Here is a 57671-nt window from a genome sequence, read left to right as displayed (position 1 = left end):
TTGACGAGTAGGCTCTTTAGACGGTAATGGCAATATTATTTCTAAATAGATGGAGAGAGATGATGTTTAAAACAGCTACATTATTTGAATTTGAGTTTCAGTACCATGCAGAAATGGCATGTTTTTGTGATGAAGAGAGGGGAAGAGTCACTTTTCTTTCAAAGAATTATGATGAAATCCATTTGACGATTGAACTGGAGAATGGACACTTGGTATTTCATCCCAGATGGAATGTGAAGATTAAAACCGTTCAGGGAACGAGTAAAAAATATGTGATTGATATCAATTTCCCAGACGAAGAGATGAACCTTGATGATTGTCCCATGGTTACGGAAAATTAGAAAGCATGAGAAAGGCACACCTTTAAAAGATGTGCCTTTTGATGATGATATAGCCGTTTGGTTTATTTTTAGTACTAGGCAAGGAGTCGCAGGTAGTTGAAATAGTTGATAACTATTTCAAGTGACAGATAAGAAAAGTGTAACTTTTCTCAATGGTACAGCAAGACGAGTGAACGAAGTAATAAAAATAGAAACGAAATGACTATAAAGAGTGGGAACTGCTAGCCCTCTCGCTGTCTATCAAGGTTATTTCCGCTTACGAGCAATCAAATGAATTGGTGTCCCTTTAAAGACAAAGGCCTTGCGGATTTGATTTTCAAGAAAGCGCAGATACGAGAAGTGCATAAGCTCTTCTTCGTTCACAAAGATGACAAAGGTTGGAGGCTTGGTAGCTACTTGAGTCGCATAGAAAATCTTGAGACGTCTCCCCTTATCCGTCGGCGTTGGGTTAATCGCAATCGCATCCATCATCACATCGTTCAAGACAGCAGATGAAATCCGTGTCTGTTGGCTTTCACTAATCTCTTTGATCATAGCTGGTAGCTTGTGCAGGCGTTGTTTGGTTAGGGCAGACACAAAGATAATCGGCGCGTAAGACAAATACTGAAATTGATCTCTGATATCTGCTTCCCAATTCTGCATGGTCTTATTATCTTTTTCAAGGGTATCCCACTTGTTCACAACGATTATCATCCCTTTTCCTGCTTCATGAGCAAATCCGGCAATCCGCTTATCATACTCGCGAATCCCCTCTTCAGCATTCAAGACCATGAGCACCACATCTGAACGGTCAATGGCACGCATGGCACGCATGACAGAATATTTCTCAGTATTTTCATAGATTTTTCCAGACTTGCGCATACCAGCGGTATCAATCATGGTAAATTCTTGACCCTCGCTATCTGTAAAGGCCGTATCAATCGCATCACGGGTCGTACCCGCAAGGGGGCTAGCTATCACACGCTCCTCCCCCAAAATAGCGTTAATCAAGCTTGATTTGCCAACATTTGGACGACCAATCAAGCTGAACCGAATCATGTCTGAATTTTCTTCTTCTATCTCAACTGGTAGATTGTTCACAATGGCATCAAGTACATCTCCTGTACCAATCCCGTGAACAGATGATACTGGATAGGGGTCTCCCAATCCCAAAGAATAAAAATCATAGATATCATTACGCATTTCAGGATTGTCGACTTTGTTTATCACTAAAATAACAGGTTTATTGGTCTTATAAAGAATTTTCGCTACATACTCATCAGCGTCTGTCACACCCTCCTTGCCTGAGACGACAAAGACGATGACATCTGCTTCACTCATGGCGATTTCTGCCTGATGTTTGATTTGCTCCATAAAGGGCGCATCAACATCATCAATTCCTCCCGTATCGATAATACTAAAATGGCGGTTGAGCCACTCAGCTGTTGCATAGATACGGTCGCGGGTTACACCCTCTACATCTTCTACAATAGAGATGCGCTCGCCCGCAATCCGATTAAATAAGGTCGATTTTCCAACGTTAGGACGCCCCACGATGGCAATAGTTGGTAGAGCCATTGCTCCTCCTTTTCTACAATAAATGTTTTTCTCTCAAAAGTGTTTTTGTTTCTGGGTGTTCTGCCTGACCAAACTGGGCAACCAAACGTTCAGACCACGTTTCTTTCTGTCTATCGCCTGCGTAGTTTGATTGGATTTGATCATAAGTAAGAATCGTCTCCACACCTTGTTCTTGATATTCTTCATGAAAGACGATAGCTTCTTGCGGTAAACGTGGCTTGACTGGAAAATGCTGGTTGGGCTTTCCTAGTGCAATGCAAAACACAGGATAGGTGTAAGCCGGCAATTTAAACAAATCTGCGATGCCTCTTGCTTCATGGCGAATCATGCCAATAAAAACACCGCCATACCCCAAACTTTCGGCTGCAAGCATTGCATTTTGTCCAGCTAGTGCTGCATCAACAGAGGAAATCAACAGATTTTCTGTTCCTTTGGCATCAAAGGTTGTTTGATGCAGTTCGGCAGCCTTACTCGCCCGGTTATGATCACCTACAAAGAGCAAAATCGTATCTGCCTCTACTATTGCAGGCTGGGGCGTTAAGGTATACAAGGCTTCTTTTTTTTCTTTTGAACGCACCACTACAATCGAATAGGACTGAAAATTTTTCCAAGTCGAAGCCGCACGACCTGCACTAATAATCGCATTCAAATCTTCATCTGAAATCGGTTTATCAGTAAATCTACGGACGGAACTATGTGCTAACATTAAATCAATGATGTCATTCATCGGCGGTTCATCCCTCCTAACTGTAGTTCAGTGGCCAAAAATCGAATGCGTTCCATAACCCGCTTGGCCTGCCAAGTCTCATCTCCTGAGCGACCCGCTGCAAAGTGCCGTTCCAAATCTGCAAAGGAAAAATTCGAGGTAAAGAAAGTCGGCAGGTTTTCCTGCATTCGATGCTGCAAGATGACCTGAAGGACATCATCACGTACCCATGAACTATGTTGTTCTGCTCCAATATCATCTAAGACCAAGACTTGGGCTGTCTTAATCACATCAATCTTTTCTTTCACCAAACCCTCTCCAATAGCATTTTTGATCTCAACAACAAAGGTTGGATAATGGAGCATAGTGGTAGACAGCTGGTGGGTCTTGGATAGAAGATTGGCTAGAAAAGCCATCAGATAACTTTTCCCAACACCAAAATTTCCATAGAGATATAGTCCCTTGTTGTCTTGACCGACCTGTTTGACAAATTCAGTAATCGCTTTTGTGACCTCTACACGATTTTCATCTGTGAGATCTACATCGGCAATCGTAATATTTTTCAAATGAGCCGGAAGATTAATCAGCTGAATGCGATTTTTAACCGCTTCTGCCTTGCGGTATTCAAGCAATTCAGCCGTCTCCAAATAGGACACATCTGCGTACCCCTCATTCATGATGAGAAGAGGTTGATAACCGACCGCAGTATAGGATTCATCTTGATGAAGAAATTTCTTACGCTCGGTTACATATTCAAAAAACTTGGAAATCGAACGGGTAATCTCTTCCTCTGTTAATTGGTGCTGATAGATAAAATCAGCTACTTCCTTATCCCGAATAATCTCTTGATAGAGCTCTTGATAAGACTTTCTTTCTGATTCAGTCCCTTGAGGTACCCTGTCTTGAATAGCTTTCATCTATCCCTCTCCTCTCATTTCCATGGCCTCTAATTCACGATAGAGTGCAGCTAGTTCGGCTTGACCTTTTGCTGTCTGCTCGGTTTTCACTTCCTGCTTACTCCACTCAGGTACGTTGCTCTTTGGCGCTTGCTTAGTCTGCTTCTTGTGACTTGGTTTCTTACTCTCTCGCAAATGATAGACTGCCTGCTCTGCGCTTCGAATCTCCTTGTAGGAAAAATCGTTCCCCAATTTCAAGGCATAGGCCTCTTGTAAATTAGCCGAATCAACCTTATTAAAGGTATAAAGGACAATTACATTGATGACCTCATCCAATAAGCCCAAGTCTACTAATTGCTGCAAGCATTTGCGTTCTGACATGGTGACTGCCGCCTTGCGCGCTTCTTTTAAAAACGTTAAAAACTCGAGTGCAGTCTTGGATTTACTTTCACGTACAATGACCTGCTCCTGGTTGGTCAGACTAGTAGTGACAGGTTCTGCCTCCACCTTTTGCTCCATACGCTTGATTAAAATCACATGAGCATGAGCTGTTTCTTTTGCAACTTTATAAGTCTGTAGCCAGTCCCAGCCATTTGTTTCAGCCAAGTGATACAGAGCAATCACATCATTTGTCTCATTTTGAAACCGCAGTTGATCGCGGGCCATCATGGTCTTAAAAGCCTGCAAATCAAAACTCGGTGCAGCAAGAGGAGGAATCGAAAGCTCCCCATCAATGGTAAAAACATCTGAAAAATTCTTGGTTACCTCAGTGTCTGATACTGGTCTTGAAACCGTCCATTCCTCAACTGCCGGCTCTCCGATTTTCTTGGTCAGGAGTTTTTGATAGAGGGGATTGTTCAAAAAGGCTTCCTTTGCTAAGGGCTCAATCAAGCGAAAAATAATAGCATTGTCCTTTTGATAGACAGCAAGCAAGCCCATGGCTCCCAGTACATCTAACGCCTTTTCCAAGCGATTAAGACCCATATTGACATGGTTTAAAATTCGGCTAAGGGCATACTTACCTGCCCCATGGTCATAGCCAGCCCACAAAAATTGATAGACCGCTGCTGCATCCTGCCCAATAATTGGTTGATAACAGAGAATAAAACTGAGCCAATTAGGACTTATCGCATTCTTTCGCATGTAAGAATATAGATCGTTTGGTTTCATGTGCTGTCCTATCTTCTTGTCTTGCTGCCCTTGGTGATTTGTTTGAGCAAGTTTTCCAATTCGCCCACATCTTTAAAGGAACGATAGACAGAGGCAAAGCGGACATAGGTAATCTCATCCAGCTCAACCAACTCTTCCATCACTAGATTTCCAATCAAATCACTTTCAACTTCGCTATCGCTATGGGCACGAACTTTTTGCTCAATCCGATTGACCACTTCTTCAATTTCACTACTGGAAACGGGGCGTTTTTGGGCAGAGCGAATAATTCCATTAAAAATTTTCTCACGGGAAAATTGTTCTCGGGTTCCATCCTTTTTCACGACAACCAAGGTTTTTTCTTCAACGCGTTCATAAGTGGTAAAGCGATGACCACAGTTTTCACACTCTCTTCTACGGCGAATGGTATTTCCATCTTCTGCCTGACGGCTATCAACAACACTTGATTTTATACTGGTACATTTGGAGCAACGCATACTATCTCTCCCATTCTATCATGATGACTTCATTGTATCATATTTCACAGGATAATAAAAGGGAGCAAGACCCAACTCGCTCCTTGCAAGAAAAGTTCTAAGAATAGTTTCTAAAGGCTCTATTCATCAGCCTTTTCTGCTATTTTTCAACCACCATTCCCATACTTCTTGATAACCTTTCACAGCAAACGGAAGCATAACAAAAACATAGGGATAAACGTACTGGCTCTTGGTCTCCCACAATAAGTGAAACAACACCCCTCCTGCCCAGTAGACATAAGCATAATATTCTATCGGCAGACGCTTCCAAGGAGATGCTACCATTAAAAATACCAAAGCTCCTCCATACAACAAAATTAAGTAAGCATGGGTATAATGGTAAAATAAACGATAGACTAGACCGCCATGATAAAGACTCTCTATTCCCTCCCCTTTCAGCGGACGCTGTTGGAGTTTACTTGGTCCTGACCAAATAGACTGAAAGGTGGATTCTGTCCAAGTCGTCACAAATTTTTTCAGAAAAAATCGCCCAGCATAGCTCGGAGTCTCCACAAAGTCCTGCACTCGATTCGTAATCTCTAGCTTAGCGGCTTGCGTAATTTTTTCCTCATCTCCTTCATAGCGATCATAGACCTGTCTCACATATTTATTGTACCAACCTCCTTGGCGGAGCTCTGTTTGGGTATCTTGTAATCCCATTGCCAGCCATGTTATCTTGGGGTTTGGAGCAAAATGAACTTGTCCCATTCTCTCATAATAGTAAACCGTTGCCTTATTTAATCCAAGGGAACCTATTAGAAGAGGAAGCAATAGTCCAAGTAACAGAGGCTTGCGACGACGTAGACATTCTAATAGTAAGATCACCGCCACGGCTACTAGCAAAATACTATTATTATTCCGAATCCAGTACGATAAAGACAAAAATAGACTAGCCAAGAGAGCAGATTGGAGATGTTGTTCCTGCAAATAGCGATAGAAATACAAAAGACCAAAACTAGCTGCACAGAGACCATATACCAGACCATAAACAAAGAACATGTTAAAAAATTGGGGTAAAAAGGCAAAGAGAGCCAGAATCGTATACCAGCTGACCCTTTCTTTTCCAAACAGCTCTTCGCTTAATTTCCAATTCGCATAATTAATCCCTAGGATAGCCAACAGATTTAAAAAATAAAAAATCCGCACACTTGCTCGCGGTAACACGAACAGCACTATCCGCTCCAGACTGACGAGTCCCAACTGATGAGGATAGCGATTCAAATAAGCTCCTGCCTGTAAAAAACGTGTATCTCCCTTGTTTAACAAAGAAGCTGCCCTCCAGACTGAAGCTGCATCATCTCGTAATTGAGCTGGTAGAGAAAAGAGTAAGACGAAACCTGCCAATACATAAAGGGCAGACAAGAGGATAAATAATTGACGACAGGATAAGGTCCTCCGGAACTTAGATAATAGCCAGCCGACGAAGCAAACAAGTAGTACAGACAGGGCTGTCCAAACACCACTGAAGCTGAGTCCGACCCATTCTTTGTAAGGCAAATAGATGACCGCCTGAAATACTAACGTAGCCACAACTAGGGGCAGAAAAAGCAAGCGGGCTCCGTAACCAATCGTGCCCTGCAGGATACAATAGATAGATTTTTGTAGTTTCGATAACATCTTTCATTCTTTCTATATAAAAGAGCTAGAGATCCACCCTAAACTCTTCTTGTTTCTTTTTATAGTCTTTTAGTTTACTTTTAGCGCTAGGCAAGGAGCTGCAGGCTGTACTGGAGTACGGCAAAGCGAGTGAACGACCTAACAAAAGATAAACGAAATGACTATATCCTGTATTCGTAGCTCATCGCCTAACTATCTTCGGGGGAGCCCTTGTTCTTACGTCCCTTGTTTCTTACTTCATCAAATGCCAGTCAAAAGTCCAGCTTCCATTCTATATAAGCGATCACATACGGCTAAAACCTAGCACAACTGTTCAGCTTTCGCCACTTACAGACTAGCTATCCTAGCTCTTGGAACTACTGAATAGAAGTTTTCTCTGTAACTTCATATGTAGCTCCTACGTCAAATATCCTGTGTTTCATAGCTTCTATAGCCGTTTCGTTTACTTTAGCACTAGACAACGAGTCGCAGGTCGTACTGGGGACAGTCATTTTTTCACGGATTCACATCTTGTGTCATTGAACCCGGGCTACGAGCTGTGCAAAAAAGAAACGCAACTGTTGCAACTTTAGTTGCTTACAGGTGTGGTTACCTTTAGGTATAGGTTTCCTGGAGTCTACAGACTCTGCGTCAACCTCCTATTTTTATCTTGCTCGCTTTACGGCTTTTGTATCTTGATGTAATTGAACGTGGGCTAAAAGCTCGGAAAAAAGATAAATACTCCTAGAAGCAGGAGCTTCTTCGTCGTATTTCCTATTTTTACCGTAGCTGTTGCAGGCTGTGCCTGCTTTATAGATACGGATGCCCTTTGGGTACATTCGCTTTTTACACGCCCTTGTATCTTGATGTAATTGAACGCGGGCTACTACTCTTTAACAAAAAGACCAATCTCATCGGTTGCAAGACAACCTGCTTCCATTGCCTATTTTGTCTAGGAGTTGCTTCACGCCCTCGTATCTTGTTTTTTCTCAAGCCTTGCATAAGTCCATTCTCGCACAAGGCGATAAATCACTGCAAAAATAGGGGTGAAAAAGACCATGCCCAACAAGCCAAATAAATTTCCACCAATTAAGGCTGCAGCAAGGGTAAAAAGGGTAGGTAAGCCAACTGATTGTCCCACCACTCGAGGATAGATGACATTTCCTTCAATCAACTGAATAAGCTGGAAAAGAATAATTGACCAGAGGGCCAACCAAGGATTTTGTACGGATATAAAGAGGGCGCTAATGATACAGGCAGAAAAAGGACCAATGTACGGTACAAACGACAGCACTCCTGATAAAATCCCTGCCATTCCCGCATAAGGAATGGAGAAAATAGAATAGCTAACAAAGACCAAGGCTCCAATAATGACCGCCTCTATAATCTGACTCATCAAGAACCGATCATAAGTTTCAATAATAACCTCTCCAATATAGACAATGATACGCACCACTCTTTTAGGGAAAAAAGCATACAGCAACTTCCCTGTCATGTCTTGCAAATGTTCCTTGCTCCCAAGGATACTTAAGGTAATAAAGAAAGCCATGATTAAGGTCAGGATATTTGAAAAAATAACAGTCACATTATTAGCCAATCTTGCAAGAAAAGCTGCAGCAAAGCCTGATAACCTAGACCAATCTGTAAACTGAGCTACGTAGCTGTTCAAGCGACTGCCCAATTTGCTAGACAAGAAGCCACTGTCCTGCAAGGTTTGAATAAGCTTTGGAATGGCCTGATTGGTAACCGACACCAACTCGGACACGGTTGAAACCAAGGTTGGCAAGATAATCACCACTACCCCTGTCACAATCAAGCTAAAAACAATCAAGACCCCGATGATTGCCAAGGAACGCTTGCTTTTTCGCAGAAACGACACCTTTTCAATCACGTCTTCTAGCTTCTTCATCGGAACGTTCAAAATAAAGGCAAAAATCGCCCCGATGAACAAGGCATGCATGCTAGATAGCAAGACCTTGATAGTGCTGTAAATATCTGAATAGTTTAACACTGCTAACAAAACCAAGGCTCCAAAGCTAATCAACAGCAGTTTCTCTTTAAATGAACTCCGCTTCATCTTTTCATCTCCTCTTTATCCTAATCCTTTCTATGATAGCATAATTTGAAGAAAAAGTCTGGAAATGATAACCCTGCAAGCGTCATCTACATAAACATGCAATTTCTAACGAAGTAGCTCCTGAGCCAACTCATGGAAATAAGAAGAAACCCCTATCTCTGCACCTAACCTCCAAGCATTTACCGAACGGTTAAAAATTTCCAATCCTCATTTGCGAATCTAAGGTTTCATCATACTGTCCTTAGCAACTACCATGCTAGGCTAAGCTAAAGGACCCGTCTCGTCCACTGCATGGTATCCTATCAACATCTGACGAAAGGAGCGCGACAGGTAGCCGTTGTTCCTCATTGCTTATCGTCTTTTAGTCTGCTTTTAGTATTAGGCAGCGAGGAGCTGCAGGCTGTACTAGAGTACGGCAAAGCGAGTGAACGAAGTCATGAAAGATAAATCAATGACGATACATTCTGGGTTCGGACTGAAACAGTCTATCCCCAAACCATTTTTCTCCCGTCCCCGCACAAGTTGATAAGGGTAGGTGTGGAGTGGATAAAGTGAACAAATACGAGTGAAAAGCTGCGTGGAGGTTTTAGCCTATTCCCTTTGATGCAAAAGGAACAGCGTTTCATTTCCAACTTTCAATGACAGGGTAGCCATTGCAGCAATCAACCGTTGCGCCGAGGCGTTTAGGTGAACCCTAAAAAATGGAACTAAACCTTTTATAGTCTTTTAGTTTACTTTTAGTACTAGGCAACGAGTTGCAGGCTGTACTGGAGTACGGCAAAGCGAGTGAACGAAGTCATAAAAGATAAACGAAATGACTATAAAATAAGGATAGGGAAGCTAGCCTCCTCTACACCAAAGGTAGAACGACCATTCCACAAGGTGAGGAAAGGCTGGAAGACGTTGGTGTTAGATGAGTATGAAACACTAGAAATAAAAAAGTGAGCTCAAACGAGACTAGAACATCTCGATGAACCTCACTCCTCTTTTAATGTTATTCCTCCCGCATGGCATAGCCCACACCGCGGACGGTTTTGATATAGGATTCTTGACCTGGTAGGTCTAGTTTCCCACGCAGGTAACGAATATAAACATCTACAACATTGGTCCCAGCCGTAGCTTCGTACTTCCAAACCCGGTCTAAGAGTTGTTCTCGGGTCAAGGTTTCTTGACTATTCATCAAGGTCGCAAGGAGGTCATATTCTCTGCGGGTCAAGGTTATCAACTCCGAACCACGAGTGACTGTCCGATTTTGAAAATCAATCTTCAAATCCCGATAGGCAGCTTGAAGTTTAACCTGCTTGCAATGCTCATCAATATAATCCCGTCCTCTAAAAATAGAGGTCACCTGTTCAACCAAATCACTGATGATAAAAGGTTTGATGATGTAAGAAACGGCGTAACGTTGGATATCCGCACCATACTTTTCTACATCCTCACTATCAACGACCACAATCATGACTGTAGTCGGCTTCATTTTGATCAATTCTGTTGCTAATTCATGGCTAGACATGTCTGACAGACGAAAGCTCATAAGAATCAAATCAAAATCTGTCTCATGGGCAAGTTGGAGCGCTTCTTTTCCCGTAGAAGTATAGTCGACTAAATAGTCTTTTTTTTGCAACTCCATGGACACAAAATGAGATAGATTACGCTCACGACCTGCAATTAAGATTTTTTTTACCATAGATTATTTTTCATCATACCATGAATAATGGAAGATTCCTTTTTTATCCTTACGCTCGTACGTATGCGCTCCAAAGTAGTCACGTTGCGCTTGGATGAGATTAGCAGGTAGATTTTCAGCACGGTAACTGTCAAAGTAAGTAATCGCTGCTGAGAATGTTGGGACAGGAACACCTGCTTGTACTGCTAAGGTTACCACATCACGAACGGCTTGTTGATACTTGGCTGTTACATCGAGGAAATACTCGTCCAAAAGGAGGTTGGCAAGATCCTCATCACGCCCATAGGCATCTGTAATCTTTTGCAAGAAACGAGCACGGATAATACATCCTGCACGCCAGATTTTCGCAATTTCCCCAAATGGTAAGTTCCAGTTGTTTTCCTTAGAGGCTACACGTAATTGAGCAAAACCTTGTGCGTAAGACATGATTTTAGAGAAGTAAAGAGCTTGGCGAATTTTTTCAATCAACTCAGCCTTGTCTCCCTCATATTTGAACTCGGCTGGTTTTGGCAAGACCTTGCTGGCATGTACACGCTCTTCTTTGTAGGTTGAAATATAACGAGCAAATACAGATTCTGTAATCAATGATAATGGCACACCCAAATCAAGTGATGATTGACTCGTCCATTTACCAGTTCCCTTGTTACCAGCTGCGTCAAGAATGTAGTCAACAATTGGCCCCTCTTGCCCTTCATCGTCCTTGCGTTTTAAGATGTCTGCAGTAATTTCAATCAAGTAGCTATCAAGCTCGCCCTGGTTCCATTCAGTAAAGATGTCTGCCATTTCATCAACAGAAAGACCAAGCAAATGTTGCATCAAATCATAGCTTTCTGCGATTAACTGCATATCACCATATTCAATACCGTTGTGGACCATTTTCACGTAGTGACCTGCACCATCTGGGCCGATATACGTCACACATGGTGCACCGTCTTCAGGAGCCTTAGCAGAAATTTCTTCCAAAACATCTGCCACTAAATCATAGGCTTCTTTTTGTCCACCTGGCATAATCGACGGACCTTCAAGCGCTCCTTTTTCACCACCAGAAACTCCTGTTCCGATAAAATTAATACCTGAATTTGCAAGTTCTTTCGAGCGACGAATGGTATCTTCATAGAAAGTATTTCCACCGTCAATCAAGATATCTCCCTCATCAAGATGTGGTAACAATGCTTGAATGGTCGCATCTGTACCAGGACCTGCCTGCACCATAAGCATGATACGGCGTGGTTTCTGAATTGATTGTACAAAACTTTCTACATCGTAACTTGGAAGTAATTTTTTTCCTGGATTGCTGGCAACAACGTCTTTTGTCTTGTCTGCTGAACGATTGTAAATTGCAACAGTATAGCCCCTTGATTCTACATTAAGTGCAAGGTTGCGTCCCATAACAGCCATTCCCACAACACCAAAATTTGCTTTTGTCATGAATATTTTACTCCTATTTCTTAATATCCTTTTCATTATACAATGAAATTGACCCATTGACAAGATTTTTCCAATTTTCTGTCAATTTCATTCTTCTTCAAAAAGCCCTTGTAATTGGGCAAAGGGGCTATTTGCTTCCTTTTTTTCTTGAGCTACTGTCGTATACTCCTCTTCTGTCATCATAGTCCAATGATGACCTGACGGCAGGTCTTGACCTGCTTCTTCCTCAGGTGTCAAAACCTTGAGCGGAATCTGTAAGAGGATATTGTCTGCTACACTTTCTGCAAGTACAATCACATCTTCTTCAACGACCAGTACCAAGTCTTCTTCCACTATATCTTGGGCTTTCAAAGCCTGTTCATCTGCCACGAAGATTTCCTGCACTGGAAAAGATTCGGAAAGAAGGACTGGTTCCATGGAGCGACTTGAAGCGAGAGTGATATCGTAGGTCATTTGATAGTTCAGAAGAAAGAATCCTGCTTCAAAACTGACCTGTCCTACCACCTTAATGGGGGAAACGGCTAGAATATCAGCATTTCGTTCCATCAACTCAGCCGTGAGTTCAAGGGTTTCTTCAAAAGAAATGCCGTCTGATTTTTTTTGAATATCTTGGATATGAAACATCTCTTCTCCCTTAGTTCACATGCTCAGTAATGTAATGGTACACTTGCTGACCAGCAATCGCCCCATCTCCAACTGCCGTTGTAATCTGGCGCAACTGTTTTTGACGAATATCCCCAATCGCAAAGATACCTGGTTGACTTGTTGCCATTTGCTCATCGGTCACAATCCAGCCTTGTTCATCGGTAATACCCAAGTCTGCTACCACCTCCGTCATCGGATCAAGTCCTACGTAGATGAAAATACCACCAAAGGTATGAACTGTTTCTTCTCCTGTCTTCACGTTTTTAATCAAGACTTCTTGCACCTTGATATCGTCACCCTTGATTTCTTCAACTACACTATCCCAGATAAACCGAATTTTATCATTGGCAAAGGCACGTTCTTGGATGACCTTTTGGGCACGCAATTCATCACGGCGGTGTACAATGGTTACAGTATTTGCAAGCTGGGTCAAGTAAAGGGCTTCTTCAACGGCAGAATCACCACCGCCTACCACCAGCAAGTCTTGTCCGCGAAAGAAAGCTCCGTCACAGACAGCACAATAAGACACACCGCGACTATTGTAAGTATCTTCTCCAGGCACTCCTAATAAACGGTGTTGAGCCCCCATAGCAAGGACAAGAGTATGGGCTTCTAAGGTTTCATCTTCTGTTACCACACGCTTGACAGGTCCCTCTGCCTCCACACGGACTACCTGACCATAGAGGTGTTCGACACCAAATTTTGCAAGCGGTGCAAACATTTTTTCAGCCAAGTCAGGACCACTAATATGGTCATAACCTGGATAATTTTCAATCTCTGCAGTGTTGTTCATTTGTCCACCATAAATGCCACGGTCTAAAAGAGCCACTTTTAGATTGCTCCGTGCAGCATACAAAGCTGCTGTCATCCCTGCAGGACCTGCTCCAATAATAATTGTATCGTACATCTTCTTTCCTTCTTTCTATACTCTTAGCATTAGCAAGATGCCCACAACCCCAAAAGACAAAATGGGAATGGTCATCACGTTGATAATTAATAAATCAAAGAGAACTTCTTGGCGTTCTTGCATGGTTCTGTCTTTTTTCTTGATTAGGCGGAATAAGAACCAACCTAGGCTAGCCAAAATCATCAAAACTGCTGCAATCAACAAGCTCTTCATATAAAGGCCCAGTATCATTTGTAACATCTGTTTTCCTATTTCTTTCACTTTATTAAAATCTGTACAGCTCACGACTCCCATTCAAGGAAACCTCTGACACTTGCCATCGTTTGTTTTTAGGAAGTGACATTCGTGCTAGAGCCTTTTCGTTTGCTTTTAGTCCTAGGCAATTGTACTAGAGTACGGCAAAGCGAGTGAACGAAAGAATAAAAGATAAATGAAATGACTCTACCACTCTCTGATAGCATGAAACACAGGTATTCCAGCTTTAACCGGTTACAGCTGTGACCACCTTTAGGTTCCATTTCATTAGGTGGATGCCAAACGGTAGCTAGCTGTTCCCCCTCATTTCACGTATAACGAATCTTGCTTGCCTCAAAGACAGACTTCCTTATGTTCATCGAACACTGTATCAGGCTTTTATTTTTCAGTCGCTTTTTTTTACGCTCTCGTATCTTGATTAACTGAACTCGAGCTAAGCCCTGTGTGAAAAAGAGACGCAACTGTTGCAACTTTAATTGCTTACAGGTCTGGCTACCTTTAGGTATAAATCTTCCTAGCTCTAAAGGTATAGCATACCTTTGGTGGTGGGAAATAGACGGTTGCGGAGCAAACGCTCCCTAGGAAGTAGGCTGAAAACCTCCACTGGAGCTTTTCACTCGTCAAATTTCCTATTTTCACTTTGGACTTTTAACGCTCTCGTATCTTGATTAATTGAACTCGAGCTAAGCCCTGTGTGAAAAAGAGACGCAACTGTTGCAACTTTAGTTGCTTACAGATGTGGCTACCTTTAGGTATAAATCTTCCTAGCTCTAAAGGTATAGCATACCTTTGGAGGCGGGAAATAGACGGTTGCGGAGCAAACGCTCCCTGGGAAGTAGGCTGAAAACCTCCACTGGAGCTTTTCACTCGTCAGATTTCCTATTTCACTTTGGGCTTTTAACGCTCTCGTATCTTGATTAATTGAACTCGAGCTAAGCCCTGTGTGAAAAAGAGACGCAACTGTTGCAACTTTAGTTGCTTACAGATGTGGCTACCTTTAGGTATAAATCTTCCTAGAGTTTAATAACTCTGCGTCAGATTTCCTATTTTCACTTTGGGCTTTTAACCGCTCTCGTATCTTGATTTAAAACGTTTGGCGCTTGGCTTTACGCTCTGCCCGTCCTTTGGCACGATTTTCAATTCGCTTGGTCTTCCGACGCTTTTCATCAACAGCCCACTGAATTTTCTTCTTATATCCCGGCTTAATTTTTTTCTTTTTCTTTTTGACCAGGCCAATCATTTCAAGGTCTAATTTCTCTCTTGACTTTTCCCGATTGGCACGGCGGTCACGGTCATAGGTGTCTTGGAATTCACCAGCCTTAATCATCTTAGGCACAAAGCAGATGTTGAGTTTTTCAAGTTCACGAATATCTGCATCATCACTCGGTTGATAAAGGGTAATGGCAGTTCCTAGTAACCCGTTACGACCTGTCCGTCCTACGCGATGTACAAAGAAAGACAGATCCTGAGGAATAGCATCATTGATGACATGACTAACCCCCTCAATATCAATCCCCCGCGCTGCCAAGTCAGTTGCAACAATGTATTCAAATTCCAGATTCTTGATCTGATTCATCATCCGTCTACGTTCCCGCGGTGGAATATCCCCATGAATTTTTGCCACGCGCAAACCGTTGGCTCTCAAGAAGCTGTGCAATTCATCTGCCCGTGACTTCGTGTTGACAAAAATCATGGCTAAGTAAGGTTGTATCAGCTTGGTAATGTCCAAGATGAGGGCATTTTTATCCTGTCCTTTCGTCGAAATCAGCCAGTTGTCAATCGTATCGGCAATCACCGTCTGCGTCTTAATCTGCTCGATGACTGGATTTGTCAAATATTTCTTTAAAAAGGGCTGCAACTTCTGCGGAATAGTCGCTGAAAAGACCATGAATTGCAAATTCTGGGGAAGACTAGATGCGATGCGATCCACCGTTTCCAAGAAACCCATATCAAGGGTCATATCGGCCTCATCCACCACAAAAGTTGTCGCCTTATGAATAGCCAAATCACCTGATTTGACCAAATCATAGATACGCCCTGGTGTTCCAATGACGATGTGGGGCTGATTGGCCTGCAACTTATCAATCTGGCGTTGCTTGTCCGTTCCTCCGACATAGTTGGCTACACGAATTTCCGTATCTGAACACTGGGCAATCTGACGTGCAGCTTGGTAAATCTGCCTTGCTAACTCACGCGAGGGAGCAGTAATCACTGCCTGCACCTGATTGAGATTTTCTTGTAATTGTTGGAAAATCGGAATCAAAAAGGTATGGGTCTTCCCAGAACCTGTCTTTGATTCCCCAACCAAATCACGTCCTGACAAGACGATTGGAATCAAACGTTCTTGAACTTCTGTCGCCGTGACAAATCCCAATTCTCTCAGCGCTTCTTGAATATAAGGCTTTAAGGTAAATTCTGTAAATTTCATAGTATCCTCTTTTTCTACTTCTCCCTATTATAACAAAAAAAACAGCATTTGACTGCTGTTTGATATTCATTAAGCTTTACCAATATAAAATAATAAGAACAAGTGCGCTCATGATCAAACCAACTCCCCACAAAAAGCAGTCAACTTTCCACTCGCTCCATTTTTTACCCTGACCCGTCAAGCCTCCTAGCTCTAAATGGTGATGAAATGGTGTCATACGAAAAATGCGCTTACCCTCACCAAACTTTTTCTTGGTGTACTTGAAGTAGCTGACTTGAAGCATGACAGAAGAGGTTTCTAGGACATAGACCAGACCGATAAAAAGCAAGGTCCATTCTTGATGCAGGGTAATCGAAATCGTTGCCAACATGCCACCGAGCGCTAAGCTTCCCACATCTCCCATAAAGATTTTGGCTGGCTTGTGATTGTAGTAGAAAAATCCTATCAAGGCTCCAATCATGGTCACACAAACCAACAAAATATCAAATTTACGGTCAACAAAGGCAATGACTGCGTAGGCTGACAAACTAATGACAACTGAAATCGAAGCAAGACCATCAATCCCGTCTGTCAAATTGACCGCATTGGAAAATCCAACCAACCAAAAGAGAACAAAAGCGATATAAAAGATACCGAGATGAAGTGGATACCCCATCAGATTGAGCATTCCGCTACCGGATCCTTGCATGTGAACCAGATAAAAGACAAGACCACCTAAGATCTGCAAGGCTAATTTTTGCTTGGGATTCAGACCCTCATTGACCTTGCGGAAAACCTTTAGAAAATCATCCAAAAACCCAATGATTCCATAGACTAATAAGATAAAGAGAATAGCAAGCACTGCCCCGGTCAACCGATTTGAAAGGAGGGCAAAAAGAACGGTCACCACAATGGTTACCAATAGAAAAACAGTTCCCCCCATGGTCGGTGTACCTGCTTTAAACTGATGTTGGAGGACATCTTCATGAGTCTGCTGTCCCTCAATCCGTTTTGCTTGATAAAATCTAATAAATCTTGGAATCAATAGGATCGTCGCTACTAAGGCAAGCAATCCTGCTATGATTACAGAATACATATTAATCTCCTAGGTTAATTCTTATTTTTTTTGTCTTTTCTAAATCACTACCGATGGCAACACTCTGCCCGAGGACAATCGAGCCAGAACCCTTATATTCTATTTCAATCCCTGTCCATTCAGCGAAAATATCCACATTCTCTTTCGTCCATCCATACATGTCAGGCACCATTGTGAATTGATCTGTCAGTAGTAAAATCTGCTGATTGGCTGCTAAATTCGAGCCGCTATCAACAGAGACTTTCTTAATCTCTGGACCATTTCCCAGAATAATCGGTTGTACTAATCGTTGACGCAAAATCCCAGCTGTCACTCCTGGTTGCTGACCAATCACGTCATCCAACTTATACTCTGTCTCTTTTGAAACAGTAGTAAGAGCTGGGGCAGGCGTCGTCAGATTGAGGCTATCTTTTAATTGCATAGCCTCTTTGAGGGTTGGATTGACAATATCTTTCCAATAAACAACACTCCAACTTTCCGGTTGTTGAACGGTCACATACATGATAAACTCTGGCTCTTCAGCTGGAATCATAGCCACAACAGAGTTGATAGTATCATTTGGTCCTTCCATATAACCCGTCCCATCTTCCTTACCAATTTGGGCCGTCCCTGATTTAACTGCGATGTTATATCCTTCTACTTGAATCACTGCTCCACCAGACGAGCGTAAGGTTCCAAATTGCGGGTCTGTTCCGACACCAATCATGTATTGACGAGTGTCAGCAGCAGCTTTCTCTGATACGGGTTTCCCCACAACTTCCGGCTTAGATAAGCGTACAGAACCAGTATTGGAATCGTAGAGTGCTGTGATAAATTTAGGCTCTAGCATGACGCCATTATTTGCAACAGCACTAAAACCACGTAACATCTGGGTTTGAGTTGCTAAAAGTCCTTGACCAAAGGAAGTCATTGCAACTGATACAACATTATTCTCTGGCAGACCCCCAGCCTCTTCCCCCTCCATTCCAAAACGAGTCGGATAGCCAAAGCGGAATTTTGCGAGGTAGTTCAACCAGCGCTCATCGCCCATTTTTTGTTCCAGAATGGTCATTCCTACGTTACTTGAAAGGGCAAAACCTTGTGCGTAGGTTAACGTCAATGGAGCATAGATGTCTTCGGCGTTCACATCCCAATCTCGAATGGTGGCGTCGGCAATCTGGATTTCCGAACGGTTATAATATTCATTCGGTGCAAAGGTCCCATTGTCAATCGCAGCAGCAACGGTCATGACCTTCATAGTAGAACCTGGTTCAAAGTTTTCTTGATAAAGGAGCGAGCGCTGCAAAATATCCTTGTCGGCGACTCCCTCTTTGGTATCTGGATTATAGGTCGGTCGTTGCGTCGTAGCTAAAATCTCACCTGTCTTGGCAGACACGAGCGTTGCATTAACATATTTTCCCTTGGTCTTATCAAAGAAAACGTTCATGTTGGTTTCCAGAGAACGCTGAAGATCCGCTGAAATTGTTGTATAAATATCCTGACCGTCTATCTTGGCTTCCTTGATATTCTCTGTTCCAGGAACAATTCGACCGCGGCTATCTTTTTCGTAGACAATTCTTCCATCTTGACCAGCTAAGATACCATTGAGGGCATACTCCATTCCTCTTTGCCCCTCTAGTCGATAGCTCCCATCATTCTTATCTTCAACTAGATTGGCCAAACCAATAAAGCTCGAGGCAAAATTCCCGTTTGGATAGAGGCGACCTGGGTTGGTATCAAAGGAAATTCCTTTGATACCTGCTGCCTCCATCTCCTCTTGAATAGCCGTCATGGTGCTATAGGAAATATTCTTTCCTAACGGTCCAAAATAAACCTGCTTGAGCTTGGGCTGATTTAACTGTTGCATGACATAATCTGTCTCAAGCCCTAGATGCTTATTTAAAATCTGTGCGACCTGCGTAAATTGACGAGGTTCAACATACAAAATCTCTTTTAAAGCAGATACGTATTCCTTATCAATAATCGCATAGACCGTATAGGTCGTTGAATCTTTGGCAATCGGCAAGCCAGTTCGGTCATAAATCGTTCCCCGTTTAGCTTGAACAGTCACCTCTATCTGATGCACTTTTCTTGCACCGTCTGACAAGTCAACACCAAATTTTTTATCTGTTCCGATAATAATTGCAAAGTTAATTAAAAAAATGAAAAAGATGAAAACCGTCAGAAGAATGAGACTTTGTCCCACTCTCCGACGATTTTGTGACGGAATATAGCGTTTCTTTAAAACATACCGTAATAATTGTTGTTTGCGTTTTGACATTATTCTGCTACTCCAACATTATCATTCTTATACGTCAAACCAGCCTTGTCCGCAATTTCTAATAGGCGGGCATTTCGAATCAGCTCATTGACAGCCTGTTCAGCATCATCGATTTCCACTTGCTTTTTGTTAATTTCTTGATTGACATGAGCCATCTCTGCCTGTACTTGTAACAAGCGGGTCTGCATAAAGACAATCCCAACAGCCAAGGTCAGACCAGACAAGACGATACTGCCATAAAAGGCCTTCTCCACTCGAGAAAATGTTTTGATTTTTTCACTAATAACGCGTATGGTCGCGTCTTTTCGTTGATCTTGTAACATATCCTTTACCTATTTGTATATCCTTTTTGCCACACGCAATTTGGCAGAATGAGCGCGATTATTGGCTGCTAATTCGGCTTCGCTTGGCAAGATTGGTTTGCGATTGACCAATTCTATTTTAGGTTTTAACTCATCAGGGATAAAAGGCAAGCCCTTTGGCACATCAACTGTGGAGGCCTCCTTAAATAACTGTTTGGTCAATCTGTCCTCCAGAGAATGAAAGGTAATAACCGAAATTCTACCGTCTACTGCAAGCAGGTCAATAGCCTGCTGGATGGACTCCTCTGCCGCACCTAATTCATCATTGACCTCAATGCGGATAGCCTGGAAAATCTGCTTGGCTGGATGTCCTTTTTTCCTCAATTCCCTAGCGGGCTTGACTGATTTAATCAATTCTGCCAAGTCAGTCGTCGTTTCAATCGGCTGCTTAGCTCTTGTTTGTTCAATTTTACGCGCAATTTGCTTGGAAAATTTATCTTCTCCGTATTTGAAGAAAATTCGCACCAAATCATGGTAGTCATATTGATTAACCACTTCATAAGCAGTTAAGGGCGCTGTGCGATCCATTCGCATATCAAGTAGCGCATCTTTTTTATAAGAAAATCCACGCTCTCGCTCATCTAGCTGGGGACTGGACACACCCAAATCATAACAAATACCGTCAATTTCCTCTACACCCTGCTCTTTCAAACGAACTTTTAGATGACGGAAATTATCTTTGATAAAGGTCACCATTCCCTTTTCAATATAAGGAGCCAACCGTTTTTGGGCATTCAAAATAGCCGTTTCATCTTGATCAAAGGCATAGAGATGCCCCTCTTCATTCAACTGGCTCAATAAATACTCACTATGACCTGCACCACCCAAGGTTGCATCCACATAGATACCAGCAGGCTTCACTGCTAGCATATCCACGGTTTCATGTAATAAAACGGTTGTATGGTTAAATTCCTTCATCATATCTTTACTATTGTACCACATTTTATCCCAAAAAGAGACGGAAAACTATTTTTATCAAGATACAAGGGCGGGTAAAAAGCGAATGAAAAATAGGAAAGACGACGAAGAAGCTCCTGCTTCTAGGAGTATTTATCTTTTTTCCGAGCTTTTAGCCCGAGTTCAGTTACATCAAGATACAAGGGCGGGTAAAAAGCGAATGAAAAATAGGAAAGACGACGAGTGAAAAGCTCCAGTGGAGGTTTTCCGCCTACTCCTAGGGAGCGTTTGCTCCGCAAACGTCTATTTCCCGCCGCCAAAGGTATGCTATACCTTTAGAGCTAGGAAGATTTATACCTAAAGGTAGCCGTATCCGTAAGCAACTAAAGTTGCAACAGGTGCGTCTCTTTTTCACAAAATGCTTAGCTCAAGTTCAATTACACTAAGATACACGGGCATGTAAAAAGCGAATGAAAATCTGAAAGCTTTCGAGCTACGACCGCGTATTAACGCCCTTATATCTTTACAAAGCAATGAAATTCCTTTACAATATTCTTATTCTTGATAGAATGAGGGTTGGAATGAAACATATTTTACATCAATTAAGACCGTTTGACTTTATCTTAGTAGGGATGACCTTGTTCCTATCCTTTGTACCAGCTATCATTACCTACGCAAGCGGTCAATATCAACAAGAAGAACCCTATCTAATTGCTTCTATCCGGATCAATGGTGAAGTTGTCGAAGAATTCAAACTCTCAAAAAGTACACCCCACAAGGAAGTGACCTACTATCCCAACCCTGGCCAGTACAATATCATCGAGGTTGATGGAGAACGCATTCGAGACAAAGAAGACAACAGCCCTGACCAAATCGCAGTTAATACCGGCTGGATTAGTAAATCAGGCGAAATTGCAGTCTGTCTTCCCCACAATCTCATCATCGAAATCCGAACTCCAGAGGATCAAGAAAACGATGACGAGGAAGAATTGATTTTGCCTATTTAGAAGGAGGTTGGGAACAATGCCCAGCCTCCTTTTACCAGTTCTTGTACTAACTAATAAGAGGAGTTTGGCTCTAAAATGATGACAGATACAGATGTACAATTGTTTTTTATGCCCTCGCATCTTAAACAAAAAAAGAGTGAGAGAAGCGCGGCTTCAAAACCACGCTTCTCTCACTCTTTTTTTGCTAGACAAGACAAGCCACAATCAGCACCAGAAGATACATAAGTGAAAAGAGAATGAAGCTTTTTACAGCTTCGACAAAGGTTTCACGTTTGACCTGTTTTTCCAAAAAATGTCCCAAGCTTCTATAAGACAAGACTGCTACACCATAGCCTAACCAAGCCCAAAATGGCAAGAAACCAAAAAGGGGGTAAAGCAACCACAAGAACCACGGCAATATGGCTAAGCAGGTATAGAGCAAGAGCCCTTTTTGTCGTCCAATATGAAAGACTAGCGTATGGCGATGATTGCGAATATCTTCATCCAAATCACACAAGTTATTGGCTAGCATAATATTAGCAATCAAACAAATCAAGGGCAGACTCATCAGACCAATCTCAATACATTTCTCCCAAGCCAGCTGCAGTTGAAACCATTCGCCTACAAAGCGACTGACTAAAAGCAAGTCCGGTGCCTGAACAAAAACACCGAGGAAAAAGATGCCTAATCCCATGGTAACCCCTGAAAAAATCTCACCTAGTGGCATCCGTGATAAAGGGATTGGTCCAAAAGTATAACAGATACCTATCAAAAAGCATAAAGCTCCTAGCGGTAATAATATCAAATCCGTCCGCCAGACTAAAACCAGCGAAAGCACCGTCGAAAAGGACAAGAGAAGAAAAATAATCTGTACCATTTGTCCAAAGTCAAGCTGATTACGACCGATGACATTATGCTCCTTGCGATAGACCTGATCCTTTGCCTTGACATAGTCCATGGTATTATTGATAGCTGTCGTACACATGTCAAACGTCAAAACAGCTAAAACAAAGAGCAGGGTATTGAAACCATTAAAGACACCGTAGCGGTAGATGGCCCAGACAATTCCAAGAAGCATGGGAAAGACACTGGCAACCTTGGTTCGTAATTCAATAAATTCTAAAAAAATAGGCAGGGTAATTCTCCCCTTTTCATTAGTCATTGACAAGATGATACTCCTTATTACTCCATTCAAAACGATCCTTTAGTCCCTTACTTAAATGAATGCCACGATCTTTATCAATAAAGACCGCCTCTACATCCTGTAACTGGTCAATAAATTCTCGTCCTTTCTCAATTCCCAAAAGAAATAGCGTCGTGGATAGCGCATCTCCCTGAGTAGAGGTTTTTGTAAAAACTGTTACACCTGAGAGTGTATTCTCAACTGGATAGCCTGTTTCCGGATCAAGGATGTGGTGATAGAGGACGCCATCAACTTCCAAATAACGCTCGTAAATTCCTGACGTTACAACCGATCCGTCCGTCACATAGACTGACCCGACTACTGTTCCCCGTACTTCATCAGGATCTTGAACACCAACTTTCCAGCCTTCCTTGTGGGCAGGTGAACTTCCCATAACGACAACATTACCACCTAGATTGATAATCGCTGTTGTTATCCCTTTACTGGCAAATAATTTCTTCAAACCATCCGCGATATATCCTTTTGAGATAGCACCTAGCTCCAACATCATCCCCTCTTTTACCGCAACCGTCTGGTTGTTCTTGTCCAACTGGACATCTTTGTAGTTGATATGAGGTAGAGCTGCCTTGATTTCTTGATCATTAGGTTTTCGGGCATCTTCTGAGCCAATTTTCCAGAGAGTGTTGACCGCACCAATCGAGACATCAAAGCGTCCATTGCTCTTCATCCCCATTGCCAAGGCCTGCTCAATCAGTTCAAATGTGCGAGGGTCAACCTTGATAGCTTCTTTTCCTGCCGCATGGTTGATACGATAAATATCAGAACCCTCGAGATTTGTTGATAAAAGCTTCTCCATCTCTTTCACATAGGCAAGCCCCTCTTCCATGGCTTCTTCCTGATTCTCATGATAAATACTAATCTGTACAACTGTATGGAGCAAACTCTCCGTCCGAATCAAGGGGTTTTCTATCACAGGCAAACTTTTTTTGGCTGCTGACTTAGACTGACAAGCTCCTAATAAAAAGCTACAGATGAGTAAAGGAATGGCTAGCCACTTCCATTTCATATTTTCTTTCTCCTTTATACAAGATACCAAGCCCGTAAAACTCAAGGTAAAAATAGGAAACTTTGCGAAGACGTTTCGTCTAGCAAAGGCTTCTCTTTTTTACACAGAGTTTAGGGCGGGTTCAATTACACAAGATACGAGGGCGGGTAAAAAGCGAATGAAAAATAGGAAAGACGACGAAGAAGCTCCTGCTTCTAGGAGTATTTATCTTTTTTCCGAGCTTTTAGCCCGAGTTCAGTTACATCAAGATACAAAGCCCGTAAAGAACTCAAAGCGAAAATAGGAAATTTGACGAAGAAACATTAGTTTCTAGGAAAATTTATCTTTTTCGCACAGAGTTTAGGGCGGGTTCAATTACACAAGATACAAGGGCGGGTAAAAAGCGAATGAAAAATAGGAAATACGACGAGTGAAAAGCTCCAGTGGAGGTTTTCAGCCTACTTCCTAGGGAGCGCTTAATCCGCAACCGTCTATTTCCCGCCTCAAAAGGTATGCCATACCTTTTGAGCTAGGAAGATTTATACCTAAAGGTAGCTGTATCCGTAAGCAAATAAAATTTGCAACGGCTTCATTTCTTTTTTACGCAGCTCTTAACTCGAGGCTGGGCAAAAAGTCCCAGCTTTCTCACTTTATGAACCGAATTACTTTGACGCAGCGGTTGATTGCTTCAATGGCTATCATCATGCCATTGAAGGTTGGAAATGAAACTTACGGAGAGTATATTTGTTCCTGTTTCCCACTCCAAATCTGACCTCTACGACTGATGCGAACTCGTTGGCTTCATTTCTAACCTCCAACAGTCACTACTCTGACTGTTGGAGCTATGCGGAAATCGGAGTGAAACGGTCTGGGAATAGACCGTTTCAGCCCTATAGGGAATAAGGTAAAAACCGAACGCTTCCTTATGTGTTTTAAGTTCTTTCCCACTCCCCCTACTATTTGATATACGTCAAGTAATTCATCCTATACAACTTTATGAGGCCGGTACTCTTGTCCCAGCCTCATTTCCTTTTATTTTATGCCAGATTATTTGTCAAGCATCACTTTTGCAGTATCGCCTTTTTCAGCTGCAGCAAGGAGAGCGGTTGTACTCTTCTTGAAGTCTTCTGAAGTATGAGTTGCACCAGAAACAACTTCAACAGCTGCAACATCTTGTTTTTCAACCAATGCAGCATTTAATTTTTCGATTGTTTCTTTAGCAGAAATACCAGCTTTCTCACTCATCATTTTGTTGTATTCTTCATTTTCAGACTTCATTTTACCATCTTTGTCTTCGTAGTCAAACTTAGACTCCGTGATTTTCCCGTCTTTAACAGTGATTGTGTGAACAATCTTAAATCCACGTTCATCAGGTGCAGATTCTGCTGAATAGGTACCGTCTTTCAATTCAGCCATCATTTTGGTTTCTGCTGCTGAAGAAGACATGGTTGTTTCAGATGAAGACATCGCAGTGTCTTTCTTGTCTTCTTTCGCACCACATGCTACCAAGGCAAACGTAGCCGCTAAAACTACAACACTTTTCAACATGACTCTTGTTGTTTTCATGTAATAATACTCCTTTTTCTTACCTCAGCCTATTAAAACTGAAGCGTTTTCTTACTTCTACAATCATATACCTTTCTGACAAAAATGTCCAATGTTTAACGTAAAATGAAACATAAAATCCTTTTTATTAATTCAAGCATACGAATCCAACATTGCCTCAAGCAACCATTTCCAGTCTACTGACCGATTGCCCGTTTCTAACAAAGCAAGCTGCTGCTCCATCTTATACAAATAGGCCTGCATCAAAGCTCTAGTCTGCTCCTTAGCCTTGGTACGGTTGATTTTATCAATTATTTGACTCACCAGCGCCTCTTCTTTGGACTCAATGAGGAAAACTAAATCTTGACGAATGCTCTTATCCTCTTCAATCGCAAAAAGAAGTGGGGCTGTATAAATGCCATTTTGGATATCTTGGCGAGCAGGCTTGCCCGATTCTTGAGCTGTCAACTGATAATCAATCATATCATCTCGTAATTGAAAAGCCATACCAAAAGAACGACCGGCCCGAAAAGCAGGCGAGGTTTGCTTGAGAGGTGTTCCATTTTGTAAACTTCCCAACTGACAGGCCAAGCCGAATAGAAATGCTGTTTTTCCTTGAATTTGCTTGAGGTAACGTTTCATAGTCATGCTAGTATCAAACTGGTTCATCAACTGAGCCAGCTCTCCTGCTAAAATCCCCTCCAGCAATCTCTCATTGAAAGATCCTAACTCATCTTTTTCAAGCTGCATTAGACGAATGCCCTTGGCTAATAATCGCCCTGCATAAGCCATGAGATAGTCACCTGCATAGATAGCAATTCGATTTGAAAATTGACGATGAGCAACTACAATCCCACGTCTTATATCCGCCTCATCAATGACATCATCATGGATAAGGGTCGCAAGATGAAGTACCTCCACATAGGCAGCAAAATAGAGTTTCTCCGGTTTTATTTGTCCATCCACAGCCTGGGCAAATAACAGGCACAAACCAGAACGCAAGTATTTTCCCGGTGCTTCCATGTATTCCACAATTTTTTCACGCACAGCAAGATGCACCACCCTCATCTCCGTTAGCATAATGCGCTTGACTTGCTCTAAACCTCTTTGTATTTCTGGATGATTCTCCCAAATTTGATGTACCACAATTCTCCTACTTCACAATAGAAAAAAGACTATTCAGCAAAACTTTTATCCTGTTTTTTGAATAGTCCTTATCATTTTTACTGTATTCAATGATAATGGAATTAAGAACCACTATTCATTATCGTTTGTCTTTTAAAGTGTAAATATGCTTGGGTTTACCATAGATTTTCCTATCGAGAAAACGACCCAACCATGGCATAATCCAGTAGTCCAGACCAAAGGAACGTCCTGCACCGTTCATCAACGAGATTGCAACTGGAATAAACCAAATATTAACCCAGTAGAACATACCTGACAAGCTAAACATGACTACCAAGGCAACCGTTGCCGCGCTGACAATCCATACGAAAGCTCCTGCAATCAAGGCAAGACCAATCCCGATTTCAGCAATCGTCATAAATTTTTGCATAAAGAGGGCCACTTCTTGGTTTGGCATCATGAACTGCATGATAGAAGCAAACCAATCTGGCATACCATCTAAGACTGTCATTGGTTGCTCACCGTAAGCATAGCTAAGTCCAAAGATAGCTTGTGCAGTTTCAGTCGCTGCTTGAGAAGCACTTGACGTTGCTTCAGCAGCAGATGCTCCTGACACAGGATCTGCTAACCATGGGAATGGGAAGACAACTTGATCTCCTAACCATGAGGTAGTACCAAAGAGACCAAAGGCTTTCTTAACCCCTTCATAGAGCCAAACAGAGCCGTAGAAGACACGTAGAGGAGCAGACCAAAGTAGATTTCCTTTACCTGATGTATGACCACCAAAGATATTGCGTTTATTTTTAATATCAAAGAATTCATGGCGGACATACGACCCCATGTAGAAGAAGCTACGAATGGTAAAGAAATACAGCAAGTTAACCATGTGCTTCATGAACATCGCCATAAAGCCTGACAAATGGTATTTGCCCATCAAGAAAGCAACACCATAGCGCGAACCGATTGAAACCATGAAGCCATCGTATTTCCCTTTATAGCTATGTTTTTCACCACCTGTAATTGCTGCGATAATATTTTGGGCAGCAGTATGTCCAGTTTGCTCAGCAGCTTGAACGATTTGTGGTGTCGGTTTGCCATCATTTCCTGGCTCTTCATAGTACACCAGGTCACCAGCTACATAGACATTTTCTTTTCCTTTAGCTTCCATGTATTCATTGGCAACCAAGCGACCTGCACGCGCTTTTTCAATACCAAATTCGCTAGCATCACTATTAGCTTGCACACCTGCTGTCCAGATTGAAGTGTGGGTTGAAATTTCACGTCCAGATGAGAGGACTAATTTGTCAGCTTCAACAGCTGCAACTCCGTCACCCAGTACTAATTCAACACCTTTTTTCTCAAGATATTTGCGGGTTTTAACCTGCTCTTTCTCAGTGACCATCTGCAAGATATTAGGCATTGCTTCAATCACTTTGAGAGAGAATTCTGCTGGGTTTAGTTTAAATTCATGTGCCAAGATTGGAACCCAATCAATCAGTTCACCAATCATTTCAATACCCGTGAACCCTGCACCGATAACGGTGAAAGTAAGGAGAGCACGGCGTTTTTCTTCATCATGTTCACGCATTGCACGGTAGCATGAATCAACGATATGGTCATGCAGACGCTCTGCCGCTTCAATGGACCAAAGAGTAAAGCCATTTTCTTTTACACCTTTGATACCAAAGTCGTTGGCTTCCCCACCCATGGCAAGCAATAGATAATCAAATGGAAGCGTTTGGTGCTCTGCAATCACTTCTTTTTTGTCATAATCAATTTCAACAACCTTATCTGTTACCAAATTAACTTTTGGATACTTGTTGAAAATGCGTTTCAAATCATATTTAATCGCATCCTTTTCCACGCGACCAGCTGCTACTTCGTGCAACTCTGTCATATATGTATGGAATGAATTTTTATCAATCAAGGTAACGGTCACATCGTCGTTCTTCTTGAATTTTTTTCCGAGTAAGCGCGCTGCAGAAATCCCTGCATAACCAGCACCTACTATTACAATATTTTTAGCCAACACATAACCTCCGATTAGTTTGTCTGTTTTTTAACAAAGTCTATTATACACCTTTTACAGAGATTGCACAATTGGATAATTCGCTTTTGGTAAACAATTTTACGAAAAGACTTGCATATCTTTAAAAAAACGGATAGTATAATGGAAGTAGAAAGGATTGAGCAATCTTATGCTCATCAAAAATTAAAATCTGACATCGTTAGCTCACCCTACGAAAGCTCCATTTACTTTGCAATTTAGAAAAGTTTAGAAATAAGGAGAGCTTTACCACCCTTATCTCCAACCTGTCATAATTCTTAGTTATGAAAGTTAGTCAGATGTTGATTTTTAGAGAGTATTATCCCACTCCTAAGGACTTTCTACCCATCTAGATTAGAGATACGATTATGAATTCAAAACATCAAACATTACTATTTATCACAATGCTAGCTGCCCAGGCCGTTGTCATTTCTCTAGTTGAAAGACTGATTCCAACCCCCTTTTCCTTTGCTCCTGGAGCAAAATTAGGGCTTGGAAACCTGATTAGCTTGATTGCCATCTTTACTCTCCCTGCTAAGGACAGTGTCAAAGTAGTCAGCATCCGACTACTAATTTCAACCTTTTTAGGCGGTACCTTTTCAACCTTTCTATACGGCTTTGCAGGAGTTACTCTTAGCTATATCGGAATGCTTGCCGCTAAGCAGTTAGGTCCTCAGAGGGTCAGCGCCATCGGGATTTCTATCCTAGGAGGAATGCTTCACAATATCGGTCAACTTCTGGTCTTTTCCTGGATTGCTCAATCGTTACTCGTTCTCAACTATCTTCCTATTTTGTCTATTAGCGGTATTCTTTCTGGATTTTTGGTCGGTCTAACTGCTAACTATTTGTTGCAAAAAGTCGGACCACTCCGCTATTACAACCAAATCATTTTAGCTGAATGGAAATAAGTACTCTTTTCCTACCAAATTAGGTAGGTTTTTCTGTTATTTTTGGCAATTTGTGCTACAATATCCTCATATCCTAATTATGAAAGAGAGTTATGCCTACGTTTAGTCTAACATTAAAACCAGGCCAACGGATTGTCCTAAGCTTTGCGGGTCTTATCCTGATTGGCTCATTCCTATTATCTCTACCGATTTCGCAGCTCGCTAGCTCTGAGGCCCGGTACTGGGATCATCTGTTTACTACTATCTCTATGGTCTGTGTAACAGGACTCTTCACAGTGCCTGTCGCAGAAACCTACAATACATTTGGCCAAATCATCTGTATGCTACTGATTCAAATTGGAGGGCTGAGCCTCATTAGCTTTATCGGACTCTTCGCCCTAAGAGGTGGTCGAAAGCTCAGCTTTATCAATATGGCTACCCTACAAGAAAGCTTTAGCTTAGCAGAAACCAAACACTTTCGCAGCTTTATCAAGTCTGTCTTTGGCTTTACCTTTATCATTGAGGCGCTAGGGGCAATATGCCTTTCTTTCCAATTCGTGCCAGAATTCGGCTGGCAACGGGGGATTTTTTCTTCAATTTTCCTAGCCATTTCTTCTTTCTGTAATGCAGGTTTTGACAATTTTGGTTCAACCAGCCTAATCAAGTATGCTACCAATCCCTTGGTCAATCTGACCATTGCCGCTCTCATTATCATGGGAGGGCTTGGATTTTCTGTCTGGTTTGACATGCAGACCAAAATTAAAAAGCGCTTGAGTTTTCGAAAACTCAGTTTTCATACTAAGGTTGTCCTCACCATGACCAGTCTCATCCTCTTGATTGGCACGATCTTAACCTTTTTAACTGAATATGAAAATCCTGCAACTATTGGCTCATTGACTTTTCCACAAAAAGTCTTAGCTAGTTTTTTCCAGACTGTTACCATGCGGACTGCAGGTTTTGCATCGATTGACTATACAAAAGCCAATCCCGTAACCCTCTTACTCTATACCTTTCAAATGATGCTTGGTGGAGCACCTGGCGGAACAGCTGGTGGGATAAAAATAACAGCCTTTCTCACCCTCATTCTCTATGCGAGACGCGAGATTATCGGTCTACCCCATACCAATTTCAAGGCAAGAACGATTGATGCTGTCACTATTCAAAAGGCCTTTGCGACCTTTATCGTCTTTATCATGGTCTTTATCATCGGCCTCTTTGCTATCAGCATGACAGATCCTCACAAACCTATGCTCTTTCTGATTTTCGAGGTCATGTCAGCATTAGCAACCGTTGGGGTAACTGCCAATCTAACCCCTGAATTATCTCAACTAGGGCAACTCATTATCATGGCGCTTATGTTCTTTGGACGAATTGGTCCCATGTCGATTTTAATCAGTCTTTCTGCTCGGAAATTATCCAAGGAAGAAACCATACAATATGCAAAATCATCTATGATTGTTTAACGGAACCCGCCCTAAACTCTGTGTAAAAAAGAGAAGACCTCGCTAGACGAAACGTCTTCGCAAAAGGTATTTGCTTGCATATTCAGGTACTAATCTCATTGGTCGTAAACCTACCTGCTTCGATTATCTAGCGGTAGCTAGCCTCGTCGGGGCTCACAACGAAGTTGCCAGCAACTTCTGTTCGGCCGCCTATTTTTACCTTGAGTTTTACGGGCTTGGTATCTTGGTTTCATTGAACACAGCCTACGAGCTATGTAAAAAAGAACCGCACCTGTTGCAACTTTAGTTGCTTACAGGTGTGGTTACCTTTAGGTATAGGTTTCCTAGAGTCTACAGACTCTTCGTCAACCTCCTATTTTTACTTTGCTCGCTTCAACAGTCTAAAAAGACTGTTGAAGGTGGGAGATAAAACGAGTGAAACTCGTGTCAAACGCCCTTGTATCTTAATGTAACTGAACAAGGACTAAGCACTGTGTGAAAAAGATAAATACGCCTAGAAGCAGGTGCTTCTGCGTCGTATTTCCTATTTTCACTTTGTGCTTTTAACGTCCTCGTATCTTAATGTAACTGAACGAGGGCTAAAATTCTAGTGAAAAAGAGACGAAGCCGTTGCAAATTTTATTTGCTTACGGGCTACCTTTAGGTATAAATCTTCCTAGCTCTAAAGGAAGCATACCTTTGGAGGCGGGAAATAGACGGTTGCGGAGCAAACGCTCCCTAGGAAGTAGGCTGAAAACCTCCACTGGAGCTTTTCACTCGTCATATTTCCTATTTTTCATTCGCTTTTTAAACGCCCTTGTATCTTAATTTAAAAGGAGATAATGATGATGAAGACTCAAACTATCGGAATTTTGGGGCTTGGTGTCTTTGGAACCACCATTGCTAAAACCTTGCACCACTATAATTGTAATATCATTGCTATTGATAATCATGCTGAACGTATCAATCAGCTGGAAACTGTCTTAACTAAAGGTATAGTAGGCGATATTACAGACAAGGACTTGCTGCGAGCAGCAGGGATTGACCGTTGTGATACGGTGGTCGTTGCAACAGGACGCAACTTAGAATCAAGTGTCCTTGCTGTCCTCCATTGCAAGGCTCTAAATGTGCCTAAAATCGTCGCCAAAGTCAAGAGTAAAACAAGCAAGGAAGTGCTATTAAAAATCGGGGCTGATCGCGTCATTTCTCCAGAAAGAGAAACCGGGATTTCCCTTGCCAAACACCTCCTCCATCGCGACACGACTGACTTAATTGAGCTAGATGGCAATGTCAGCATCATTGAATTTCATGCACCACAAAAATGGATTGGTAAGAGCCTCGCTCAGCTACAATTACGCCAGCATTACAATCTCAATATTATTGGTTACCGCGATGCAACAACTCATAAATTGACAATTCAATTTTCACCCGACTATGTTTTTAACGAGCAAGAACTGATTATGGCTGTAACCGACAACCATACCGTCGATCACTTTGAGGAATACACCAATAAACTCTAGCCCCTCAGCTTACAGCAACCCTAATATTCGCTTCTTCTCTCTTATTTCCAAGGAGTTTTTATGCAGGATTTAACCCAAGGAAAGCCGATTCGTGTAATCTTGCGCTTTACCTTGCCACTTTTAGTTGGAAGCTTTTTTCAATTAACGTATAATTTTGCAGATAGCATCATTGTAGGACACACACTTGGTAAAGTCGCTTTTGCTAGTGTCGGAGCAACTGGCAGCATCGTCTTTCTCATTCTCGGATTTGCACAAGGCTTAACGAGTGGATTGACTATTGTAACTGCCCAACGATTTGGAGCAAATGATTTCGATGGTATCAAAAAAAGCTTTGTCCACGGTCTCTTTTACTCCCTCTGTGTGAGTCTTTTCTTGACTATTTTAGCACTTTCTTTCCTACGACCACTACTCATTTTTATGCAGACCCCAGAGGAATTGCTACCGCATTCGCATCAGTTTTTACTAGCGATTTTCGGTGGAACTATTTTCTCTGTCCTCTTTAACTATCTGTCCAATCTCATCCGCAGTCTCGGTGACTCAACCACACCGCTAATTGCCCTTATTATCGCCTGCTTTATCAATATTGTTCTCGATTTTCTCTTTATTTTAAATGTCGGATTGGGTGTATTTGGAGCAGGACTAGCAACAATTACAGCTCAGGCTTTTTCAGTCCTGTACCTGGCAGTCTATATCTATAAAAAAGTCCCTTATTTCCATGTCAAGTGGGCAGAAGTCAGACTAGATAAGCTTAATCTCCTCAAACATGCTCAACTGGGATTTCCTATGGCTTTTCAGGCAAGTATTATTGCCATTGGAGCTATTACCCTACAGGTTATGCTCAACCAACTGGGTACGAATGCGATTGCAGCTCAAGCTATTGCTAGCAAGACCGACCAGCTTGCCATGCTTCCGATGATCAATCTGGGCTTAGCTATTTCTACCTTTACCGCTCAGAACTACGGTGCTAAACTCTATCTGCGAATCTTAGAGGGTTTGAGAAACTCTGTCCTCATCAGTATTGCTTGGGCCATCACCTTTGCGATTGTCCTCGTCGCTGCCAATCGCTTCTTCTCAAGCCTTTTTCTTGCAAATGCTAGTACAGAAGTCTATCATTTAGCCCTCTCCTATTACATGATTAATGGGGCTTGCTACTGGATTTTGTCTATCCTCTTTATCCTTCGTAGCTTCATTCAGGGGCTTGGAAAGGGTTTTGTTCCAACTCTTGCAGGGATTATGGAACTAGTCATGCGGGCTGGTGTCGCTATTATCGGTCTGACTTATTTTGGTTTCTACGGTGTTGCTGCTGCCAACCCTGCTGCCTGGATTGGCAGTGTCATAGTCTTAATTCCTAGCAGTATTATTCTAAGGAGAAGATTGCAAGAAGGAAATATCTAAAAACACCAGCGCATACGCTAGTGTTTTTTCGTCTTTCGGTTTTCATACGCACTATAGTCTTTTAGTTTACTTTTAGTACTAGGCAACAAGCTGCAGGCTGTACTAGAGAGTAGGGCAAAGCGAGTGAACGAAGTAATAAAAGATAAACGAAATGACTATATAGCATATAAACATTTAACTTTATAGCCCAATATAGTATCTGACTCTAGTAAAAAAGGCTTACGATCGCTGTTTTCACTAACTTGATCGTAAGCCTTTTGATTATTCAAGAGTTTTTTACCAGTCTTAAAGGGCATCAAACCTTGGTTGCTTTCCCTTTGTTTTTATGAATTTGGGTCCTCTAGGCTACGACCGTGCAAGCCTTTTTCTCGCTGCACTTGTTTGAGTTTTTCTGGTGTTATATCGTTTCCAGCCTCATCAACGATTTTAATCCCCTCTACATGGGCACGGACACTGCGACGGTATCCCTCGATATACTCTTCACGAAGGGCTGCTTGTTCTTTTAATTCCTCGTCTGTCAGGCCCGTTTCTTTTTTCTTTTTAGCCAATTCATTGATCCGATCAATTTTTGCTTGTTCCATCGTTACTCCTATTTGGTATTGATTTGGTTAAACCGAGCAACCTGTTGCGCCTTATTCATCAAGGCAGCAAGCACGGCCAGACGGTTATTTTTTACAGCTTCATCCTCAACCATGACCATGGTATTTTCAAAGAAAGTATCAATCACTGGTTGAAGAGCAAAGAGTTGGTCAATATTCGCTGCCAAATCTGCAGTAAGGGCAATCTGCTCAACTCTTTCTGCCAATATCTTTTCCTCTGCACCTTCAAACAAGTTGCGATCAACTACAAGACCTGCCTCTGCTTTTTCAGCCAAGTTAAAGACACGAGATAAGCTTTCAACAGCTGGTTTAAAGGCAGCCGTTTTAGCTTTTTCAACCAAGAGACGAGCCGTTTCTAGCAGGTCACTCACTACAAAATGGCTACTGCTCAAAACGGCAGTCACGATATCTTTTGGCACGTTCTTGTCCATCATTTTTTCCACACGAGCACGGAAGAAATCAAGGACTTCTGCCTGATGTTCGTAGACAAGACTATCATGCTCAAGAGCATACAGTTTTTCCATCAATTCATCAATGGCAATGTTCCAACCAAAGGCTTCCAAAATCCTTACCACACCTTGGGTCGCGCGACGAAGAGCGTACGGGTCATTAGAACCACTTGGAATCAATCCGACAGAGAAGAAGGACAAAATCGTATCTAATTTATCTGCAAGAGCAAGGACTGCTCCTACTTTTGTTACTGGTAAGTCCCCTTCTGCACTATTTGGTAAATAGTGCTCACGAATAGCCGCCGCAACGACTGGCGTTTCACCTGCAAGAAGAGCGTACTTTTCCCCCATAATCCCCTGCAATTCATCAAATTCACCTACCATACCAGTCAAGAGGTCAAACTTGTAAATCGCTGCTGCACGAGAAAGATCTTTTTTCTCCTCATCAGAAAGTCCAGCTTGATCTGCTAAGAGACTACTAATTGCAGCCGTGCGTGCCATATGCTCATGAAGTGACCCAATTTTCTCATGGAAAGTGACCGTTTTCAAACGGGTTATCAAATCTGCAATCTGTAATTTTTGATCTTCACGCCAGAAGAATTCTCCGTCTTCCAAACGCGCTACCAAAACTTTTTCATTTCCCTTGATGACATTATCAAGAAATGCTGCATTTCCATTGCGAACAGAAATAAAGTTTGGCAAGAGCCTACCAGCCTGATCGCGAACAACAAAGTAACGTTGGTGATTTTTCATTGAAGTGACCAATACTTCTTCTGGAACCTCAAGATATTTAGCGTCAAACGCTCCCATAAAAGCTGTTGGATATTCAACTAAGTTTAGGACTTCATTAAGCAAGTCTGGATCAATCTCAACGACTACATTTTGGGCTGTTTCAATCGCCTTAATTTGTGTCACAATCATGTTTTCACGCTCGTCACTGTCTACAATAACAAACTCCTTGCGCAAATCAGCTTCATAACTATCAGCTCTCGTAATCTCTACCTCATGACCTAGGAAACGATGACCACGACTGATACGACCTGAGGAAATATCGAGGAAGTCCATATCAAGCGCTTCATCATCTAGCAAGACCGTTAAGGTATGGACCGGGCGAACGTATTCAAATTTATTTGAAGCCCAGTGCATGCTAACAGGGAAAGTCAATGAAGCAAGGACCTCTGGAATACCTGCCAAAACCTCCTTGGCTGTTTTTCCTTGCTCATGCTTGGTTACATAGACATACTCTTCCCCTTTAATCTCACGGAAAGTTATCGCTGCAGTTGTCAAACCTTTCCCGCGGACAAATCCTTCTGCGGCCTTGGTAAAGTTACCGTCAGCATCCAAGGCAATTTTCTTACTTGGACCCTTGAAATCTTCCGTCAAATCCTCCTGCCGCTCTGCCAAACCGCTCACTCGAACCGCCAAACGGCGAGGCGTTGAAAACATTTGAATGTCTTTGAAATCCAAACGGTTATCTATCAAAAATTGCGCCATTTTGTCTCGAAGTTGAGCCATAGCAGGCGTTACAATATAAGCTGGAATTTCTTCTAAACCAAGTTCTACCAGTAAATTTTTCGTCATAATTATGATACCTACGGGCATTAAACCAACCAGAACAAAATGGGAAACTGACCGAAGAAGCAAGCATCTAGGTCAGGTCTATCTTTTTGCAATCGTCCCTAGCCCGTATTCATTTCCTTTCTTTTCAATACTAGCCTATGTAATGCTAGCAACCATTTCTGCAGAGTTCTATCACTAGTTTCAAAAATCCCCTCTTTGAAACGCATTCCAACCGCAAATCAGCTGATTTTTCAAGAGCATATTAAAGCTCGTCTTCTTTCAACAATTCTGCCCGTGTTGCTTCATCTAATAAGGGATAACCAAGACGTTTTCTTTCTGCAACAAAGGTCTTTGCAACCACGCGCGCTAAATTTCTAATCCGTGCGATATAGCCTGCCCGTTCCGTTACTGAAACCGCACCGCGTGCATCCAACAAGTTAAAGGTATGTGAACATTTCAATACATAGTCAAAAGCTGGGTGAACCAAATGCTCATCAAGACACCTTCTTGCCTCTACTTCAAATTTCTCAAAATTGGCTAGTAACAAGTCTTGGTCACTGATTTCAAAACTATATTTAGAATGCTCATATTCTGGTTGGAGGAAAATCTCTCCATATTTAACCCCAGCTGACCACTCAATATCATAGACCGAATCCACCTCTTGAATATACGAAGCCAAGCGTTCTAAACCATAAGTCACTTCAGCAGTAACAGGATCTGTCGCAAGACCTCCGACCTGTTGGAAATAAGTAAATTGGGTAATTTCCATTCCGTCAAACCAAACTTCCCAGCCTAGTCCAGCTGACCCAGTAGACGGGTTTTCCCAGTTATCTTCTACAAAGCGAATATCATGCTCCAAAGGATTGATGCCCAGACGTTCGAGAGATTCCAAATACAATTCTTGGATGTTGCTTGGGCTTGGTTTCATAACCACCTGGAATTGGTGGTGTTGGTAAAGGCGATTTGGGTTTTCTCCATAACGACCGTCTGCTGGACGACGACTTGGCTCTACATAAGCTGCATTCCATGGCTCAGGGCCGATAGCACGCAAGAAAGTATAGGGACTCATGGTTCCTGCCCCTTTTTCTGTATCGTAGGCCTGCATTAGCATACAGCCTTGCTCATTCCAGTATTGTTGTAATGTCAAGATAATTTCTTGGAAAGTAAGTTTTTTTGACATTTTCGTCCTCCATATATATTCGTTTATTCGTTTTTTGACATGGCTCAGATCTAAAACGCTATTGTTTGAGATTGAAACTAGTATAGTAGCTAGGTCATTCTGTTGCTTAAACCGTCAAGTTTACTAGAAAGCTAAAACAGTATGGACAAGGTTTAGCTCATCTGTCATGGCAATGAGCCTACAGTAGTTCAAGTAGAGTCATTTGGTTTATCTTTTATAGCCGTTTCATTTATTTTTAGTACTAAGCAACGAGTCGCAGGTAGTACTGGAGTACAGCAAGACGAGTTAACGAAGTAATAAAAATAGAAACTAAATGACTATACTACTTCGTTCACTCGCTTTATCGTATACTCTAGTACAGCCCTATAGCTCATTGCCTAGTTAAAAGCAAACGAAAAGACTATCTAAACAGTATCCCTTACAGATAAGATCTGACGAATTTATAACCTTGGGTAGTTTCATACAAAAATATGATCGCCATTTTAAAACTGTCTAACCCTATCAAAAAACGCGCCAACACACCTATGTTTCCATAGGGGCGTTGAAACGCGGTTCCACCCTAATTTATTACTTCATTTCATTCTTAAAAATGATGCCGAAAGCGCCAATCACTCCTACTCCTGTCTGGCTTCCACCATTCCCAAACTCGCTAAAGGCTGTATCCAGAGCGACCCTCTTTCCTACATGATAGTATAGCAAAAAATTCCCTTGCTGTCTATTAAAAATTCATAGGGATTTATAACTTTCTAGCTCCTCTTATCCGTCTCCAGCTGCATTATATCTACCTGTTGATAGCTACCCTATCTCCCTCCGTAAACGTCCAGATGTTCATCAAGACAACGACCTGGACATAAGCAATAGCTCGGAGCAGATATTTAGTTTTAACGGCTTACAGCGGTGGTTCTCCTTGAGAGCAAATCTCACTGGTTGCGAGCCAACCTGCTTTGATTGTTTAGCAATAGCTAGCTGGCAAGTCCCTGCACTTTCGTTTGCGACGAGCCTAGCTAGCCTCGTCGGGGGCTGCAAGCTACTGCTGTTCGGTCGCTTGACGGTAGATATCTGGCAAGTCCCTGCACGTTCGTTTGGGACTAGCCTAGCTATCCTCGTCGGGGTCTCAAAACGAAGTTGCCAGCAACTTCTGTTCGGCCGCCTATTTTTACCTTGAGTTTTACGGGCTTGGTATCTTGGTTTAATTGGACACAGCCTACGAGCTATGTAAAAAAGAAATGCAACTGTTGCAACTTTAGTTGCTTACAGGTGTGGCTACCTTTAGGTATAAATCTTCCTAGCTCCAAAGGTATGGCAGGGAAATAAACGGCTGCGGAGCAAATGCTCCCTAGGAAGTAGGCTGAAAACCTCCACTGGAGTTTTTTTACTCGTCAGATTTTCTAGTTTGCCATATCTGTTACAGGTTATGCTTGGTTACAGATATGGATGCCCTTTGGGTACACTTTATGCTTTTCACGCTCTCGTATCTTGTATAATTGAACTCGGACTAAGCACTGTGTGAAAAAGAGACGCAACTGTTGCAACTTTAGTTGCTTACAGGTGTGGCTACCTTTAGGTATAAATCTTCCTAGCTCCAAAGGTATGGCAGGGAAATAGACGGCTGCGGAGCAAATGCTCCCTAGGAAGTAGGCTGAAAACCTCCACTGGAGTTTTTTTACTCGTCAGATTTTCTAGTTGGCCATATCTGTTACAGGTTATGCTTGGTTACAGATATGGATGCCCTTTGGGTACACTTTATGCTTTTCACGCTCTCGTATCTTGTATAATTGAACTCGGACTAAACACTATGTGAAAAAGATAATTACGCCTAGAAGCAGGTGCTTCTGCGTCGTATTTCCTATTTTCACTTTGTGCTTTTAACGTCCTCGTATCTTAATGTAATTGAACTCGGACTAAGCACTGTGTGAAAAAGATAAATTGCCTTGTGTCCTGCGACACGGCGCCAATTTCCTATTTTCCTACGAATTTTAAACGCCCTTGTATCTTATTTATGACTTATTTTTCGAGTAATAAGGTCTCCGACAAATTGGATGATAAAGATAAATATTAAGATGAGGAAAGTGGCAAGGAAAGTGACATCGTCATTTGAGCGTAGATAGCCGTAGGAAAGTGCTACTTGCCCCAGTCCACCTGCCCCAATGGCACCAGCCATGGCGGTATACCCAACAAGGGAAATAAGAGTCAAGGTCGTCACCCGAATGAGGTCTGGCAGACCCTCACGGAAATAAACCATAACCAAATCAGCAAAAGTCGCACCAGATGCTTGAGCAGCTTCAATCACTCCCCCGTCTAATTCTGAAAGAACCACTTGAACCTGACGGGCAAAAAAAGGATAGACTGAGAGAGAAAGTGGCACGAGAGCCGCATTCATCCCAATTGACTTTCCAACAATCACTCTTGTAACAGGCGAAATGGCAGAAAGCAAAATAATAAAGGGAATCCCACGCAAAATAGAGGCTACCTTATCCAAAATCCAAAAGACGAAACGATTTTCTGCAATCCCTCTCGGTCCTGTCAAAACGAGGAATAAACCTGAGATTAAACCCATGGCTCCTCCGATTCCAAAGGAAACAAAGGTCATATAAAAAGTACTATAAATAGCGGTTCCCCAACCGGTCTGACCACCCCAACCCATCTTGTAAACATGAGGGAGGTTGGTCTGAATCCACGAAAGTAAGTCATTCATCCTAGTCTTCTCCTTTCAAAATCGTCACCTCTACATTGGCCGTAGTAACGGCTGTCAAGGCCTTACGTATCTGTTCCTGATGTCCTGATAAGATCAAAATCATTTCCCCAACAGGCGTATGCTCTAAAATCTCAATATTACCATACAAGATGTTAGCCGATACATGATAAGTCTTGTACAAATCATTGATAATAGCCGTGTCTGTCGCAGAACCAGCGTATTTAAACTGAACCAAGAGACTATCTTCTGGCAGATGTTTGACAATATCCTGTTGATAAATCTTAACCAAGGCTTCATCAATTCCTGTTGCTGTTTTGATAAAATCCTGCGTCAGTGCTTCTGTGGGATGTGTAAAAATCTCCAAAACAGATCCCTCTTCAATCAATCGTCCATCCTGCATGACCGCTACGCGGTTACAAATATCCTTAACAATCTGCATCTCATGAGTAATCATGACGATGGTCAAACCCAATTTTTCATTCAATTCCTGCAAAAGAGCCAGGATTTGCTTGGTAGTTTTAGGATCCAGGGCAGATGTTGACTCATCAGAAATCAATATTTTGGGATCATTAGCAAGCGCGCGCGCAATAGCCACACGTTGCTTTTGTCCACCAGATAGTTGGGAGGGATAATTTTCTGCACGGTCTGCTAAGCCAACCAAGTCCAAAAGTTTTGCCACTTTAGCTCTCTTTTCTTCTTTAGATAAGCCAGAATGTTTTAAAGCAAAACCAACATTTTCAGCAGCTGTCATCTGGGACATGAGGTTAAAATGTTGGAAAATCATTCCAATTTCACGACGTTTGCTCCGCAGTTGAGGGGCATTTAGGGTAACATTACTGGCCTCAAAAATCACATCATCGTTGATGCAAATACGACCAGTAGTTGGTCTCTGTAAGAGGTTAATCACCCGAACCAAGGTTGATTTACCAGCTCCCGAATAACCAACAATCCCATAGATATCGCCTTGCTCAATATGAATCGTGACATCCTTTACCGCTTCAATAATGCGTTTGTTCTGATGAAAGATTACATTGATATGGTCTAGTGTAATAATTTCCTTACTCATAACTTGCAATTAACTCCTCTACTAATTCGATATGGCTGTAATAATCTGCAATGCTAACATTTTCATCTCCTGCATGGTCTCTACTGTTCGCATTTCCAAGTCCAAATCCTGCAATCGGAACACCTAGAGCATGAAAGACCGTGTGCATTGGCCCCGTCCCAGGCGAGGTCGGAAGCACTGCCACTCCCTCTGGGGTCAAGCGTTTTGCAAGCTCAATGACATTGATAATAGCTGGTTCAGACATGTCACTACGATAGCTCATTTCCCCTAGGGTAAAGGTTACTTCGACCTTTTCAAAACCGTATGTAACCAAGTGTTTGCGAATCTTGTCCAAGACATCGTGTGGCTCTAAACCTGGTACTAGGCGCACTTCCAATTTAGCGGTAGCTTGAGCAGGAATAATGGTTTTCACTCCTTGACCTAGATAACCTGTAGAAAAGCCCTCAATCGTTAGAGATGGCTCAAAGAAGAGACGCTTTAGAAACGTTTTTCTATCTGCAACTAAGGGCGGCAAAGTCAAGCCATACAGATCTGTAACCGACTTACTTGTTATCAACGCAAACTCTTCAACTAAGGCCAACTCACGTTCGTTTGGCTCTTGTATCTTCTCATAAATGCCATCTACCAAGATACATCCGTCTCGATCTCTCATAGACTGCAGAGCGGCCATGAGATACCAACTAGCCGAATCAATAACCCCACCATATGAAGAATGAATATCCAAGTCCGCACTCTTGACTGCCATATCAAAGGTCACAATCCCCTTATTACCACCTGCAATTTCTAATTGCCCCAAAACATTTCGCGCCCCTTGCTCCCAGACGAGCAAATCAGCTCCAGTCAAGCGAGCCTGGTATTTTTTCAAGTATTTATCCAAATCAACCGATGCCGATTCTTCAGCACCTTCAATGATAAAAATGATGTTGACTGGTAAAAACTCGTGTACAGCTTGGTATTTTTGAACAGCCGACAGACGGGCTATGATATGCCCCTTGTCATCATCTACTCCTCTGCCATAGATATAGCCGTCTCGTATGCTGACTTCAAAAGGCTGACCCGTCCAAATCTGATCATCGTCAGCTGGCACCGTATCATAATGATGATAGAAAATGATGGTCTTAGCATCTGGTACAGGACTGATAAAGGTTGCCATAACAAAGGGGGCTGCATAGCTATCGTCCAAAATCACCTCAGCCCCTGCTTCCTCAAAAATTTCTGTCAAATAAGTTGCCACATCCAAAAGCCCAATCTGCTGCGCAAAAATTGATTTCTTGCCAATCAACACCTTCAGCTTTTCAAAATAAGCTTGTATCAGCCTATCCTCTTCAAATTTTCTAATTTGTTCTGCTTGTCTTGACATTGTTTCTCCTTTTAGATCAATCCTGACAGATAGTCTTTCCATTTTCATTTCCTACTAAACAACGAGTCCAGCTATAATTGAAGTTAGACAAGACGAGTTGATATCCTAGCAAATAGAAGCTGAATAACTAGAAACGTGACCAACTATACCAGTTCTCATTATACCATGCTTGCTGTCATCAACTATTTTTTATACTCAGAGAACATCAAAATCAGACTATCTGCAAAACCGCAAGGAAAAGGCTAGAACAAAAGCACCACTCCCATAAAATATGATAAATATGAACAGTTTGACCTATCTCAAGGGCTGGAGATGTAAACGAATCCAGTGGATTGGTGTACCCTGAGCCTAAAAACTAGAAAGTGAGGAAAATCCTGTGGATGAGTTCACACCGAGCCTAGAAACTAGAAAGCCTACCTACAGCCAGTGAACTGGCTTAGCTCAAACCTAGAAATCAAGACTGCTAAATCACAATGAATGCATCCACTCCCAGCATCAGACAAGAAAAATGGATTGGTTTCTCAGTCATTCAGCAAGATAAAGTAGATCATATTGATTTTCTAAGAGCATGAATGTAAAATGCTATGGGGAAAACCACAGCATTTTGTATTTTTACCAAAGCGGTTCGTCCATACCGTCAGAAGACTCTTCAACAACCTTTTTCACTTCATCTGTATGGAATGCTTTCACCAATTCTTTAATCGCATCCGCTTTCGGTGATGTTTCCCAATCACTCTTAGCTGCAATCAAGTTGTACCATTGGTGTGAATTTTCATCTTTTTGTTCTTTATAAAGAACATTTTTATAATCCAGACCTGCTTCAAGTACAAAGGTATTGTTGACAACCGCTGCTGCAACGGATGGAAGTGAACTCGCTGTTTGACTCGCGTCCAACTCTGTTACTTTCAACTTTTTAGGGTTTTCTTTGATATTGACAATCGTTGCTAATTCTGTACCAGATACATCCAGTTGAACCAACCCTGCTGATTGAAGAAGATAGAGGGCTCGGCTTTCATTTGTCGGGTCATTTGGTACTGCAATTTCAGCTCCGTCTGGTATTTCATCGACAGATTTATATTTATTTTTACCGTCGGCTGTACCAGAATATAGGCGAATCGGAGCGATGTAGGTATCAGCGACTGCTACCAAGTCTTCTCCATTTTCCTTATTCCAATTTTCCAAGAAATTGTAGTGTTGGAAAGCATTAATGTCTACTTCCCCCTCAGCAACTGCCTTATTTGGTTGTGAATAGTCTGTAAATTGAGTGAACTCTAATTTCACCTTATCACCAAGAAGCTCTTGAACCTTATTCCACCGCGCTTCTTCCGAATCGCTCAAACTCATCACGCCGACATGGAGAACCTTGTCTGATGTTTCTACCTCTGAACCACATGCTACCAAGGCTGCAAATGAGGCAACTGCAACAGTTGCTAAACCAACTAGTTTTTTCAATTTCATAATGTCTTACTCCTTCATCTATAAACTATACATAGCTTATCACAGGAGCAAACATTTGACCAATATATAAATCTTATGTGACTCTTAAAAATTTTTTATATAGTTTTTGTAAAATGTATAGCCGTAGGCTATACCCTATTTTCAACATGCAGCTTATACAAAACGGAAGAAGTAGTAACCCAAAAACTAGCCTTATAGTACCTGACAACCTTTTACAGTCCTTTCGTTTTTCTGTTATTACTTCGTTCACTCGCTTTGCTGTACTCTAGTACAGCCTGCAGCTCCTTGCCTAGTACTAAAGACTATATCTATATAAAAAAGAGGCCGGGAAAAATCCCAGCTTTCTAACTTTATGAACCAAATGACGTTAATGCAGTGGTTGATGACTTCAATGGCTATCATGCCGTTGAAGGTGGGAAATGAACTGCTGCTCTTTTTTCAGGGAGCAGGCTAAAAAGCTCCACTGGAGCTTTTTACTCGTATTTGTTGGTGTTTCCCATTCCACATCTGACCTCTACGACTGATGCGAACTCGTTGGCTTCATTTCCAACCTCCAACAGTCACTATTTCTGACTGTTGGAGCTATGCGGGGATGGGAGTGAAACGGTCTTGAAATAGAGCATTTCAGCCCGAAGCTAGAATGCAGGAAATAAGGTATGTTGACCTGTCGAGTTCTTTCCCACTCCCTTTCACAGTTCTTATTTCTATCTCTTTAGGCGGAGATAGAAGCAAGGTGGAAGACATTTTTTAGTTTTCGCTTTTTGATTTTTTCTTGCTAAAGAATCCATAGGCAAGCAAGCCACTGAGAGTCATCAAGCCTGCAGCTGCAAGATATGAGCGGTCTGTCCCTGTTTTAGGAAGAACCGTTTTAGCTTTGACGGTGGTTGAGCCAGTGTTTCCACCATTGCTACTTACATGCTCATCACTATCCTTGCTCTCTTCTTTATCACCCTTGTCGCCCTTATCGCCTTTGTCACCCTTTTCGTTTGGTGCAAGAACAGTTCCATCAACGGCTGAGCTAACGTTCTTGTCTGGTTCAATCTGTGTGACAGAAACATGATCACCCTTTACAAGTGTCGCTGTTGCTGGGACTTGGACAGCCCATGTACCATCAGTTCCAACTGTTGTTGTAACTTGCGTCCTATCTTTGAAGGTTACAATAACCGCTGCGCCCGGAACACCCTTACCAGTAACTGCTACATTCCCCACAAACATAGCATCAATTATCGGATTCGCTGAGACCTCTGCTGCTTTAGGAACAACCGTCGCATCTACTGAAACACTTGACGCTTTCCCTTCTTCTAGCTGTTTGGCAGAAACTACTTGACCGAGTGTGAGCGGGGCAGGAGCAGGAACAGACCAGGTACCGTCTTTTCCAACGACAACATCTACTGTGCTACCGTCTGGGAAAGTCACTGTTACCGTTGCACCAGCAACTCCTACACCTGTTACAGTTGTATTATTTTCGATAACCGGATTGATGATTGGTTCTGACGTTACTTCCTGTGCCACTGGACGATATTTGGCATAATAGACAAGATCTCTATTCACCACGGTGTTCAAAATCGTATCCTTGTCCACTACATTCGCTGTTGGATCAACGAACCAACCGACAAACTCATAGCCCTCTTTGGCAACAGGCTCTGGCAAGGTGTTATTGGCAATAGCAGAAATTTTTGTCGTATTTCCTTCCACCTCAACCGATACACTTGCACCATTACGAATCAATCCTTTATCTATGTCTGTCGCAAAGGTCACTGTATGCCTTGGCACAGCAAATGTGGCTCTCAAATCAATATCACCTTTTGCGGTAATATCCAAGACTTCCTCTGTCGTAAATAATTGACCATCCAATTCAGGGTATTTTTCCTTCATGGCATCATCAATACGCCAACCAACAAACTGATAACCATAGGCTTTGTCTGCATCGCTCAACGCAGGCTCTGGCAAAGCATTGATCAAATTATTTGGCTTATCATTGAAAAGGACGCCGTGTAAACTTGCAAATCTATTTCCTTCTTGCTCAAAGTAGCCCAAGCCACCTTCAAATAACGTTAGCGTTTCGCCAAAGTCTAATAGACTTCCATCTGCACCATTCAATACAAAGGACCCGGCATCTGTATGCAGTCTTAAAGCGTAAGGCTGACGAACAACCGCAAATAACACTGTATGAATTGGTGTTGTATTGCCTGCGTCATCCGTCGAAGGATTTCCATACTGATCGATTTCTACTTGATCTTTAAGGGTTACCTGACCATTTTCAACCGTGATAGCTTTTGAGCGATTAGCATTTTGGAAAGGTATCCCAAATTCTTGCAAGGCTGGCAGATCCAGTACCTCATGTGGGACACCGCTAGCATTTGTTTTGCCAATTTCGATGTAATAGGTACCGTCTTCAACTTCATCAAAGGAGAAATCGCCCATTGTACCATTGACACCTGAGTTGACCTCTTGGAGTACATTTCCTGACGCATCTAGCAATCTCACTGGAACACTGGTGTAACCTCGTAACTCAGTTTGTCCATTTGGAATTGATCCTTGTGAATTTGTCAACAAACCTGTACTAAATTGACGTGCATCAGCGTTATCCCAAACCTTAACTTTACCTGTCACTCGAGCAGTCATTTGGGTTAGGTCAGAAGCAGAAATATAATAGTCGTAAGATACAATTGTGCCATCTGATAAGACCTGATTCTTAAAGTTAAGAATAAAACCGTTGTCAACCGTAACTAGTTGCGTGACTTCATCTTTGAATGGTGAAGCATCTACTGCTTTCTGAATATTTTCTCTAATTGCTTCTTTTTGTTCCTCTGTCAAAGGAGCAGCCTTATCTGCTACAGATAATTTCTTAATCGGATTTGCTTTGAAGAAATCCTCGGCTTGGACATGCATCGGTACACGATTCGCATCGCCGTCCGTCACATCAACTATTCTAGTTTCAGTCGTCCCATCCTGTTTTTTCAAATTAAAGGTTACAGTTGTATCCCTAATCATTTTATCGACTTTACGGTCAATCAATGTATAGTTGCCAAATATAAACTGCATCGGGAACACTTGATCACCGTAAGCGAGAGTCGCTCTTCCACCTCTTGGAGCATAAAAGGCACCACCTATACGGATATTGGAAAGCTTAACAGTTCTCTTTTGAAGAACATTGCTCTGATACTGAATAAAGTTCCTCAATCTATAAACACCTGTATACCCTTTGGAAAGATTCCAAAACGTATCTGTCTCAAAGCTAGTCTGGACCGTTACTCTGTCATTTGCCACATCTACTCCGATAGCTGCTAAATCAGAAATAGGATAGCCAGCTTCAGCATACATACTTGCAATATTTTGCTTGATTTGGGCAATTTCTTCTTCCGTCAATGGATTAGAGTTTGTCTTTGTGATACGCTTTTGTGCACCACTTGCTAGTTTTTCTTGCAAATTGACATATTCATCAAAGGTCGCTTGGCCTTCTTTACCATTAAAGTTATAGCTTAACTCAACTGCCTGAATAAAAGTAGTCCGATTAAGCGCAGTAGTCAACTCATACGTAGATGTCCCATCACCTTTTGGCGTTTCTGTCAACGTATGGGTTTGACCAGCTACTTTGACAGTAAAAGTAGCTCCAGATGTCGCTGTCACAGTCACTGTAAGGTTCTCTAGACCAATCCCTACACTTGACTCTGTGATAGTGAGTTCTGTTGCTTCATCAGCATGAACAATTATCTCACCGCCAAACACAGCCTGCCTAATTGGAGACACCGTCCCCAAGAGAGTGCTAGCAAGAAGGACCGAGCAAATACCTACCGAGAACTTCCGGATTGAAAATGTTTGTTTGCTTTTTGGAAACATGCATTTCTCCTTGTAATCATTTTTATATTCCCTTTCATTCTACCCCCTCCCTTTCAAATCTGTCAATATCTATCGCTAAAATTCCATTCGGAATATTTTGAAAATGTGACATTCTATGTTATATTTTCTGTCAATTATTTTCTATTTTACATTCTCTTTATGATTTGCTTAACAAATAAGCTAGTTTCCACCTAGCTATCCGATTATAGATTGTCAGGAATCTATAACAATCAACACCTGAATTTCAATGATAAATTTGACAAATAAATCATTGGCAAAATGGACGAATACAACGACCGATTCTGTGGCAGATTGAATCACTTCAACAATCGATCTACTCCGTAGCAAAAATCTGTATTTTTTAATGAGAAGTGATATAATGCAGGTAATAAAAAACGGAGGAATCTATATGTTACATTACGACATGGTTGTCATTGGTTTTGGCAAGGCAGGAAAGACATTAGCGGCTAAATTCGCTAACGCAGGAAAAAAAGTTGCTCTTATCGAGCGTAGTCAGTCCATGTACGGTGGGACCTGCATCAATATCGGCTGTATCCCAACTAAAACGCTACTTGTAGCTGCAGAACATAACCTTAGTTTTGACGAAGTATTTACACAAAAAGATCTTATTGTCGGGCGCTTAAATAAAAAAAATTATGTGACTCTTAAAGACAAAGGTGTAGATATTTTCGATGCAGAAGCGCATTTCCTTTCAAACAAGGTGCTTGAAATGGTCGCAGGAGATAGTAGACAAGAGATTACTGCAGAAATCATCATTATCAACACAGGAGCAACTTCCAATATCCTTCCAATTCCAGGTTTAACAACCAGCGAACATGTTTATGATTCGACAGAAATTCAACAGTTAAGCGAATTACCAAAAACTTTAGGTATCTTAGGTGGTGGGAATATTGGCTTAGAATTTGCCAGTCTTTATAATAGATTAGGTAGCAAGGTTACTGTCCTTGATGCACTCGACGTTTTCTTGCCACGCGTAGAACCTTCTATCGCCCACTTAGCAAAACAATATCTAAGCGAAGACGGCATTACGCTTCTGCAAAATATTCGAACAACTGAAATAAAAAATGAAGATAATAAGGTTGTTGTTGTCACTGAAGGTGAAACCTATTATTTTGATGCCCTACTCTATGCAACAGGACGAAAACCTAATGTTACACCATTGCAATTAGAAAACACCACCATTCAGTTGTCTGAACGTGGAGCAATTCAAGTCGATAAACATTGTGAAACAAGTGTTCCAGGTGTCTTTGCCGTCGGAGATGTAAATGGTGGACCGCAGTTTACCTATGTTTCCCTTGATGATTCTCGTATTGTTTATGACTATTTAACAGGAGCAGGAGACTACACATTAGAAAGTCGGAAAAACATTCCTAGCACTCTCTTCATTACTCCGTCCCTGTCTCAAATTGGAATGACAGAAGCGCAAGCGAAAGAAGCAAAGCTCCCCTACAGTGTAAAAGAAATACCTGTAGCCAGCATGCCCCGAGCTCACGTTAACAATCATTTACGTGGAGCTTTTAAGGTAATCGTTCATACAGAAACAAAAGAGATCCTTGGCGCAACTATTTTTGCTGACGGCTCTCAAGAAATCATCAATATCATTACTGTTGCGATGGATAATAAGATTCCATATACCTACTTTAAAACCCAAATGTTTACTCATCCAACCCTAGCTGAAAATCTAAACGATGTCTTTGATCTATAAGCAATGATGGCTACATCCCTATAAAGACGAACACTTGTAGTCTTCTACCATAGTTCTACCAAAAATCATCGCAAACGCATGTCGTTGCATTTTCCGAACCTTTGTTTCTTTAGAGGCATGCCTCTAAAGAAACAAGATACCCCATCCCCATTTTTAAAAAAATAAGATCCCTTGACCTTTTCCAAACATCTACCTTTCACTTTATAATCTGTTCGTTTACTTTTAGTACTAGGCAACGAGCTGCAGGCTGTACTGGAGTACGGCAAAGCGAGTGAACGAAGTCGTAAAAGATAAACGAACAGACTATAAAATCTCCCTACAGTTGTCCTGTAACGGCTCAATTCCCTCTAATTCATCTTAAAAACAAGGGGAGTGGGAAAGAACTCAAAACACATGAGAAAGAGTTCCGTTTTTACCTTATTTCCTGCATTCTAGCTTAGGGCTGAAACTGTCTATCTCCAGACCGTTTCACTCCCACCCCCTCGCATAGCTCCAACAGTCAGAGTAGTGACTGTTGGAGGTTAGAAATGAAGCCAACACGTTCGCACCAGTCGCAGAGGTCAGATGTGGAGTGGGGAACAGTAAAAAGCTCCAGTGGAGCTTTTTAGCCTGGTTCCCTTAAAACAAAAGGAACAACAGTTCATTTCCACCTTTCAACGGCACGATAGCCATTGAAGCAAACAACCACTGCGTCAATGTCATTCGGTTCATAAAGTGAGAAAGCTGGGCTTTTATACGAAAACTAGAAAGAATGCCAAAATTCCCTCCCTGTGACATCATCAAAGCGAAAAAATTTTATAGTTAGGCTACTAGCTCGTTTCTAGTAGTCTTTTTCTGTGCCAAAAATTCAGAGTAAGCCATTTGTTCTTTCAAAAGTATATAGGCTATTTTTAATAATGGAGGTGCTAGGGCAATCGTTGCTTTCTGTGGACCACGCCGACTTTGAATCTGATATAGCCGTTTCGTTTATTTTTAGTACTAGGCAACGAGTCGCAGGTAGTTGAAATAGTTGATAACTATTTCAAGTGACAGATAAGAAAAGTGTAACTTTTCTCAATGGTACAGCAAGACGAGTGAACGAAGGAATAAAAATAGAAACGAAATGACTATAAAATCGTTCTGCTAAGGGACTTCCTTTTGGATTCCTAGCGGCGAAAGCTGCTTGACATAAGCATTTCTTCAAATAGGTATTCCCATGTCAAATCTTGGTGCTTCGTTTCTTACCAGCACTCTCATGATTACCTGGACAAAGTCCTGCCCAAGAGGCTAAATGTCCAGCAGGATGATATAAAAATAGATAGAGCGACAGCTATCTGGCTCTTCCCTGTATTTCATTGGTGATGAACCTAGCCACCTGCCTAAATCTCAAAACGAAATAGCAAAAACTTCTGGTCTACAAGTCAGTGATTGCTAGCTGCTTGCTCACTTTGTATGTGACAAACCTAGCTGGCTCCTGCATAAGGGAGCATGACGAAGCGTTCCGCTTCTGTTCGACCGACTATTTGGCTTTGCTGCTTCAACAGTCTAGAAAGACTGTTGAAAGTAGAACCTAACACGAGTAAGGCCCTCTCATATCTCACAACTGATGAACAATATAGTCAAACAACTGGCGATTGCTTTCACAATCCCTGCATAGAAATTCCGGATGCCACTGTACTCCTAAAACCGATAATTCACCTCGACCCTCTACTGCTTCAATAGTTCCGTCACGTGGATCACGCGCCGTCACCTGCAAATCAGGAGCCAACTGTTTGATACTTTGTCTATGAAAAGAATTGATTTGACTATCCTGATGAAAAAGCTGGCTGACCCGACTATTCGGACGAATTTGCAAGCCATGAAAGGTTCCTTTTAATGTCTCCTGCCAATGATGCCTTACTTCCTGCTGCAAACTACCACCCAAAGCTACATTTAAGAGCTGCATACCTCGACAAACTGCAAAAATCGGCTTCCCTTGTTTCAAAGCTTCCTCAATCAAAGCTAGCTCAAACCGATCACGCGCCAGCAAATAATCATCACTGTCAATTGCTTGTTCCTCCTGATAAAAATGCGGACTAACATTCTGACCACCTGAAAGAATCAATTTATCAATCCTATCGATATAATCCTTAGCCAAATCGGGTGTTCCAATTGGAATCACAATCGGCAAACCTCCTGCTACTGTCACTCCCTCGGTCAAATCTCGCACTACCGCAACATAGGTCAAGCCATAAATGGAGGGCATTTCCTTTTCATTTCCCGTAATTCCCACTATCACTTTCTTCATTGCGCCACCTCTTTTACGTTCCTTTGTTTTCTATCGTATCACTCCTTTCTTTTCGTGTCTAATATGAATCTTTTATCAGCTCTTTTGAAATTTTTATCATCCAGCCATAGAAGCTCTACTTCCTTACCCCCCACCCTGTCTAACCCTAGTAATCCCTGCAACTTCTCCTCCTCTATAGTCTATTTTCTGTGATAAAAACTGCTATCCATTTCCAAAAACTATACCATTCCCTAAACATTTTCAATTATACAAATAGCGTATTTTCTGCTAGGATAGTGTCAAGAATACATTTTGGAGGAATCTTATGGTCTCAACAATTATTGGTTTCCCGCGTCTGGGCGAATTTCGTGAATTAAAATTTACAACTGAAAAATACTTTAGAGGAGAAATTGATGAAGCAGAGTTGCTAGAAACAGCTAAACATCTCCGTAGCAAGCATTGGAACTTGGTCAAAAAAGCAGGGATCACAGAGATTCCAAGTAACGACTTCTCGCATTATGATAATGTCCTTGATACAGCTTTCTTGCTCAATGTAGTACCTAAAGCAGTGCGGGACTTAGATTTGACCGAGCTAGAATGCTACTTTGCTCTTTCTCGTGGTTATCAAGGAGAAAAAGGTGATGTTAGAGCCCTCCCCATGAAAAAGTGGTTCAATACGAACTACCACTACATCGTTCCGAAATTTGAAAAAGATACCCAGGTAAGGCTTGCCTCCAACAAGATTTTTGACGAATTTTCAGAAGCAAAAGCACAAGGTATACACACCCGCCCTGTTCTTATCGGTCCATTTACATTCTTACAATTAGCAGATTATGAAGCAGGCACTGTCGCTACCGATTTTGTAGAAAGCATTGTCGCGACCTATCAAGTGATCTTTGAAAAACTAGCAGAACTGGGTGCTGATACCATTCAGCTAGATGAACCGAGCTTGGTCAAGGATATATCTGCTGGGGAAAGGGCACTTTTCTTAGAAATTTACAACAATTTATTGGCAGATAAGAAAGGCTTGTCTGTCCTTGTCCAAACTTACTTTGGAGATGTGCGTGATGTCTATTCAGACCTCATTAACTTACAAATTGATGGCTTGGGGCTTGACTTTGTTGAAGGAAAAAAGACGCTGGACCTTGTCTCAACAGGTTTCCCAACAGACAAGGTCCTCTACGCAGGTATTGTCAATGGAAAAAACATCTGGCGCAATAACTACGAACAGAGCCTTGCCATTCTAAAAAAAGTACCTGCCGACCGTGTCGTCCTCAACACCTCTTGCTCACTTTTACATGTGCCATTTACAACAGAAAATGAAGAATTGGACACAAGCATCCTGCAACATTTTGCTTTTGCCGTGGAAAAACTAGCAGAACTCTGTGACTTGGATACAATTTTAGCAAATGGTGGAGCTGATATCTTAGCACGTAACAAGGGCTTGTTTGAAGCAGAGCGAGTTGGAAAAAATGCAGCACTGGCGACTCGTATTGCAGACTTAAGAGAAGAAGATTATAGCCGCTTTCCAATTTTTACAGAACGTGAAAAATTACAGGCAGAGCGCCTCAAGCTACCAGTCTTACCAACAACGAGCATCGGATCTTTCCCACAGACAGAAGAAGTTCGAGCCAGCCGACTTGCATTCCACCAGGGGGAACTATCTGCCCAAGCATACGATGAATTTCTCGCGAAACAGATTGATGATTGGATTAACTGGCAGGAAGAAGTCGGCTTTGATGTCCTCGTTCACGGTGAATTTGAACGCAATGACATGGTAGAATACTTCGGGCAAAACCTATCTGGCTACCTCTTTAGTAAAAATGGCTGGGTTCAATCCTACGGTATGCGGGGAGTGAAACCCCCAATCATTTGGGGAGATATTACGCGCCTGCAGCCGATTACCGTCAAATGGTCCAGCTATGCCCAAAGTAGAACAGCTAAACCCGTCAAAGGCATGCTGACTGGTCCTGTTACCATTCTCAACTGGTCTTTTCCTCGTGAAGATATTTCAATCAAGGAATCGACCTTGCAGATTGCACTTGCCATTAAAGAAGAGGTGCATGATTTAGAGACTGCTGGCATCAAGATTATCCAGATTGATGAGGCCGCGCTACGTGAGAAACTACCACTGCGTAAGAGCGACTGGTACGAGGATTATCTAGACTGGGCTATTCCAGCCTTTCGCTTGGTACACTCAACAGTGGCACCTGATACACAGATTCATACCCACATGTGCTACAGCGAATTTATCGATATTATCCCGGCCATTGACAATATGGATGCAGATGTTATCTCCTTTGAAGCTAGCCGCTCCAACCTCGTGATTCTAGACGAATTAAAGGCACAAAACTTCCAAACGCAGGTCGGACCTGGGGTTTACGATATTCACTCACCACGCATACCAGCTGAACGTGAGATTGACCACGCTATCACAGCTATTCTCACTAAGGTCCCAAGCCATAAAGTCTGGATCAATCCAGATTGCGGTCTCAAAACTCGCGGTATCAAGGAAACCCGAAAAAGTCTGAGCCGTTTAGTAAAAGCTGCTAAAGCTGCTCGTCAAAAAATCAAGCAATAGACAAGGAGAACCCTCGTTTTCTCCTCTCCTACTCATATAGACAGGATAAAACAATGGTGCATCCTCCTCGTCTTTCATTCGAAGTATTTCCGCCAAATCCCACTGCAGGCAATGAAAAATCCTCTCTGCTCTTCACAATATGCAGGATTTAGCTCCCCCACTTTATCAGCGTCACTGCAAGCAATCACAAATTCGACATTGAAGAAACGACAATCCGATTAGCGAATTATATCCACAACGAATTAGGAATTCCCACTATTGCCCACCTACCTGCTCTTTACCTAACCAAAGCACAGGTAGCAAACATCTTAACAGCCCTTGATCAGATTGGAGTCACTAAAATTTTGGCCCTGCGTGGAGATAGTATTCCTGATGTAGCACCGCAGAACGATTTTCAGTATGCAACAGATTTGATTTCCTTTATTAAAGATAAGGCCCCACATCTTGATATTGTTGGAACCTGTTATCCGGAAAGTCACCCCGATTCGCCAAATCAGATTTCAGATATTAAACACCTCAAGAAAAAAGTGACTGCCGGTTGCTCAAGCCTTGTTACCCAACTCTTTTTTGACAATGATATCTTTTACGATTTTCAGGAAAAATGCCAACTAGCAGACATTGAGGTCCCGATATTTGCAGGGATTATGCCTATTATCAATCGTAATCAGGCGCTCCGCTTGTTCCACACCTGTGACAATATCCGTTTGCCACGGAAGTTTCGAGCAATTTTAGATAAGTATGAACACGATCCCGAATCTTTACAAGCCGCAGGTCTGGCCTATGCCATTGACCAGATTGTTGACCTGGTAACACAAGATGTAGCAGGAATCCACCTGTATACAATGAATAATCCCCAGGTCGCTAACTATATCCACCACGCTACCTATTCGCTGTTCAAACATTCAGCCGTCTAGTGGAACAAACCATTTCCCCACCCCTTTCTATTTTCTTGATAGAGAGGGTATTTTGCGTTACAATAGAGGTATGATTACAAAAGAACAATACAAGTGTTTTTAGACTAAACCATAATAAGACGATAAACTGATTTTACTGCGTTTATCGTCTTTCTTTTTATGTTATTTTATCTCATTTTATAATTTTTTTGGGTGAATTTTGGGCGAAAAGTTAATAGCCATCAACACCCCAAAAAGCTCCTCTAAAACATCAGCAAATATAACGCAAAAAACACCAGCGTTACAGCTGGTGCAGGAGATTATGAAAAATTTTAGGATTGGGTACAGTGTAACCAACCTATTTGTTATCTCACCGTGTTCACAATAAGTTTATCAAAGTTTAAAATTTCTAATTCTACGTCATCCCTTGTTATACTTGTGTAAGTGTCTTTTATAGTAGTCGCAGGTTGAGACTTCTGTAAAGCGGGCTTTTTTTCACTTTTGTTCACATCACGTTCTATCGTAAAAAAAGTATTTGCATACATCATCATAATCTACACCTCTTCTTTCTTAATTGATAATCAATATTTTTATTGATATCAAAATACTCTTTTCTGTTTATCCATATAGGACCGTCTCCTCTAGTCACAACCAGAACATCTACCGGTCCGCCCACCGTTTCAAGGGAATCGGTGTAGTGACGCTTGAATGACGTTAAATTAACTAGTGTAGCCGCCATATTAGCCAACTCGTCAATGGACAACATACCTACTATATTTAGTATAGGGTCGATAAAATTTTCTTTTTGGGTATCGGCTATTGAGTTAATTATACTATCTTTCTCTTCTGAGGTCAACGAACTTTCTCTAATTTTGTCGCTAACCGCTAGTTCCATAGCTGGATCCATTCCCTTTAGGATAGTTAAAATCATATCAGATTGTGCAAAAGGGATAATAGAAGCCGTGCATCCAACTGAAGATATCTCTACTTCTTCTTTTTTTATTAATTTCAACCTTTCATTATACGAAAAACTAAGTTCATAAGAAACTAACGAAGGGAATAATTCATCCTCGCCATATCCACAAATTACAATTCCGGATATACTTTCAAACATATTTCTATATATAACCAACTCATACATAAATGTCAAAAAGTCATTTAAAAATTCTTCAAATGGCAACTTAAAATGTTTAGTCAGTATGTCAATGCAAAAGCCTTGGAAGTCTCCCAAAAAAGTTTCAGGTTCGATATCGCATTTAAAAAAGCGCCTATCAATACATTCTCTGCGCATTGATTCAATTTTTTCTTTTATAATATCTACAATCTGTCCGTCATCAATCTCGTGATTGTCGCTTTGTGCTTGAATAGCATTAATATCTTCACCAGCATATTCCGTAAGGGTCACTAAAGCTCGATACATCATTGCCTGTATCTGTTCTTTAGCAATTTCAGGATTATTGAATTTGGGTTGTTTTACAAAATCAATAAATTGATTCGCACAATCCTCAATCGTTTTAAAAACGGTTTGCTTATTTACTCTCCTATACTCTTTAAAAATTATCTCCCAAGGAATTCCCATGTAATCAGCATCTCCATAAATCATGAAACCTATATCATGAGCACTACCAAAAGAGAATAGCTTATTAGCTGCATTATATGTTTTAGAAGCATTACCATTAGTAATAGTAACTGCACTATCTGCTGCTAGAGCTACACCATGTTTGTTTAATATAGCGATTTCTGCTGTCATATACTTCCTCCATTTCGTATATCATCTGTAATCAGAATAATATAAGTACAAACTTTATGCAAGCGATATATTCAATAAAAACAAAAAAATCCCGCCCAGTTTCCTGAGCGGGTGTAGCTATATTATTTAAAAGTTCCCCAAGCAGATCCGAAACGTTCTCCGTTTTTGGTCGCGCCTGTAGCGACATAGTTGCGCTTTCCGCTGCCACCAATATAAGAAATCCAAACAAATCCGTTTAAATCAATAATAACTAGGTCATACTTGATGGTTTGACCTTTTTTGTATTGAGCTACAATTTCGCCTGATGTATTTGGTGCTCTGCGGACATTGA

General features: G+C 41.8%; 42 protein-coding genes and 2 pseudogenes. 9 read left to right on the top strand and 35 right to left on the bottom strand.

Annotated elements, in window-relative coordinates; genetic code table 11:
* The first annotated feature begins 59 nt into the window (after positions 1 to 59).
* Positions 60 to 341: a hypothetical protein gene (locus tag E4T79_RS06840; RefSeq protein WP_135028897.1), complete on the top strand. Its 282-nt coding sequence runs from the start codon at positions 60 to 62 to the stop codon at positions 339 to 341.
* Between the two features lie 246 nt (positions 342 to 587).
* On the opposite strand, the gene der is transcribed toward E4T79_RS06840, so the two are convergent.
* The 17 genes from der to rsmH all read right to left on the bottom strand — a co-directional run bounded on the left by der (position 588) and on the right by rsmH (position 20826).
* Entirely contained in the window at positions 588 to 1898 is a 1311-nt protein-coding gene (gene der, locus E4T79_RS06835) for a ribosome biogenesis GTPase Der (protein ID WP_135028895.1), read from the bottom strand.
* Positions 1899 to 1911: 13 nt separating this feature from the next.
* Positions 1912 to 2625: an NADPH-dependent oxidoreductase gene (locus E4T79_RS06830; protein WP_135028893.1), complete on the bottom strand. Its 714-nt coding sequence runs from the start codon at positions 2623 to 2625 to the stop codon at positions 1912 to 1914.
* Complete coding sequence (gene dnaI / locus E4T79_RS06825) at positions 2622 to 3521, bottom strand: primosomal protein DnaI (protein ID WP_135028891.1); 900 nt, start codon at positions 3519 to 3521, stop codon at positions 2622 to 2624. Before dnaI ends, E4T79_RS06830 begins: the two co-directional genes overlap by 4 nt.
* Positions 3522 to 4670, bottom strand: a complete 1149-nt coding sequence (locus tag E4T79_RS06820; protein ID WP_135028889.1) for a replication initiation/membrane attachment protein — start codon at positions 4668 to 4670, stop codon at positions 3522 to 3524.
* A gap of 8 nt (positions 4671 to 4678) precedes the next feature.
* The gene (nrdR, locus tag E4T79_RS06815; protein ID WP_135028887.1) at positions 4679 to 5146 is read right to left on the bottom strand and encodes a transcriptional regulator NrdR; all 468 of its coding nucleotides are present in this window, start codon (positions 5144 to 5146) and stop codon (positions 4679 to 4681) included.
* Positions 5147 to 5272: 126 nt separating this feature from the next.
* Complete coding sequence (locus E4T79_RS06810) at positions 5273 to 6802, bottom strand: hypothetical protein (protein ID WP_135028885.1); 1530 nt, start codon at positions 6800 to 6802, stop codon at positions 5273 to 5275.
* Positions 6803 to 7745: 943 nt separating this feature from the next.
* Positions 7746 to 8858: an AI-2E family transporter gene (locus E4T79_RS06805; RefSeq protein WP_135028883.1), complete on the bottom strand. Its 1113-nt coding sequence runs from the start codon at positions 8856 to 8858 to the stop codon at positions 7746 to 7748.
* Between the two features lie 994 nt (positions 8859 to 9852).
* Positions 9853 to 10545 (bottom strand): response regulator transcription factor, encoded by a 693-nt coding sequence (locus E4T79_RS06800; protein WP_135028881.1) that lies wholly within the window; start codon positions 10543 to 10545, stop codon positions 9853 to 9855.
* 3 nt (positions 10546 to 10548) lie between these two features.
* Positions 10549 to 11973, bottom strand: a complete 1425-nt coding sequence (gndA, locus tag E4T79_RS06795) for an NADP-dependent phosphogluconate dehydrogenase (protein WP_135028879.1) — start codon at positions 11971 to 11973, stop codon at positions 10549 to 10551.
* A gap of 87 nt (positions 11974 to 12060) precedes the next feature.
* Positions 12061 to 12597: a YceD family protein gene (locus tag E4T79_RS06790; RefSeq protein ID WP_135028877.1), complete on the bottom strand. Its 537-nt coding sequence runs from the start codon at positions 12595 to 12597 to the stop codon at positions 12061 to 12063.
* 10 nt (positions 12598 to 12607) lie between these two features.
* Complete coding sequence (gene trxB, locus E4T79_RS06785; RefSeq protein WP_135028875.1) at positions 12608 to 13525, bottom strand: thioredoxin-disulfide reductase; 918 nt, start codon at positions 13523 to 13525, stop codon at positions 12608 to 12610.
* Positions 13526 to 13540: 15 nt separating this feature from the next.
* Complete coding sequence (locus E4T79_RS06780) at positions 13541 to 13765, bottom strand: DUF4059 family protein (protein WP_135028873.1); 225 nt, start codon at positions 13763 to 13765, stop codon at positions 13541 to 13543.
* A 1099-nt stretch (positions 13766 to 14864) separates the two neighbouring features.
* Entirely contained in the window at positions 14865 to 16208 is a 1344-nt protein-coding gene (locus E4T79_RS06775) for a DEAD/DEAH box helicase (RefSeq protein ID WP_135028871.1), read from the bottom strand.
* A 76-nt stretch (positions 16209 to 16284) separates the two neighbouring features.
* Positions 16285 to 17283, bottom strand: a complete 999-nt coding sequence (gene mraY, locus E4T79_RS06770; protein WP_135028869.1) for a phospho-N-acetylmuramoyl-pentapeptide-transferase — start codon at positions 17281 to 17283, stop codon at positions 16285 to 16287.
* Position 17284: 1 nt separating this feature from the next.
* Positions 17285 to 19543 carry a penicillin-binding protein PBP2X gene (gene pbp2X / locus E4T79_RS06765; protein WP_135028867.1) on the bottom strand — a complete coding sequence of 753 codons (2259 nt, stop codon included), beginning with the start codon at positions 19541 to 19543 and terminating at the stop codon, positions 17285 to 17287.
* Complete coding sequence (ftsL, locus tag E4T79_RS06760; RefSeq protein ID WP_135028865.1) at positions 19543 to 19866, bottom strand: cell division protein FtsL; 324 nt, start codon at positions 19864 to 19866, stop codon at positions 19543 to 19545. The genes pbp2X and ftsL overlap by 1 nt, the downstream gene beginning before the upstream one ends.
* Before the next feature lie 9 nt (positions 19867 to 19875).
* Positions 19876 to 20826, bottom strand: a complete 951-nt coding sequence (rsmH, locus tag E4T79_RS06755) for a 16S rRNA (cytosine(1402)-N(4))-methyltransferase RsmH (RefSeq protein WP_135028863.1) — start codon at positions 20824 to 20826, stop codon at positions 19876 to 19878.
* Positions 20827 to 21383: 557 nt separating this feature from the next.
* On the opposite strand from rsmH, the gene E4T79_RS06750 reads away from it, so the two are divergent.
* The gene (locus E4T79_RS06750) at positions 21384 to 21809 is read left to right on the top strand and encodes a NusG domain II-containing protein (RefSeq protein WP_228063809.1); all 426 of its coding nucleotides are present in this window, start codon (positions 21384 to 21386) and stop codon (positions 21807 to 21809) included.
* Between the two features lie 184 nt (positions 21810 to 21993).
* Here the strand turns inward: E4T79_RS06750 and E4T79_RS06745 are convergent, their stop codons facing one another.
* From E4T79_RS06745 to E4T79_RS06725, 5 genes are all read right to left on the bottom strand, one after another.
* Positions 21994 to 22950, bottom strand: coding sequence for a 1,4-dihydroxy-2-naphthoate polyprenyltransferase (locus E4T79_RS06745; RefSeq protein WP_135028913.1), 957 nt, complete (start codon positions 22948 to 22950; stop codon positions 21994 to 21996).
* The gene (locus E4T79_RS06740; protein WP_135028859.1) at positions 22943 to 23998 is read right to left on the bottom strand and encodes an FAD:protein FMN transferase; all 1056 of its coding nucleotides are present in this window, start codon (positions 23996 to 23998) and stop codon (positions 22943 to 22945) included. The genes E4T79_RS06745 and E4T79_RS06740 overlap by 8 nt, the downstream gene beginning before the upstream one ends.
* A 1026-nt stretch (positions 23999 to 25024) precedes the next feature.
* Positions 25025 to 25543: an FMN-binding protein gene (locus tag E4T79_RS06735; RefSeq protein ID WP_135028857.1), complete on the bottom strand. Its 519-nt coding sequence runs from the start codon at positions 25541 to 25543 to the stop codon at positions 25025 to 25027.
* 132 nt (positions 25544 to 25675) lie between these two features.
* Positions 25676 to 26668, bottom strand: coding sequence for a polyprenyl synthetase family protein (locus E4T79_RS06730; RefSeq protein WP_135028855.1), 993 nt, complete (start codon positions 26666 to 26668; stop codon positions 25676 to 25678).
* A 118-nt stretch (positions 26669 to 26786) separates the two neighbouring features.
* Positions 26787 to 28676, bottom strand: coding sequence for an NAD(P)/FAD-dependent oxidoreductase (locus E4T79_RS06725; RefSeq protein WP_135028853.1), 1890 nt, complete (start codon positions 28674 to 28676; stop codon positions 26787 to 26789).
* A gap of 386 nt (positions 28677 to 29062) precedes the next feature.
* Here E4T79_RS06725 and E4T79_RS06720 point away from each other — a divergent pair, with 386 nt between their 5' ends.
* The 4 genes from E4T79_RS06720 to E4T79_RS06705 all read left to right on the top strand — a co-directional run bounded on the left by E4T79_RS06720 (position 29063) and on the right by E4T79_RS06705 (position 33938).
* On the top strand, positions 29063 to 29602 hold the full coding sequence (locus E4T79_RS06720; protein WP_135028851.1) for a Gx transporter family protein: 540 nt from the start codon (positions 29063 to 29065) through the stop codon (positions 29600 to 29602).
* 92 nt (positions 29603 to 29694) lie between these two features.
* Entirely contained in the window at positions 29695 to 31044 is a 1350-nt protein-coding gene (locus E4T79_RS06715) for a potassium transporter TrkG (RefSeq protein WP_135028849.1), read from the top strand.
* A gap of 827 nt (positions 31045 to 31871) precedes the next feature.
* Positions 31872 to 32543: a TrkA family potassium uptake protein gene (locus tag E4T79_RS06710; RefSeq protein ID WP_135028911.1), complete on the top strand. Its 672-nt coding sequence runs from the start codon at positions 31872 to 31874 to the stop codon at positions 32541 to 32543.
* Between the two features lie 60 nt (positions 32544 to 32603).
* Complete coding sequence (locus tag E4T79_RS06705) at positions 32604 to 33938, top strand: MATE family efflux transporter (protein ID WP_135028847.1); 1335 nt, start codon at positions 32604 to 32606, stop codon at positions 33936 to 33938.
* A 323-nt stretch (positions 33939 to 34261) separates the two neighbouring features.
* On the opposite strand, the gene E4T79_RS06700 is transcribed toward E4T79_RS06705, so the two are convergent.
* From E4T79_RS06700 to E4T79_RS06665, 8 genes are all read right to left on the bottom strand, one after another.
* On the bottom strand, positions 34262 to 34519 hold the full coding sequence (locus tag E4T79_RS06700; protein ID WP_135028845.1) for a DUF896 family protein: 258 nt from the start codon (positions 34517 to 34519) through the stop codon (positions 34262 to 34264).
* Between the two features lie 8 nt (positions 34520 to 34527).
* Positions 34528 to 36567 (bottom strand): glycine--tRNA ligase subunit beta, encoded by a 2040-nt coding sequence (gene glyS, locus E4T79_RS06695; RefSeq protein WP_135028843.1) that lies wholly within the window; start codon positions 36565 to 36567, stop codon positions 34528 to 34530.
* 241 nt (positions 36568 to 36808) lie between these two features.
* Positions 36809 to 37726: a glycine--tRNA ligase subunit alpha gene (gene glyQ, locus E4T79_RS06690; protein ID WP_135028841.1), complete on the bottom strand. Its 918-nt coding sequence runs from the start codon at positions 37724 to 37726 to the stop codon at positions 36809 to 36811.
* 1993 nt (positions 37727 to 39719) lie between these two features.
* On the bottom strand, positions 39720 to 40421 hold the full coding sequence (locus E4T79_RS06685; protein WP_135028839.1) for a methionine ABC transporter permease: 702 nt from the start codon (positions 40419 to 40421) through the stop codon (positions 39720 to 39722).
* Between the two features lies 1 nt (position 40422).
* Complete coding sequence (locus E4T79_RS06680; RefSeq protein WP_135028837.1) at positions 40423 to 41487, bottom strand: methionine ABC transporter ATP-binding protein; 1065 nt, start codon at positions 41485 to 41487, stop codon at positions 40423 to 40425.
* Positions 41480 to 42847: a M20/M25/M40 family metallo-hydrolase gene (locus E4T79_RS06675; protein WP_135028835.1), complete on the bottom strand. Its 1368-nt coding sequence runs from the start codon at positions 42845 to 42847 to the stop codon at positions 41480 to 41482. Before E4T79_RS06675 ends, E4T79_RS06680 begins: the two co-directional genes overlap by 8 nt.
* 612 nt (positions 42848 to 43459) lie before the next feature.
* Positions 43460 to 44305: a MetQ/NlpA family ABC transporter substrate-binding protein gene (locus E4T79_RS06670; RefSeq protein WP_135028833.1), complete on the bottom strand. Its 846-nt coding sequence runs from the start codon at positions 44303 to 44305 to the stop codon at positions 43460 to 43462.
* A 747-nt stretch (positions 44306 to 45052) separates the two neighbouring features.
* Positions 45053 to 48145, bottom strand: coding sequence for an Ig-like domain-containing protein (locus tag E4T79_RS06665; RefSeq protein WP_135028831.1), 3093 nt, complete (start codon positions 48143 to 48145; stop codon positions 45053 to 45055).
* Between the two features lie 409 nt (positions 48146 to 48554).
* On the opposite strand from E4T79_RS06665, the gene E4T79_RS06660 reads away from it, so the two are divergent.
* Positions 48555 to 49871: an FAD-containing oxidoreductase gene (locus tag E4T79_RS06660; RefSeq protein ID WP_135028829.1), complete on the top strand. Its 1317-nt coding sequence runs from the start codon at positions 48555 to 48557 to the stop codon at positions 49869 to 49871.
* Positions 49872 to 50672: 801 nt separating this feature from the next.
* Here the strand turns inward: E4T79_RS06660 and E4T79_RS11320 are convergent.
* The 3 genes and pseudogenes from E4T79_RS11320 to E4T79_RS06645 all read right to left on the bottom strand — a co-directional run.
* Positions 50673 to 50831, bottom strand: a pseudogene (locus E4T79_RS11320) (IS110 family transposase); the annotation flags it as partial.
* 241 nt (positions 50832 to 51072) lie between these two features.
* Positions 51073 to 51150 (bottom strand): annotated as a pseudogene (locus E4T79_RS11315) (transposase); the annotation flags it as partial.
* Between the two features lie 297 nt (positions 51151 to 51447).
* Positions 51448 to 52137, bottom strand: coding sequence for a gamma-glutamyl-gamma-aminobutyrate hydrolase family protein (locus E4T79_RS06645; protein ID WP_135028827.1), 690 nt, complete (start codon positions 52135 to 52137; stop codon positions 51448 to 51450).
* Between the two features lie 304 nt (positions 52138 to 52441).
* Here E4T79_RS06645 and metE point away from each other — a divergent pair, with 304 nt between their 5' ends.
* Positions 52442 to 54697, top strand: coding sequence for a 5-methyltetrahydropteroyltriglutamate--homocysteine S-methyltransferase (metE, locus tag E4T79_RS06640; protein WP_135028825.1), 2256 nt, complete (start codon positions 52442 to 52444; stop codon positions 54695 to 54697).
* Positions 54698 to 54861: 164 nt separating this feature from the next.
* Positions 54862 to 55611, top strand: coding sequence for a methylenetetrahydrofolate reductase (locus E4T79_RS06635; RefSeq protein ID WP_135028823.1), 750 nt, complete (start codon positions 54862 to 54864; stop codon positions 55609 to 55611).
* A gap of 526 nt (positions 55612 to 56137) precedes the next feature.
* On the opposite strand, the gene E4T79_RS06630 is transcribed toward E4T79_RS06635, so the two are convergent.
* Positions 56138 to 57340, bottom strand: coding sequence for a hypothetical protein (locus E4T79_RS06630; protein WP_076996053.1), 1203 nt, complete (start codon positions 57338 to 57340; stop codon positions 56138 to 56140).
* 122 nt (positions 57341 to 57462) lie between these two features.
* Positions 57463 to 57671 (bottom strand): SH3 domain-containing protein (locus tag E4T79_RS06625; RefSeq protein ID WP_194183746.1); only part of this gene is annotated, 209 nt, incomplete at its 5' end.

Origin of the sequence: Streptococcus sp. LYSM12 (assembly GCF_004569635.1) — a bacterium.
Lineage (GTDB): Bacteria > Bacillota > Bacilli > Lactobacillales > Streptococcaceae > Streptococcus.
Note: the sequence above shows the minus strand (reverse complement) of the source record. Positions and strands in the feature narration are given on the sequence as shown.

Bases quoted from the DNA above. Each gene is read 5' to 3' on its own strand.
- gndA (WP_135028879.1), bottom strand. From the start codon at position 11,973: ATGACAAAAGCAAATTTTGGTGTTGTGGGAATGGCTGTTATGGGACGC.
- E4T79_RS06665 (WP_135028831.1), bottom strand. From the start codon at position 48,145: ATGTTTCCAAAAAGCAAACAAACATTTTCAATCCGGAAGTTCTCGGTA.
- E4T79_RS06820 (WP_135028889.1), bottom strand. From the start codon at position 4,670: ATGAAACCAAACGATCTATATTCTTACATGCGAAAGAATGCGATAAGT.
- glyQ (WP_135028841.1), bottom strand. From the start codon at position 37,726: ATGTCAAAAAAACTTACTTTCCAAGAAATTATCTTGACATTACAACAA.
- E4T79_RS06660 (WP_135028829.1), top strand. From the start codon at position 48,555: ATGTTACATTACGACATGGTTGTCATTGGTTTTGGCAAGGCAGGAAAG.
- glyS (WP_135028843.1), bottom strand. From the start codon at position 36,567: ATGACGAAAAATTTACTGGTAGAACTTGGTTTAGAAGAAATTCCAGCT.
- E4T79_RS06675 (WP_135028835.1), bottom strand. From the start codon at position 42,847: ATGTCAAGACAAGCAGAACAAATTAGAAAATTTGAAGAGGATAGGCTG.
- E4T79_RS06630 (WP_076996053.1), bottom strand. From the start codon at position 57,340: ATGACAGCAGAAATCGCTATATTAAACAAACATGGTGTAGCTCTAGCA.
- E4T79_RS06840 (WP_135028897.1), top strand. From the start codon at position 60: ATGATGTTTAAAACAGCTACATTATTTGAATTTGAGTTTCAGTACCAT.
- E4T79_RS06800 (WP_135028881.1), bottom strand. From the start codon at position 10,545: ATGGTAAAAAAAATCTTAATTGCAGGTCGTGAGCGTAATCTATCTCAT.
- E4T79_RS06740 (WP_135028859.1), bottom strand. From the start codon at position 23,998: ATGAAATGGAAGTGGCTAGCCATTCCTTTACTCATCTGTAGCTTTTTA.
- ftsL (WP_135028865.1), bottom strand. From the start codon at position 19,866: ATGTTACAAGATCAACGAAAAGACGCGACCATACGCGTTATTAGTGAA.
- E4T79_RS06780 (WP_135028873.1), bottom strand. From the start codon at position 13,765: ATGTTACAAATGATACTGGGCCTTTATATGAAGAGCTTGTTGATTGCA.
- E4T79_RS06750 (WP_228063809.1), top strand. From the start codon at position 21,384: ATGAAACATATTTTACATCAATTAAGACCGTTTGACTTTATCTTAGTA.
- dnaI (WP_135028891.1), bottom strand. From the start codon at position 3,521: ATGAAAGCTATTCAAGACAGGGTACCTCAAGGGACTGAATCAGAAAGA.
- E4T79_RS06700 (WP_135028845.1), bottom strand. From the start codon at position 34,519: ATGGAACAAGCAAAAATTGATCGGATCAATGAATTGGCTAAAAAGAAA.
- E4T79_RS06775 (WP_135028871.1), bottom strand. From the start codon at position 16,208: ATGAAATTTACAGAATTTACCTTAAAGCCTTATATTCAAGAAGCGCTG.
- E4T79_RS06810 (WP_135028885.1), bottom strand. From the start codon at position 6,802: ATGTTATCGAAACTACAAAAATCTATCTATTGTATCCTGCAGGGCACG.
- E4T79_RS06705 (WP_135028847.1), top strand. From the start codon at position 32,604: ATGCAGGATTTAACCCAAGGAAAGCCGATTCGTGTAATCTTGCGCTTT.
- E4T79_RS06680 (WP_135028837.1), bottom strand. From the start codon at position 41,487: ATGAGTAAGGAAATTATTACACTAGACCATATCAATGTAATCTTTCAT.
- E4T79_RS06735 (WP_135028857.1), bottom strand. From the start codon at position 25,543: ATGAAAACAACAAGAGTCATGTTGAAAAGTGTTGTAGTTTTAGCGGCT.
- nrdR (WP_135028887.1), bottom strand. From the start codon at position 5,146: ATGCGTTGCTCCAAATGTACCAGTATAAAATCAAGTGTTGTTGATAGC.
- rsmH (WP_135028863.1), bottom strand. From the start codon at position 20,826: ATGATGAAGGAATTTAACCATACAACCGTTTTATTACATGAAACCGTG.
- E4T79_RS06745 (WP_135028913.1), bottom strand. From the start codon at position 22,950: ATGACTAATGAAAAGGGGAGAATTACCCTGCCTATTTTTTTAGAATTT.
- mraY (WP_135028869.1), bottom strand. From the start codon at position 17,283: ATGTATTCTGTAATCATAGCAGGATTGCTTGCCTTAGTAGCGACGATC.
- E4T79_RS06710 (WP_135028911.1), top strand. From the start codon at position 31,872: ATGAAGACTCAAACTATCGGAATTTTGGGGCTTGGTGTCTTTGGAACC.
- E4T79_RS06645 (WP_135028827.1), bottom strand. From the start codon at position 52,137: ATGAAGAAAGTGATAGTGGGAATTACGGGAAATGAAAAGGAAATGCCC.
- metE (WP_135028825.1), top strand. From the start codon at position 52,442: ATGGTCTCAACAATTATTGGTTTCCCGCGTCTGGGCGAATTTCGTGAA.
- E4T79_RS06715 (WP_135028849.1), top strand. From the start codon at position 29,695: ATGCCTACGTTTAGTCTAACATTAAAACCAGGCCAACGGATTGTCCTA.
- E4T79_RS06685 (WP_135028839.1), bottom strand. From the start codon at position 40,421: ATGAATGACTTACTTTCGTGGATTCAGACCAACCTCCCTCATGTTTAC.
- der (WP_135028895.1), bottom strand. From the start codon at position 1,898: ATGGCTCTACCAACTATTGCCATCGTGGGGCGTCCTAACGTTGGAAAA.
- E4T79_RS06670 (WP_135028833.1), bottom strand. From the start codon at position 44,305: ATGAAATTGAAAAAACTAGTTGGTTTAGCAACTGTTGCAGTTGCCTCA.
- E4T79_RS06805 (WP_135028883.1), bottom strand. From the start codon at position 8,858: ATGAAGCGGAGTTCATTTAAAGAGAAACTGCTGTTGATTAGCTTTGGA.
- pbp2X (WP_135028867.1), bottom strand. From the start codon at position 19,543: ATGTCAAAACGCAAACAACAATTATTACGGTATGTTTTAAAGAAACGC.
- trxB (WP_135028875.1), bottom strand. From the start codon at position 13,525: ATGTACGATACAATTATTATTGGAGCAGGTCCTGCAGGGATGACAGCA.
- E4T79_RS06790 (WP_135028877.1), bottom strand. From the start codon at position 12,597: ATGTTTCATATCCAAGATATTCAAAAAAAATCAGACGGCATTTCTTTT.
- E4T79_RS06720 (WP_135028851.1), top strand. From the start codon at position 29,063: ATGAATTCAAAACATCAAACATTACTATTTATCACAATGCTAGCTGCC.
- E4T79_RS06830 (WP_135028893.1), bottom strand. From the start codon at position 2,625: ATGAATGACATCATTGATTTAATGTTAGCACATAGTTCCGTCCGTAGA.